This window comes from Piscicoccus intestinalis NBRC 104926 (genome assembly GCF_001515525.1).
Classification (GTDB): domain Bacteria; phylum Actinomycetota; class Actinomycetes; order Actinomycetales; family Dermatophilaceae; genus Kineosphaera; species Kineosphaera intestinalis.
Window position 1 is genome coordinate 1 of sequence record NZ_BCNQ01000006.1, and the last position, 57,671, is coordinate 57,671.

46 protein-coding genes (1 of these 46 running past the window's edge) are annotated in these 57,671 nt (G+C 70.8%); 31 read left to right on the forward strand and 15 right to left on the reverse strand.

What is annotated here, in order from left to right; genetic code table 11:
• The 3 genes from PINTE_RS02285 to PINTE_RS22500 all read right to left on the reverse strand — a co-directional run.
• On the reverse strand, positions 1–796 hold a 796-nt coding region (locus tag PINTE_RS02285), incomplete at its 3' end, for a DNA translocase FtsK 4TM domain-containing protein (protein WP_245642756.1).
• A 289-nt stretch (positions 797–1,085) separates the two neighbouring features.
• Positions 1,086–2,771 carry a ribonuclease J gene (locus tag PINTE_RS02290; protein WP_068425668.1) on the reverse strand — a complete coding sequence of 562 codons (1,686 nt, stop codon included), beginning with the start codon at positions 2,769–2,771 and terminating at the stop codon, positions 1,086–1,088.
• Positions 2,768–2,908, reverse strand: a complete 141-nt coding sequence (locus tag PINTE_RS22500; protein WP_157087036.1) for a hypothetical protein — start codon at positions 2,906–2,908, stop codon at positions 2,768–2,770. The genes PINTE_RS02290 and PINTE_RS22500 overlap by 4 nt, the downstream gene beginning before the upstream one ends.
• Before the next feature lie 632 nt (positions 2,909–3,540).
• Here PINTE_RS22500 and PINTE_RS02295 point away from each other — a divergent pair.
• A complete protein-coding gene (locus tag PINTE_RS02295; RefSeq protein WP_068425671.1) occupies positions 3,541–5,049 on the forward strand; it encodes an HNH endonuclease signature motif containing protein in 1,509 nt (502 codons plus the stop codon).
• 208 nt (positions 5,050–5,257) lie between these two features.
• Here PINTE_RS02295 and PINTE_RS02300 read toward each other — a convergent pair whose 3' ends face one another.
• Entirely contained in the window at positions 5,258–6,811 is a 1,554-nt protein-coding gene (locus PINTE_RS02300) for a phospholipase D family protein (protein WP_068425674.1), read from the reverse strand.
• Between the two features lie 5 nt (positions 6,812–6,816).
• Positions 6,817–7,557: a pyridoxamine 5'-phosphate oxidase family protein gene (locus PINTE_RS02305; RefSeq protein WP_084343127.1), complete on the reverse strand. Its 741-nt coding sequence runs from the start codon at positions 7,555–7,557 to the stop codon at positions 6,817–6,819.
• Between the two features lie 291 nt (positions 7,558–7,848).
• Here PINTE_RS02305 and PINTE_RS02310 point away from each other — a divergent pair, with 291 nt between their 5' ends.
• Positions 7,849–10,338 carry a glycogen/starch/alpha-glucan phosphorylase gene (locus PINTE_RS02310; protein ID WP_373280132.1) on the forward strand — a complete coding sequence of 830 codons (2,490 nt, stop codon included), beginning with the start codon at positions 7,849–7,851 and terminating at the stop codon, positions 10,336–10,338.
• Between the two features lie 85 nt (positions 10,339–10,423).
• Here the strand turns inward: PINTE_RS02310 and PINTE_RS02315 are convergent, their stop codons facing one another.
• Complete coding sequence (locus tag PINTE_RS02315) at positions 10,424–10,786, reverse strand: DUF952 domain-containing protein (RefSeq protein ID WP_068425681.1); 363 nt, start codon at positions 10,784–10,786, stop codon at positions 10,424–10,426.
• A 107-nt stretch (positions 10,787–10,893) separates the two neighbouring features.
• On the opposite strand from PINTE_RS02315, the gene PINTE_RS02320 reads away from it, so the two are divergent.
• From PINTE_RS02320 to PINTE_RS02330, 3 genes are all read left to right on the forward strand, one after another.
• Entirely contained in the window at positions 10,894–11,715 is an 822-nt protein-coding gene (locus PINTE_RS02320; protein WP_068425684.1) for a thymidylate synthase, read from the forward strand.
• Positions 11,712–12,212, forward strand: coding sequence for a dihydrofolate reductase (locus PINTE_RS02325; RefSeq protein ID WP_068425687.1), 501 nt, complete (start codon positions 11,712–11,714; stop codon positions 12,210–12,212). The genes PINTE_RS02320 and PINTE_RS02325 overlap by 4 nt, the downstream gene beginning before the upstream one ends.
• 114 nt (positions 12,213–12,326) lie before the next feature.
• The gene (locus PINTE_RS02330) at positions 12,327–13,751 is read left to right on the forward strand and encodes a sodium:proton antiporter (protein ID WP_068425690.1); all 1,425 of its coding nucleotides are present in this window, start codon (positions 12,327–12,329) and stop codon (positions 13,749–13,751) included.
• 16 nt (positions 13,752–13,767) lie between these two features.
• Here PINTE_RS02330 and PINTE_RS02335 read toward each other — a convergent pair whose 3' ends face one another.
• Together PINTE_RS02335 and PINTE_RS02340 are read right to left on the reverse strand one after the other, a co-directional pair.
• A complete protein-coding gene (locus PINTE_RS02335; protein WP_157087037.1) occupies positions 13,768–14,586 on the reverse strand; it encodes an FAD-binding oxidoreductase in 819 nt (272 codons plus the stop codon).
• A 19-nt stretch (positions 14,587–14,605) separates the two neighbouring features.
• Positions 14,606–15,154, reverse strand: coding sequence for an SRPBCC domain-containing protein (locus PINTE_RS02340; RefSeq protein ID WP_084343130.1), 549 nt, complete (start codon positions 15,152–15,154; stop codon positions 14,606–14,608).
• Positions 15,155–15,326: 172 nt separating this feature from the next.
• On the opposite strand from PINTE_RS02340, the gene PINTE_RS02345 reads away from it, so the two are divergent.
• The 6 genes from PINTE_RS02345 (at position 15,327) to PINTE_RS02370 (ending at position 21,192) form a co-directional block, all read left to right on the forward strand.
• On the forward strand, positions 15,327–16,049 hold the full coding sequence (locus tag PINTE_RS02345; protein ID WP_084343132.1) for a GNAT family N-acetyltransferase: 723 nt from the start codon (positions 15,327–15,329) through the stop codon (positions 16,047–16,049).
• Positions 16,046–16,858: an AzlC family ABC transporter permease gene (locus PINTE_RS02350; protein WP_373280131.1), complete on the forward strand. Its 813-nt coding sequence runs from the start codon at positions 16,046–16,048 to the stop codon at positions 16,856–16,858. Before PINTE_RS02345 ends, PINTE_RS02350 begins: the two co-directional genes overlap by 4 nt.
• Positions 16,855–17,178 carry an AzlD domain-containing protein gene (locus PINTE_RS02355; protein WP_068425696.1) on the forward strand — a complete coding sequence of 108 codons (324 nt, stop codon included), beginning with the start codon at positions 16,855–16,857 and terminating at the stop codon, positions 17,176–17,178. Before PINTE_RS02350 ends, PINTE_RS02355 begins: the two co-directional genes overlap by 4 nt.
• A 153-nt stretch (positions 17,179–17,331) precedes the next feature.
• A complete protein-coding gene (locus tag PINTE_RS02360; protein ID WP_068425699.1) occupies positions 17,332–19,611 on the forward strand; it encodes a carbon starvation CstA family protein in 2,280 nt (759 codons plus the stop codon).
• Between the two features lie 125 nt (positions 19,612–19,736).
• The gene (locus tag PINTE_RS02365) at positions 19,737–19,940 is read left to right on the forward strand and encodes a YbdD/YjiX family protein (RefSeq protein ID WP_068425702.1); all 204 of its coding nucleotides are present in this window, start codon (positions 19,737–19,739) and stop codon (positions 19,938–19,940) included.
• Positions 19,941–20,364: 424 nt separating this feature from the next.
• Positions 20,365–21,192, forward strand: a complete 828-nt coding sequence (locus PINTE_RS02370; protein WP_157087038.1) for a hypothetical protein — start codon at positions 20,365–20,367, stop codon at positions 21,190–21,192.
• Between the two features lie 72 nt (positions 21,193–21,264).
• Here the strand turns inward: PINTE_RS02370 and dapB are convergent, their stop codons facing one another.
• From dapB to PINTE_RS02385, 3 genes are all read right to left on the reverse strand, one after another.
• Positions 21,265–22,011: a 4-hydroxy-tetrahydrodipicolinate reductase gene (dapB, locus tag PINTE_RS02375; RefSeq protein WP_084343133.1), complete on the reverse strand. Its 747-nt coding sequence runs from the start codon at positions 22,009–22,011 to the stop codon at positions 21,265–21,267.
• Positions 22,012–22,077: 66 nt separating this feature from the next.
• The gene (locus tag PINTE_RS02380) at positions 22,078–22,359 is read right to left on the reverse strand and encodes a hypothetical protein (RefSeq protein ID WP_068425707.1); all 282 of its coding nucleotides are present in this window, start codon (positions 22,357–22,359) and stop codon (positions 22,078–22,080) included.
• Positions 22,360–22,372: 13 nt separating this feature from the next.
• Positions 22,373–24,130, reverse strand: a complete 1,758-nt coding sequence (locus PINTE_RS02385; RefSeq protein WP_068425710.1) for a sodium:solute symporter family protein — start codon at positions 24,128–24,130, stop codon at positions 22,373–22,375.
• A 377-nt stretch (positions 24,131–24,507) separates the two neighbouring features.
• On the opposite strand from PINTE_RS02385, the gene PINTE_RS02390 reads away from it, so the two are divergent.
• The 3 genes from PINTE_RS02390 to PINTE_RS02400 are packed head-to-tail and all read left to right on the forward strand — an operon-like array spanning position 24,508 to position 30,891.
• Positions 24,508–26,223 carry an NAD(P)-binding protein gene (locus PINTE_RS02390; protein ID WP_068425717.1) on the forward strand — a complete coding sequence of 572 codons (1,716 nt, stop codon included), beginning with the start codon at positions 24,508–24,510 and terminating at the stop codon, positions 26,221–26,223.
• Between the two features lies 1 nt (position 26,224).
• Complete coding sequence (nifJ, locus tag PINTE_RS02395) at positions 26,225–29,800, forward strand: pyruvate:ferredoxin (flavodoxin) oxidoreductase (RefSeq protein ID WP_068425720.1); 3,576 nt, start codon at positions 26,225–26,227, stop codon at positions 29,798–29,800.
• Positions 29,800–30,891 (forward strand): dihydroorotate dehydrogenase-like protein, encoded by a 1,092-nt coding sequence (locus tag PINTE_RS02400; RefSeq protein ID WP_217996468.1) that lies wholly within the window; start codon positions 29,800–29,802, stop codon positions 30,889–30,891. Before nifJ ends, PINTE_RS02400 begins: the two co-directional genes overlap by 1 nt.
• Before the next feature lie 91 nt (positions 30,892–30,982).
• On the opposite strand, the gene PINTE_RS02405 is transcribed toward PINTE_RS02400, so the two are convergent.
• Entirely contained in the window at positions 30,983–31,975 is a 993-nt protein-coding gene (locus tag PINTE_RS02405) for an FkbM family methyltransferase (protein WP_068425723.1), read from the reverse strand.
• Between the two features lie 373 nt (positions 31,976–32,348).
• On the opposite strand from PINTE_RS02405, the gene PINTE_RS02410 reads away from it, so the two are divergent.
• The gene (locus tag PINTE_RS02410) at positions 32,349–34,574 is read left to right on the forward strand and encodes a discoidin domain-containing protein (protein WP_157087039.1); all 2,226 of its coding nucleotides are present in this window, start codon (positions 32,349–32,351) and stop codon (positions 34,572–34,574) included.
• Between the two features lie 135 nt (positions 34,575–34,709).
• On the opposite strand, the gene PINTE_RS02415 is transcribed toward PINTE_RS02410, so the two are convergent.
• Both PINTE_RS02415 and rpsO read right to left on the reverse strand, forming a co-directional pair.
• Positions 34,710–37,268: a polyribonucleotide nucleotidyltransferase gene (locus tag PINTE_RS02415; protein ID WP_068425729.1), complete on the reverse strand. Its 2,559-nt coding sequence runs from the start codon at positions 37,266–37,268 to the stop codon at positions 34,710–34,712.
• A 185-nt stretch (positions 37,269–37,453) separates the two neighbouring features.
• On the reverse strand, positions 37,454–37,723 hold the full coding sequence (gene rpsO, locus PINTE_RS02420) for a 30S ribosomal protein S15 (RefSeq protein WP_068425731.1): 270 nt from the start codon (positions 37,721–37,723) through the stop codon (positions 37,454–37,456).
• A gap of 402 nt (positions 37,724–38,125) precedes the next feature.
• Here rpsO and PINTE_RS02425 point away from each other — a divergent pair, with 402 nt between their 5' ends.
• Genes PINTE_RS02425 through PINTE_RS02435 form a run of 3 tightly spaced genes read left to right on the forward strand, consistent with a single transcriptional unit; the run spans position 38,126 to position 41,575 of the window.
• The gene (locus PINTE_RS02425; protein ID WP_084343136.1) at positions 38,126–39,502 is read left to right on the forward strand and encodes a quaternary amine ABC transporter ATP-binding protein; all 1,377 of its coding nucleotides are present in this window, start codon (positions 38,126–38,128) and stop codon (positions 39,500–39,502) included.
• Entirely contained in the window at positions 39,499–40,548 is a 1,050-nt protein-coding gene (locus PINTE_RS02430; RefSeq protein ID WP_084343137.1) for an ABC transporter permease, read from the forward strand. The genes PINTE_RS02425 and PINTE_RS02430 overlap by 4 nt, the downstream gene beginning before the upstream one ends.
• Before the next feature lie 55 nt (positions 40,549–40,603).
• A complete protein-coding gene (locus PINTE_RS02435) occupies positions 40,604–41,575 on the forward strand; it encodes a glycine betaine ABC transporter substrate-binding protein (RefSeq protein ID WP_068425734.1) in 972 nt (323 codons plus the stop codon).
• 65 nt (positions 41,576–41,640) lie between these two features.
• On the opposite strand, the gene PINTE_RS02440 is transcribed toward PINTE_RS02435, so the two are convergent.
• Positions 41,641–42,378 carry a FadR/GntR family transcriptional regulator gene (locus PINTE_RS02440; protein ID WP_068425737.1) on the reverse strand — a complete coding sequence of 246 codons (738 nt, stop codon included), beginning with the start codon at positions 42,376–42,378 and terminating at the stop codon, positions 41,641–41,643.
• A gap of 160 nt (positions 42,379–42,538) precedes the next feature.
• On the opposite strand from PINTE_RS02440, the gene PINTE_RS02445 reads away from it, so the two are divergent.
• The 13 genes from PINTE_RS02445 to ccsB form a co-directional block, all read left to right on the forward strand.
• Positions 42,539–44,260, forward strand: a complete 1,722-nt coding sequence (locus PINTE_RS02445) for an L-lactate permease (protein WP_068425797.1) — start codon at positions 42,539–42,541, stop codon at positions 44,258–44,260.
• 67 nt (positions 44,261–44,327) lie between these two features.
• The gene (locus PINTE_RS02450) at positions 44,328–45,149 is read left to right on the forward strand and encodes a (Fe-S)-binding protein (RefSeq protein WP_084343138.1); all 822 of its coding nucleotides are present in this window, start codon (positions 44,328–44,330) and stop codon (positions 45,147–45,149) included.
• The gene (locus PINTE_RS02455) at positions 45,146–46,711 is read left to right on the forward strand and encodes a LutB/LldF family L-lactate oxidation iron-sulfur protein (RefSeq protein WP_084343139.1); all 1,566 of its coding nucleotides are present in this window, start codon (positions 45,146–45,148) and stop codon (positions 46,709–46,711) included. The genes PINTE_RS02450 and PINTE_RS02455 overlap by 4 nt, the downstream gene beginning before the upstream one ends.
• Positions 46,711–47,367: a LutC/YkgG family protein gene (locus PINTE_RS02460; protein ID WP_068425739.1), complete on the forward strand. Its 657-nt coding sequence runs from the start codon at positions 46,711–46,713 to the stop codon at positions 47,365–47,367. The genes PINTE_RS02455 and PINTE_RS02460 overlap by 1 nt, the downstream gene beginning before the upstream one ends.
• 83 nt (positions 47,368–47,450) lie before the next feature.
• Positions 47,451–48,674, forward strand: coding sequence for a PQQ-dependent sugar dehydrogenase (locus tag PINTE_RS02465; RefSeq protein ID WP_068425742.1), 1,224 nt, complete (start codon positions 47,451–47,453; stop codon positions 48,672–48,674).
• 225 nt (positions 48,675–48,899) lie between these two features.
• Entirely contained in the window at positions 48,900–50,243 is a 1,344-nt protein-coding gene (locus PINTE_RS02470; RefSeq protein WP_068425745.1) for a sensor histidine kinase, read from the forward strand.
• 91 nt (positions 50,244–50,334) lie between these two features.
• The gene (locus tag PINTE_RS02475) at positions 50,335–51,033 is read left to right on the forward strand and encodes a response regulator (protein ID WP_068425748.1); all 699 of its coding nucleotides are present in this window, start codon (positions 50,335–50,337) and stop codon (positions 51,031–51,033) included.
• Between the two features lie 232 nt (positions 51,034–51,265).
• Positions 51,266–51,754, forward strand: a complete 489-nt coding sequence (gene nrfH / locus PINTE_RS02480; protein ID WP_068425804.1) for a cytochrome c nitrite reductase small subunit — start codon at positions 51,266–51,268, stop codon at positions 51,752–51,754.
• 13 nt (positions 51,755–51,767) lie between these two features.
• The gene (locus PINTE_RS02485; RefSeq protein WP_157087040.1) at positions 51,768–53,345 is read left to right on the forward strand and encodes an ammonia-forming cytochrome c nitrite reductase subunit c552; all 1,578 of its coding nucleotides are present in this window, start codon (positions 51,768–51,770) and stop codon (positions 53,343–53,345) included.
• A gap of 404 nt (positions 53,346–53,749) precedes the next feature.
• Positions 53,750–54,775, forward strand: coding sequence for a tetratricopeptide repeat protein (locus tag PINTE_RS02490; protein ID WP_068425751.1), 1,026 nt, complete (start codon positions 53,750–53,752; stop codon positions 54,773–54,775).
• A 2-nt stretch (positions 54,776–54,777) separates the two neighbouring features.
• On the forward strand, positions 54,778–55,629 hold the full coding sequence (locus tag PINTE_RS02495) for a cytochrome c biogenesis CcdA family protein (RefSeq protein ID WP_068425755.1): 852 nt from the start codon (positions 54,778–54,780) through the stop codon (positions 55,627–55,629).
• Positions 55,630–55,636: 7 nt separating this feature from the next.
• Positions 55,637–57,304, forward strand: a complete 1,668-nt coding sequence (locus PINTE_RS02500) for a cytochrome c biogenesis ResB family protein (protein WP_068425759.1) — start codon at positions 55,637–55,639, stop codon at positions 57,302–57,304.
• A gap of 31 nt (positions 57,305–57,335) precedes the next feature.
• A protein-coding gene (gene ccsB / locus PINTE_RS02505; protein WP_068425761.1) for a c-type cytochrome biogenesis protein CcsB crosses the window boundary here: on the forward strand, positions 57,336–57,671 show its 5' end (the start). The gene runs 615 nt beyond the window's last position; the window shows 336 of its 951 coding nt (coding positions 1–336); its start codon is at positions 57,336–57,338; its stop codon lies beyond the right edge, outside the window.

Below are 57,671 nucleotides of genomic sequence, written 5' to 3' on the forward strand. Positions count from 1 at the left end.
GGGCTCCGCGAGCCCGGTCCGACGCGGTCGTCTCACCGTCGGGGGTGCCGGAGCCCTCCGGCGCCTCGGGGCCGCGGCGGGCGCCGCGCAAGAGGCGACCGGCCCGGCTCCCCCGGTTGGTCTGGTGCACCTGGGCGGCCTGCTCGAACGGCACGTCGCCGTCGAGCGGTTCGCCGTCGGGGCCGAGTCGCCGGGTGCGCGAACGGCGGGTGTGGGCGCGAGTGGCCGCCTCGCGAGTGCCGTCCTCGTCGCCGCGCTCGGGGCGCGCGAACAGGGTGTCACCCGCCTCCCGGAGCCGCTCGGGGATGCGATGCACGGGGGTGGCGGTCACGACGAGCAGCCCGAAAAAGCCGAGGATGACCAGCAGCGGCACCGCGCCGATCGTGCGCAGGCCCGCGACCAGCGGGGCCGCGGCGAGGTAGCCGATCATGCCGCCGCCGTCCCGGAACGAGGCGAGGCCGTCGGTCATCGTCGGGGTGCCGGCGACGATGTGCAGCAACCCGCACAGACTGATGCCGAGGGCGATCGTGCCGATCATGATGCGGTTGGTGCCCTGGTCGTCGTCGGGGCGGCGCATGAGCCGCACCCCGAACGCGATGAGCACGAGCGGCAGCACGAGGGCCGCGCGCCCGAAGGTGCCGGCGGCGACGGTGTGGATGATCTCGCCGACCTGACCGGACAGACCCCACCACTCGCGCGTCGCGACGACGATCGCCAGCGCGAACAGGAGGAGGCCGAGGCCGTCCCGGCGATGTTCGGGCTCCAGTTGTTCGGCGCTGCGACCGACGCGTCGCACGGCACCACCTGCCACGTTCGCCACCCCCATCCATGTTCCGCGCACGGCCTTCAGCGGCAGCGGGAGCCCGCCGCCCTTGGGTCGAGCCGCACGGCTGCCGCTGCGGGCGCGATTCGACGGGCGACCGCCGCGGGGACGCGAGGAGTTCGCGCCCGTGCGGGCACCCGAGGCGCGCGAGGAGGAGCTACGTGTGGCCACCCTGGCAGGTTAGGCGAGCAGGGTCGTCCGTCCAGGTAGGCGCGCCGCGCACCCCCGCGCCCCGCCCAACCCCCGGCCGACGGGTGGGGCGTCAGGCCTCGATGACGACCGGGATGATCATCGGGCGCCGGCGTAGCTTGCCGCCGACGTAGCTGCCGACGGTGCGGCGCACGATCTGCTGCAGCTGGTAGGAGTCGGTGACACCCTTGGCGGTCGCCTCCTCGATGGCCTCCCGGATGCGCGGCAGCACCGCCTCCGGCAGCGCCTCGTCCTCGGTGAACCCGCGGGTCAACACCTCCGGGCCCGACGCGATCGTGCCGGTCGAGGAGTCGACGACGACGATGACGGTGACGAATCCCTCGTCGCGCAGGATGCGCCGGTCCTTCAGCAGCGCCTCGTCGGTGCCGCCGACCGAGGAGCCGTCGACGTACACGTAGCCGCACTCGACGGCCCCGGCGATGCGCGCGATGCCGTCGACGAGGTCGACGACGACGCCGTCCTCGGCGAGCATGACCCGCTCCTTGGGCACCCCGGTCTGCTCGGCCAGCAGCCCGTTCGCGACGAGGTGGCGCCACTCCCCGTGCACCGGCATGACGTTCGTCGGCCGGACGATGTTGTAGCAGTACAACAGCTCGCCGGCGCTGGCGTGCCCGGACACGTGCACGCGCGCGTTGCCCTTGTGCACGACGTTCGCGCCGAGGCGCATGAGGCCGTTGATGACCCGGTAGACGGCCGACTCGTTACCCGGAATGAGTGAACTGGCCAGCACAACGGTGTCGCCCTCGCCGACCTCGATCTTGTGGTCGCGGTTGGCCATGCGCGACAGCGCCGCCATCGGCTCCCCCTGGGAGCCGGTGCAGATGAGCACCTGCTGGTCCTCGGGGTAGTCGTCGAGCTTCTTGAAGTCGACGACGAGGCCGTCGGGCACGTGCAGGTAGCCGAGCTCCTGCGCGATGCCCATGTTGCGCACCATCGAGCGCCCGACGATCGCGACCTTGCGCCCGTGGGCCTGGGCCGCGTCGAGAACCTGCTGTACGCGGTGTACGTGGCTGGAGAAGCACGCGACGATGATCCGCCGCTGCGCCTTGGCGAACACCCGCTCGATCGCCGGGTAGATGTCCTTCTCCGGCATCGTGAAGCCCGGCACCTCGGCGTTCGTGGAGTCGGTGAGGAACAGGTCGACGCCCTCCTCACCGAGCCGCGCGAACGCCCGCAGGTCGGTGATCCGCTTGTCGAGCGGCAGCTGATCCATCTTGAAGTCGCCGGTGTGCAGCAGCAGCCCGCCCTCGGTGCGCACGGCGACCGCGAGGGCGTCGGGGATCGAGTGGTTGACGGCGACGAACTCGCAGTCGAAGACACCGAGTTGCTCGCGTTGCCCCTCGGCGACCGCGAGCGTGTACGGCTTGATGCGGTGTTCCTTGAGCTTGGCCTCGACGAGCGCCAGGGTCAGCGTCGACCCGATGAGCGGGATGTCGGGCTTGAGCCGCAGCAGGTAGGGCACGGCGCCGATGTGGTCCTCGTGGCCGTGGGTGAGCACGATGGCCTCGACGTCATCGAGCCGGTCCTCGATGTAGCCGAAGTCGGGCAGGATCAGGTCGACGCCCGGGTGGTGCTCCTCGGGAAAGAGCACGCCGCAGTCGATGACGAGCAGCCGGCCGGCGTGCTCGATGACCGTCATGTTGCGGCCCACCTCGCCGAGGCCGCCGAGCGGCACGACGCGGACGGCACCCGGCGCCAGCGGCGGGGGCGTGCTGAGATCGGGGTGCGGGTGGCTCATCGAGCGACCGACCCCCGCGCACCGAGGCCGGCTCCGTCGGTGGCGCGCAGGCCCTCGGAGTCGGGTCGGTCCTGGGAGGTCATCGGCGCGGGCGCCACGAGGCGCGCACCGGATCGGAGCTCAGACGGCACAGACATGGCCTCCACGGTATCCCGTGCGCGGGGTTGGTCCGACCGCCGCCGCGGGTCGGCGCCCGGGCGACGAGCACGACCACACCGCAGACGACCTGGCTGACGGCGAGAACGACCTGCAGCCTCTCCCCCGCCAGGCCGAGTACGACGAGCCCCCGCCCGAGACGAGCAGCCCGGCGCCGGAGAGCAACAACCATCCGCTCCCGGACGCACGCACGACGTGGTCGGTCGTCGGCTCCCCCTTCGGTCAGACTGCCGCGCTGACTGCATTGTGCCTTTCGAATACCACAAATAGCGCGGAATCGTCTCGACAGGTGAGAATATCGGCGCATTTGCAAGGGTTAGCTGAGTTTCTTGAAGGCCAGTCTCATCAACCATGGGAAATACCCCTGATCACTGTCGCTCCAGTTATCCACAGATTTCGCGAGGCTCTCGCTTTTCACTGACCGCCAGCCTAGACTCGAACACACATCGCACATCCTCACCGCCGTAAAGGAGACCGCCATGTCGGTGGAATCACTCCCGAATCCGGGCGACCCGGCGATTCCCGGAACGGTGTCGAACGAACAGAACAAAACCGGCGATCCCGATTGGACGGGTGGGCTCAACTGCGGCAGATCGCCGCTGCGAGTACGGCAATGAATGTCACGGCCGGGCAGGTCATGGCCGACCTGGCGCGAGCGCTGGCGGCACGGGACCTGGCGGCGCAGAACGACCTGATCGAGCGTGGCGAGTTGCCGCCGAAGTACCGCAAGTCGGCGGCGCAGATCCTCGACGAAGCACGAATCTGCGTTCAAGACACGGCGGTCGCGACGCTGGGCGGCCCGCCGGGCGAGTGGGCCGCGCGGATCGCACTCGGCCTGGCGCCGGAGTCGATCGCGGGGCCGGTGCGAGCGGCGGTCTCCTCGCGCGCGATCTCCTTCGCGCAGGCGTGCGCGCTGGTGCAGGACATCGGCGCCCCCGAGGTCGGCCCGGAGGCGGGGCAGCGGGTGTGTGACGCGGTGGTGGAGTACGCGACGGCGAAGGCCGCGGCGACCGGTGCGCCGGTGAGTCAGGGGCACTTCTGCGCCAAGAAGCGTCGCGAGATGGTCAAGTACGTCAGCACCACGCGGCGGCGGACACTGGCCATGAACCATCGTCGCGCGTGGGTCAAGCCGCACGACGACGGCGTCGCCTCGTTCGGGGTGACCGGTGCCGACGCCCGGTGCCTCGGCGCCTATCGGCGGGTCGACGCGATCGCCCGGTCGCGGCGCAGGCAGGGCGACCCGCGCACGCTGGACCAGTTGCGTGCCGACGCGGCGCTCGATCTGCTGCTGTTCGGCCGGATCGAGGCCGACGCGCCGACCAAGGTGGACCATCCCGGCCAGGCCGGGTGGCCGGCCGCCATGGTGTCGGTGGTGGTGTCGGCCGGCTCACTGCTCGGAGTCAACGACGAGCCCGGCACCGTCGAGGGCACCCCGGTCGCGGCGGCGACCGTGCGTGACCTGGCCTATGCGGCGGGCTCGACGTGGCGCCGGCTGGTGGTCGACCCGGTGACCGGCTACGCGATGGCGCAGGTGTCGGACTCCCATACCCCGCCACCCCGCATGGCGCGAGCTGTGCGCGACCGCGACGGCACCTGCCGGGCGCCGGGCTGCAACCGTCCGGCCGAGCACTGCGACCTCGACCACGTGCGGGAGAAACGCGACGGCGGGGTGACCGCCGGCGACGAACTCGCCGACGCCTGCCGACGCGACCACTCGAAGAAGACCCGACGACACTGGCTCGCCCAGATGTCACCCGACGGGGTCATCCGGTGGCGGCTGCCCGACGGGCGCGTCTACCCGACCTACCCGATGGACTACCGCGAGTTCGGCCTCGAGCCCGACGAGCCCCGTGAACCCGAGAAGCCCCGTGAACCCGAGAAGCCCCGTGCGCCCAAGGAGTCGCAGATGCCCGTGAGCGAACCGAACGAACCCGACAATCCGAGCGGCCCGCCCGAGACCGTGTCCATCAACCGCACCGACCTCGAGGCCATCGACCGTGCGGCGATCGAGCACCTGAACGAGGTCCACCGGCTCCGCACGGCCATCGCCGCCGAACGGGCGGCCCACGCCGAGACGCGTGCGCGACTGGAGGCCCTGCGCGCCGAACACCCGCCCTTCTAGGCGAAATCGCGCACCACCGCGCCCGGCTCACGAAGACTCTGAGGGCTGGGGAGGACTGCAGACACAAACGCGGCGCTACTCGCTCGGGGGTTCGAGTAGCGCCGCGTTCGATGGGGTCATCGGCCCACCCGCGCCGGCCGTTACAGCGTTTCGCGGGTTTTCTGCCGTTGTGACGGTCATCACTGTCACGTGCCCGCCTGCGACTGCGTCAGAACCGGCCGAACCACTGCAGCGGCAGGGGTCGCGCGTCCGGGTCTCCCGCGAACCGGGCGACGACGCCGCCGACCAGCTGGTCGACGCCGCTCACCGCCGGCGACGCGTACGGTCGCAGCCGCCCCGGCGGCCGCGGACCGCACCGGCCCCCGTCGTACCAGGCCTGCAGCCGCGCCGCCGACGATCGGAACGCCTCGAACGCCGCGAGCGGGTCGACGAGGTCAGCATCGTCTCCCTCGGCGCGGTCCAGGTGCTCACGCGCCAGCCGCAACCGCAGGTCGCGCGCGAAGGCGCCCGCCGGGTCGTACACCGCGCACGACAGCTCCGAATCGTGGGTCCAGCTGCGGCGATTGACGTTGTCGGAGCCCACGCACGCCCACGTGTCGTCGACGACGCACACCTTCGAGTGCACGTACACCGGGGTGCCCGCCGGGTTCTCCAGCCCGTACACCCCGACCCGTCCGGGGCCCGCCCGCAGCACCTCCTCCAGCGCCTCCGCGCGGGCCGCCTGCGACGCCCGCCCCAGCCACCCGTCCTGGCTCGCGTGATGGGGCAGCACGACGATCAGCCGCAGCCCCGGCTGCGCCGCCAGGGCCCGCGCGAAGCACGACACCACCTCGCCGCCCCAGAAGTACTGGTCCTCGACGTAGATCAGCGACGCCGCCCGACCCACCGCCTTCTCGTAGCCGCGCGCGATCGAGCGCTCCCCCAACGGCGCGAACGGAAACGGCGGCACCTTCGGCGGATACGTCCGCAGCACCTGCACGGAGGCGGTGCCACGCGCCGGCGGGTCCGGCAGCTGAGCCGGCAGCGGGCCGCCCCGCCCGCCCGAACCCAGCGCGAGCCGCCCGAGTTCGATCGGGTCGAGCATCCGCGGCGTCGGATCGTCCCACCGCTCCCGGAAACTCGCCTCGACGTCCCCGACCGCCGGCCCCCACACCTGCACCATGACGTCGTGCCACGGCGGCGTCGACCCCCACACCCGGCCCATCCGCACCGCCTGCGGATCGCCCGCGTGGTCGCTGTCGTCGTTGCGCGTGTGGCACAGGTCGATCCCGCCGACGAACGCCGTGTCCAGCTCCGGTCGCCCCGGGTGCCGCAGCACGACGAACTTCTGGTGATGCGACCCCAGCGGCAGCACCCGCAGGTCGAGCAGCACCTCTCCCCCGGCCCGCTCGATGTCCCGCGCCAACGTGCGGTTCTCCGCCTCGCTGCTGGCCATCCGGTCCCAGCGCGAGTGCCAGAACAGTCCCTTGACGAGCACTCCCCGCGCCGCACACTGCGCGAGCAACTCCCCGACCGGCGGACCGTCCGGCCCGAGCCGCTCGTCGAGGTCGCCGCGCCAGTCGGTGAACAGCACGAGATCACCCGCCCGGGTCAGTTCCAGCGCCTCCCGCAACGCCACGAAGTAGGCGGAGCCGTCGATGAGCGCCCGCACCTCGTTGCCGTCGGTGTATGTCACCTCGGGGTGCCCGGGGTGCCGGCGCGACAAGACCGTCCAGGGGTTGTCGCGCTGCGCCGTCGTGAGAAACCAGTCGAGGATCGCCATGCGTCTCAGTCGCTCGCGGCCCGCTCGCCGCGCGTGCCCTCGACGAGCCGGCGCACCGACTCCGGCACCGGCGTTCCTTCCTGGTCGACCCAGGGGGCCGGCACCGGCTCCCCGTAGCCGCCGGTCACCGGCACGATGCCCGCCCAGCTCGGGTGCTCGACGCTGTCCGATTCGGCGGCGTCGCTCGGCCACCCCGCCCGGGCCTTGTACAGCCAGGAGCCGTCGGCGATGTCGAGCGCGGAGACGAGTGTGGCCGCGAGCTCGCGGCGGTTCATCGCGCGAACCTCGCCGGTGCGCCCCGGAATGAGCGCCTCGGAGAGCCGGTCGAGGGCCTGAGCCTGCTCGTCGCCGCTCAGTCGCCGCAGCACCCCGCGCACGGTCGCCGAGCGGTAGTTCACCGACGACTCGAACGTCGTGTGCCCGACGACCAGCCCCTGCACGGACATCACGGTGAACACCGCGGGGGCGCCGGAAGCGACGGCCCGCAGCGCACCGGCTCCCGTCGAGCCGTGCACGATGAGCCGGTCACCGTCGCGCGCGTGGAGCATCGGCACCGCCCAGGGCCGGCCGTCGCCGGTCACCGTCGACAGCGTGCCGTACCACTGCGAGTCGAGCAGGGCGTCGAGGTCCGCGCGCTGGCTGCTGCCGCGCTCGGGGTGGCGCGTCAACCGCTCGCCGGAACCTGCCGAGCCCGAGCCACCGGAGAAGCGAGACGCGCCGGAAGAGGCCGCCGAAGAGGTCGTCATGGCCGCAGCATGTCAGCGTCCCGAGCCGTGGACACCGCAATTTCGGGAGCCGGTCGTCACCAGACCGGCTCGACCGCCGATGATGTCTGGTGGGGGCCGTCAGCGACGCCCGCCCCGCTCGCGACCTTGTGCCGCGATCAGACGCGTGACAAGTTGTCTCGGCCTCACCCGCTTTCACCACCCATGGGGCCTCCACCATGGAGGCATGTACCCGACTCTGGAAGGCACGGCATGACCCAGCAGCAACACCAGAGCCCGATCCACACGCAGGACGAGACGCCTGAGATGTCGATGCGGTTCAAGGGCCCCGCCCACGAACCGACCCACCCGCTGGCGCTGCGTGCCGCGGTCCCGGCCGAGCGCACCGTCGACGCGTTCGTCGAGGAGTTCCTGGAGAACCTCAACTACGTGCAGGGTGTCGCCCTGCCGCGCTCCACCATCAACGACCAGTACCTCGCGCTCGCCATGACCGTGCGCCGCTACCTCATGACGGACTGGATGAACACCGCCCGTCGCCGCCGGGGGGCGCCGTCGAAGATGGTCGGCTACCTGTCCGCCGAGTACCTGCTCGGCCGCCAGCTCGGCAACTCCCTGCTCGCCGCCGACCTGTACGACATCGCCCGCGAGGCGATGAACCAGTGCGGCATCAGCATCGACGCCCTGCGCGCGCAGGAGGTCGAGCCGGGCCTCGGCAACGGCGGTCTCGGCCGGCTCGCCGCATGCTTCGTCGACTCCCTGGCCACCCTCGACGTGCCGTCCATCGGCTACGGCATCCGCTACGAGTACGGCATGTTCCGCCAGACGTTCGTCGACGGCCGCCAGGTCGAGCGGCCCGACTCCTGGCTGTTCCTCGGCAGCCCGTGGGAGTTCCCGCTGCCGGACCGCGCGGTCGAGATCCACTTCGGCGGCCACACCGAGAGCACGACGCAGGACGGGCAGGAGATCACCCGTTGGCTGCCCGCCTGGAACGTGCAGGCCATCCCGTATCAGCTCATGGTGCCCGGTTACCGCAACGGCGTGGCCAACACGCTGCGGCTGTGGTCGGCGCGCGCCACCCGCGAGTTCGACCTGCACATCTTCAACTCCGGTGACTACGAGGAGGCGGTGCGCGCGCAGACCTTCGCGGAGAACATCACCAAGGTGCTCTACCCGGAGGACTCCACCCCGCAGGGCAAGGAGCTGCGCCTGCAGCAGCAGTACTTCTTCGTCGCCGCGTCGCTGAAGGACTACATCGAGCAGACGCTGCCCGACGACTTCGACCTGCACAACCTGCCCGACCAGATCATCTGGCAGCTCAACGACACCCACCCGGTCATCGCGATCCCCGAGCTCATGCGCCTGCTCGTCGACGAGTACGGCCTGCCCTGGGAGGAGGCGTGGGACATCACGAGCCGCTGCTTCGCGTACACGTGTCACACGCTGCTGCCCGAGGCCCTCGAGGTGTGGTCGGTCGACATCCTCGGCCGGCTGCTGCCGCGCCACCTGGAGATCATCTACCGCATCAACGACGAGTTCCTGGAGTCGGTGCGCGAGCGCTTCCCCGGCGACGAAGACCGGGTGCGACGCATGTCGATCATTCAGGAGAACCCCCGCGCGGTGCGGATGGCGTATCTGGCGACGGTCGTCGGCACGAAGGTCAACGGCGTCGCCGAGCTGCACTCCCAGCTGCTGCGCGACAAGGTGCTGCCGGACTTCAGCGAGATGTGGCCGGAGAAGTTCACCAACGTCACCAACGGCATCACCCCGCGCCGCTTCCTGCGCCTGTCGAACGGGCGCCTGTCCGACCTCATCACCGAGACCATCGGCGAGGGCTGGGAGACCGACCTGGAGCGGCTGCGCGAACTCGAGCCGTACGCCGACGACGCCGCGTTCCGGCAGCGCTTCCGCGACGTCAAGGAGGCGAACAAACACCGCCTGCGCGACCTGCTCATCACGCGTGACAACTTCGCGTTGCCGCAGGGCCAGATGATCGACGTCATGGTCAAGCGCCTGCACGAGTACAAGCGCCAGATGCTCAAGCTGCTGCACATCGTCACGCTGTACGAGGGCCTGAGCACCGGTCGCCTGACCCCCGAGCAGGTGACGCCGCGCACCTTCGTCTTCGGCGCGAAGGCGGCGCCGGGCTACTTCATGGCCAAGGAGATCATCGCCCTCATCAACGCGGTGGGAAAGACGATCAACGCCGACGATCGTTTCAACGAGATCCTCACGGTCGCCTTCCCGGCGAACTACAACGTCACGCTCGCCGAGAAGCTCATCCCGGCCGCCGACCTGTCCGAGCAGATCTCGCTCGCCGGCAAGGAGGCCTCCGGTACCGGCAACATGAAGTTCGCGCTCAACGGCGCCCTGACGATCGGCACCGACGACGGCGCGAACGTCGAGATCCGCCAGCTCGTCGGCGACGACAACTTCTTCCTCTTCGGCATGAGCGAGCCGGAGGTCGCCGCGCTCGGCGAGCAGGGCTACGTGCCGCGCTCGTTCTACGAGGGCAACGACGACCTGCGCCGCGCCATCGACCTCATCGCCAGCGGCGCGTTCACCGACCGCGACGGCTCCAAGGCGTGGACGGTGGTCGGCGACCTGCTGAACAACGACCGGTTCATGGTGCTCGCCGACTACGCGTCGTACATCGAGGCGCAGGGCCGGGTCGACGCCGCGTACGCCGACTACGAGTCGTGGACGCGGTCGGCGATCCTCAACGTCGCCCGCTGCGGCTTCTTCAGCTCCGACCGGTCGATGCACGACTACATGGCCCGCATCTGGGGCATCGGCCAGGGCTGACCTGCGTCGTTACCGTCGCAAGGAGGCCCGGGGGCCCGGGGGCCCGGGGGCCCGGGGAGTCGATGACTCTCCGGGCCTTTCGCCGTTACGTGGGCAGGCCCTCGACGTGCAGTTCGCCGTCTTCGAAGCGGGCCGGGAGCCGGGCCGTGATCGCCTGCCACGGCAGCGGGCCGTAGACGTGCGGGAACAGCTCGTCGGCGTCGGGGGCGGGCTCCCAGCGCACCGGTGCGCCCGCCTGCTCGCAGGTGGCCAGGTCGACGACGAGCACGACGAGAGGGTCGCTGACATCGGCGTAGAAGCGGGTCGCGACCCCGGGCAGCTGGGCGGGGGTGCACAGGTGGATGAACCCGGCGTCCTCCAGGCGCAGGCCGTGGCTGGAGAGCCGGTACTCCCCCGCCGCCTCTTCACGGCGCAACTCGGGTTCGGTCGTCAGGTGCAGCGCGAGCATGCCGGCCAGCCTGACAGGTCGCCGTGCCCGGGGTGGCGCCCGGGATCGGGGCCGCGCCTCGTTAGGCTGATCCTTCGTCCGTCTCCCGATCGAGCAAGAGGGTCGTCATGCAGCAATACCTCGACCTCATGACCCGCATCCTCGACGAGGGGGTGGAGCGCGGCGACCGCACCGGCACCGGCACGCTCTCGGTCTTCGGCCATCAGATGCGCTTCGACCTGCGCGACGGCTTTCCCGCGCTGACGACCAAGAAGCTGCACCTGCGCTCGATCGTCGGCGAGCTCATCTGGTTCCTGCGCGGCGACACCAACGTGGTCTGGCTGCACGAGCACGGCATCACCATCTGGGACGAATGGGCCGATGCCGACGGCGAGCTCGGCCCCGTGTACGGGCATCAGTGGCGCTCGTGGCCCGCACCCGACGGCCGCACCATCGACCAGATCGCCGGCGTCGTCGACTCGATCCGGCGCAACCCGAGTTCGCGACGGCACATCGTCTCCGCGTGGAACGTCGCCGAGGTCGACGACATGGCGCTGCCGCCCTGCCACACGATGTTCCAGTTCTACGTGGCGCCCGACCCGCGCGACCCTGCGGGCGCGCCGGACCGGCTCAGCTGCCAGCTGTACCAGCGCAGCGCCGACGTCTTTCTCGGCGTGCCGTTCAACATCGCCTCGTACGCGCTGCTGACGCACATGGTCGCGCAGGTCACCGGCCTGGGGGTGGGCGACTTCGTGCACACCTTCGGCGACGCGCACCTCTACCTCAACCACCTCGAGCAGGCCCGGCTACAGCTGACCCGCGAGCCGCGGCCGCTGCCGACGCTGCGGCTCAACGCCGACCGGCGCCGGTTGGAGGACTTCGAGATCGACGACGTCGAGGTGCTCGCCTACGACCCGCACCCGGGCATCAAGGCTCCGATCGCGGTATGAGCGCGGCCACCGGCTCCGGCCCGCTGGTCGTGGCGGTCGCCATCGTCTCGGCCGAGGGCGTGCTCGGAGACGGTGCCGACCAGCCCTGGCACCTGCGCGAAGACCAGCGGCGCTTCAAGGAATTGACCCGCGGGCACCCGGTGATCGTGGGCCGTGCGACGTTCGAGACGTTCGGCGGCGTGCTGCCGGGGAGGCCGAACGTCGTCGTCACCCGCGACCGCACCTGGTCGGCGCCGGGCGCGCACGTCGCCCACGACCCGCACGAGGCACTGGCGCTGGCCGCCACCCTGCCGGGCGGCGACGAGCGCATCAGCGTCATCGGCGGCGGCCAGATCTACGCCGCCCTGCTGCCGCAGACCGACGTCGTCGAGCTCACCGAGGTCGACGCCTCGGCCCGTGGCTCGGTCAGCTTTCCCGACCTGCCGGACACCCAGTGGCGCCAGACCCGCCGTGACGACAGGCTCGCCTTCGCCTTCGTCACCTACGAGCGGCGCTGACGCGAACGCTGGGCGACCGGCCCTTGTCGCACGACCGAAATCTGTACGAAACTCCCATGATCGCGGCTGCGGTAAGCTGCCCGACCAGTTGCCAACGACTGTGGGAGATGTGCCGTGCAGGTGCAGTGGTGGGGAATCATCCCGTTCGCCCTCATGCTCGGCTCGATCGCCGTGGCGCCCTTGTTGCCGGCGACGAAACACCGTTGGGAGGACCAGCGGGTGCAGCTCGCGGTGGCCCTCCTGCTCGGGCTGCCGGTGGCGCTGTGGTTTCTCGTCGCCGGCGAGGGCGCGTCGGTCGTGCACGCGCTCGTGGAGTACGGGCAGTTCATCAGCCTGCTGCTCGCGCTGTTCGTCATCTCCGGGGGCATCTTCCTCGCCGGTGACCTCGAGGCGACGCCGAAGGTCAACACGGCCTTCCTCGCCGCGGGTGGCGTGCTGGCCAGCTTCATCGGCACCACCGGCGCCGCGATGCTGCTCATCCGACCGATCCTCAACACGAACTCCGAACGCACGCACCGCGCCCACACGGTGATCTTCACGATCTTCATCGTCGCCAACTGCGGCGGGCTGCTCACGCCCCTCGGCGACCCGCCGCTGTTCCTCGGCATGCTGCGCGGCGTGCCGTTCACGTGGACTTTCGGGCTGGTGGTCGAGTGGGCGTTCGTCAACGCGATGCTGCTCATCGGCTACTACGCCCTCGAACGACGGCTGCACGCGAGTGAGCCGGCGGCGGCCCTCACAGCCGATCACACCGACGTCCAGCCGCTGCGAGTGCGCGGGATCGTCCACTTCGTCTACCTCGCGATCATCGTCGCCGCCGTCGCCTTCGCCCCGTCGGTCGACGTGCACGCCATCGAGGAGGGGCACGCGAGCCTGGCCGCGTGGATCCCCGTGCGCGAGATCATCATGATCGGCACCGCCGCGCTCTCCTTCATCACCGGCCCCCGGCGGGCCCGGTTCGTCGACAACGACTTCCAGTGGGGGCCGATCCTCGAGGTCGCGGCCCTGTTCATCGGGATCTTCCTGACGATGATTCCCGCGCTGCGCTACCTGGGTCAGGTGGCGCCCGAGCTGCCGCTGAACCGGGTGACGTTCTTCGTCTTCACCGGCGGGCTGTCGGCCGTGCTCGACAACGCTCCCACGTACGCGACATTCTTCGAGATGGCCGGCCAACTCGGCGGCGAGCCGGCCGTCGCCGGAGTCTACGAACCGTACCTGGTCTCGATCAGCGTCGGTGCCGTCTTCTGCGGAGCCATCACCTACATCGGCAACGGCCCGAACTTCATGGTCAAGGCCGTCGCCGAGAACCGCGGCGTCGACATGCCCAGCTTCGGCGGCTACGTCGTGCGCGCCTTCCAGCACCTCGTGCCGGTGCTCGCCGCGATGGCCCTGATCTTCCTCACCGGCGTGCTGTGGGCCCAGGCGCTCGGCGTCGCGCTCACCGCCGCGCTCATCGCCGTCGCGGCGGCGCGGGTGCTGGCGGCCCGGCGACTGGAGGCCGCGGCTGCTCCTGGCGAGCAGCGCGCGCCGAGCGCCTAGGAGCGCCTAGGAAGCGCTAGGAGCCGGTCGGGTCGGGAGCCGGCGGCTCGTAGAAGACCTCGTGGTGCACGTGGGCGGGGTCGGCACCCAGTTCGCCGAGCACGTGACGCGCGGCGAGCACGAGGCCGGCCGGGCCGCACAGGTACCACTCGTCGGCCCTGCCCGTCGGCCCCGCGGGCGCGAACTCGGCCAGCACAGCCGCCAGCCGGCGATCGTCGAGGCGCCCGCTGAGCAGGTCCGACTCCCCCGGCTCCCGGGAGTAGGCGTAGCCGACCCGCAGGCGGCCAGGGTGCTCGTGCGCCAGCTGCGCGAGCTCGTCGCGAAACATGACCGACGCGCGGTCGCGGTTGCCGTAGACCAGAGTCACCGTGTCGCCGGGGCGCTCGAGCGCGGCCGTGACGATCGACAGCACCGGCGTGATGCCCGAGCCGGCCGCGATCGCCACGTGGTGCCGCGGGGCGGCCTCGTCCTGGCCGGGCAGCACGAACTCGCCCATCGGCTCGACGACCTCGATCTCGTCGCCGGGCGCGACCCGCTCGCGCAGCCACGTCGACATCAGGCCCCCGTCGACGAGCCCGGAGGCGACGCGCAACTCGCCGCGCTGCGCGGCCTGGCGCGGCGAGAGACAGATCGAGTAGTCGCGGCGCACGTCCTGGTCCCCGATCTGCGCGCGCAGCGTGACGTGCTGCCCGGCCCGGAACACGTACCGCGGCGCGAGTTCCGGCGGCACGCCGAGGGTGAGGGCCACCGATCGCTGCGTGAGCCGGTCCAGCGCGCGCACGACGAGCGGGTGCGCCTGCGGGCGCCGGCGCACCGGCCGGGAGATCAACGCCATCGGCTCCTCCTGATGCTCGCTATTCGTGGCGCGGCCCCGCAGCAGCACCGTTGCGCTCGACGCCGGCCATGTACTGCGGCATGAGCGCCTCGTAGTCGGACCAGGCGACCGCCTCGACCGGTGCGTCCGCGAGCACCGCGGCGAACCGCGCCAGGTAGTACTCCCACCCGGGCCCGACCATATCGACCGGCACATGCGACGTGATCACCTGGGCGAACCGCAGCGTCGTTGTGTCACCGGTCTGCGACAACCGCAGTTCGAGGGTCCAGGCCTGGTCCGGGTCGGGCGGGTCGCTGCGCACCCGGAGCCGGTGCGGCGGGTCGCACGCCTCGATGATGTGTGGCTCGGTTGATACATCGTCGCCCTCGGCGGTCATCCGGAAGCCGACGCGCCCGGTGGCCGGGTCGCCCTCCCACTCGCCGATCCAACGCGCCATGCGCTCCGGTTCGGTGAGCGCCCGCCACACGGTGTCGATGTCGGCGCGGAAGGTGCGGTAGAGCACCAGGTGCTCCTCGCCCGCGTGGTCGGGGTGTGTGTCGGACTCGCGGCGTCCGGTGATCTCGATCATGCGCTGTTCTCCTGGTGGTCGGTCTCCTGGGCCGTGGCGGGCGCAGCCCCGGCCCGCGGGTCATGGGCGCATTGGTAACGCACTGGTCACCGCTCGACAAGCACCGGTCCGCGCAGCGATCGCCGGGCAGGCACCTCGCCGCGCCGATCGATGCCGATGTCACGATGGGCGAATGAGTCCTTCTGAGGAGCACCGGCCCGGCCACGCGGGGTGCAATTGCGACGACTCCGGCTCCGCCGGCAGCACCGGGCACAGCCATGCCGGACCGCTCGCCGACGCCTCGGTGCGGCGGGCGCGACCCACCGATGCCCCGGCCGTCGGGATCGTGCAGCTGCAGGCCATGCGCACCGACTACGCGCCCGTGCTGCCTCCGGCGGCGATGGCCGCGCTCGGCGCACTCGACGAGGCCGACCTCGCTCGCACGTGGCGCGACTCGCTGCAGTCACCCCCGAGCCCGCGGCACCGGCTCCTCGTCGCGTGCGCCGGCGATCAGGTCGTCGGGCTGGCGGCCTTCGGCCCCAGCGACGACCGGGACGCCGACCCCGAGACCGCCGACCTCGAGACGCTCGCCGTGCACCCGCGCGCCCGCGGCCAGGGGCACGGGTCGCGGCTGCTCAACGCCGCCGTCGACGAGGCGCGCGCCGCCGGATTCACCTGGCTCACGACGTGGGTGCCTCTGGACCTGCCGCAGATGCGCGCCTTCGTGCAGGCCGCCGGGTTCGGCCCCGACCGCGCCCGCCGCCAGCGCGCCGTCGACCCCGACGGAGGCACCCTCATGGAGGTGCGGCTCGGCACGTCCCTCGCGGAGCGGCCCGAGAATTCCGAGAGCCCCGAGACCTCCAAGACACCCGAATCTCCCGACACACCCGAGGATCCCGGAGCCGGCTCGAGGTGACACGTTTCTACCGCGGCCGGCATCGACCAGGGGCAGCCCCCGGCTCCGGCGGCTCAAGCGGCGGCCCCGCTCCCGACTCCGGCATCGGCGAGCCGCCCACCGACGGTGACGCGAACGCCACGATCCGCCAGGCCCTTTCGGTCGGCGTGGCGACCGGCGCCTACGGCATCAGCTTCGGCGCCCTGTCCGTCGCGTCCGGGCTCGACGTGTGGCAGACGATCGCGCTGTCGGCGCTGATGTTCACCGGCGGCTCCCAGTTCGCCTTCGTCGGCGTGCTCGGAGCCGGTGGCTCCGGGGCCTCGGCGATCGCCACCGCCTCCCTGCTCGGGGTGCGCAACGGGCTGTACGGCCTGGAGATCGGCCGCATCCTGGGGTTGCGCGGCTGGCGCCGGTTGCTGGGTGCGCACCTGACCATCGACGAGTCGACGGCGGTCTGCGTCGGGCAGCCCGACGCCCGGCGGCGCAGCATCGGGTTCTGGTGGACCGGCTGGTCGGTGTTCGTGCTGTGGAACCTCACGACCGCTGTCGGTGCCCTGCTCGGCGACGCGATGGGCGACCCGCGCACCTACGGTCTGGACGCCGCCGCGGCCGCCGCCTTCTGCGCGCTGCTGTGGCCGCGCCTGCAGAACCGCCTCACCGGCGCCGTCGCCCTCGGAGCGCTCCTCGTCGCCGTCGCCCTGTCGGCCGTGCTGCCCGCCGGCGTGCCCGTACTCGTCGCCGCGCTCGTCGCGCTCGTCGGCCTGCGCGAGCCCGCCGCGCCCGCATCACCCCCCGCAACCACCGCATCCAACGAGGACCCGGTCACATGAGCACCTGGGCCACCGTGCTCGTGGCGTGCGCGCTCGCGTACGGGCTCAAGCTCGCCGGCTACGTCATCCCGCCCCGGCTGCTCGCCGCGCCCCGAGTGCGGCGCGTCACGGCGCTGCTGCCGGTCGCGCTGCTCGCCGCCCTCGTCGGCGTGCAGACGTTCGTGGCGAGCGCCGACCAGGCCGGGCCGCTGGCCCTCGACTCGCGCGCGGCCGCCGTGGTCGTGGCGGTCGCCGCGCTGCTGCTGCGGGCTCCCTTCATCGTCGTCGTGCTCCTCGGCGCGGCCACCGCCGCCGGGCTGCGAGCCCTCGGGCTGGGATGACCGGGAGACGCTCATCACGGTGTCGTGACAATTCCCGACGGCACTGGGGTGCTGCACCCACACTCCGGCCTCCGGGTTTAGTCTCTGGTGGTTGTCATCCCCTGCTCAGGTATGCCGAGTAGGGGCCCCTGACGCGGCCCACAGGAGCGGCACATGACAGTGGACAGCGACGTCCGGAAGATCCGGACCGACCGTGATCGCCCACCGGTCGCCGTCGTGGAGCCGGCGACGATCACGGCCCGCACGAAGATCGTCTTCGTCGTGATCGCGATCCTCGCCGCCGTCGGGTGGACGATGCTCGCCATCGTGCGCGGTGAGCACGTCAGCTCGATGTGGTTCGTGCTCGCCGCCGTCGGCAGCTACCTCATCGCCCTGCGGTTCTACGCGACGTTCATCGAGCGCAAGCTCCTCAAGCCCGACGACACCCGCGCGACCCCCGCGGAGATCCACGACAACGGCAAGGACTTCATGCCCACGGACCGCCGGGTCCTGTTCGGGCACCACTTCGCCGCGATCTCCGGAGCCGGTCCGCTCGTCGGCCCCGTGCTCGCCTCCCAGATGGGCTACCTGCCCGGCACGCTGTGGATCATCTTCGGCGTCATCCTCGCCGGCGCCGTGCAGGACTACATGGTGCTGCACTTCTCGATGCGCCGGAACGGCCGGAGCCTGGGGCAGATGGCCCGCGACGAACTCGGCCCGGTCGGCGGGTGGGCCGCGATCGTCGGCGTGCTGACGATCATGATCATCCTCATCGCGGTGCTCGGCGTCGTCATCATCGGCGCCCTCGCCGAGAGCGCCTGGGCGGTCTTCTCGATCGCGATGACGATCCCGATCGCGCTGTTCATGGGCGTCTACCTGCGCATCCTGCGCCCGGGCAAGGTCAGCGAGGTCTCCACGATCGGCGTCGCGCTGCTGCTGCTGGCGATCATCGGCGGCAAGTGGGTCGCCGACTCGGCCACGCTGGCTCCGATCTTCACGCTCGACAAGCCGACCCTGGCGATCTGCCTGGCGGTCTACGGTTTCGCCGCCTCGGTGCTGCCGGTGTGGCTGCTGCTGGCCCCACGCGACTACCTGTCGACGTTCATGAAGGTCGGCACGATCGCCCTGCTGGCCCTGGCGATCCTGCTGGTCAACCCTGAAATCCAGATGCCGGCCGTCACGCACTTCGCGCTCGACGGCACCGGCCCGGCGTTCGCCGGCCAGCTGTTCCCGTTCCTGTTCATCACGATCGCCTGCGGGTCGATCTCGGGCTTCCACGCGCTGATCTCCTCCGGCACGACGCCCAAGCTGCTGGAGAAGGAGAGCCAGGCCCGGGTCATCGGCTACGGCGGCATGCTCACCGAGAGCTTCGTGGCGATCATGGCGCTGGTCGCGGCCTGCATCCTCGACCAGCACCTGTACTTCGCGATGAACGCGCCCGCGGCGGCCACCGGGATGGGCCAGGCCGTACCGACTCCGGAGACGGCGGCCGCGTACACGAACGGGCTGCACCTGATCAACCAGGCCGGGCAGCGGATCCCCGACGTCGACCCGAGCATGTTCGCGCAGGCGGCCGCCGACATCGAGGAGCACTCGATCATCTCCCGCACCGGCGGCGCGCCGACCCTGGCGATGGGCATGGCCGAGGTGATGAGCCGCATCCCGCTGCTCGGTGACAAGGCCTTCTGGTACCACTTCGCGGTGATGTTCGAGGCGCTGTTCATCCTCACGACCATCGACGCCGGCACCCGAGTGGCTCGGTTCATGTTCTCCGACGCGATCGGCAACATCCCCGGCCTCGGCAAGTTCAAGGACGCCTCCTGGCGCGGCGGCGCCTGGCTGTGCTCGGCGATCGTCGTCGTCGCGTGGGGCTCGATCCTCTACATGGGCGTCACCGACCCGCTGGGGGGCATCAACATGCTGTTCCCGCTGTTCGGCATCGCCAACCAGCTGCTCGCCGGCATCGCGCTGTGCGTCGTGTTCACGATCACGATGAAGAAGGGCCTGTTCAAGTGGGCCTGGGTGCCCGGGCTGCCGCTGTTCTTCGTCATCCTCGTGACGATGACCGCGTCGTTCCAGAAGATCTTCAGCTCCGACCCGAAGATCGGCTACTGGTCGCTGCGCAACGCGGCGATCGCCGCCCGCGACAGCGGCGCGCAGAGCTTCCAGGCGGCCCGCACGCCCGAGCAGATGGATGTCGTCATCCGCAACACGTTCGTGCAGGGCACGCTGTCGATCGTCTACGCGGTGCTCGTGCTCGTCGTGCTGCTCGTGACGCTCTACGTCTCGTTCAAGGCGCTGCGCGCCGGCGGGCTGCCCACCAGCGAGGAGGAGCCGGTGCCCTCGCGGATCTTCGCGCCGCGCAGCTTCGTCGCCACGCCCGCGGAGAAGGAGGTCCTGCAGGAGTGGAAGGACGCCGGGCTCGAACCGACTCCGGTGCGGGCGCACCATTGATGCCGCAGCGATCGAGCGGGGCCGTCGGCGCGGGGCGTCGGCGGCCCCGGCCGTCGGCAGCGCCCCAGCTGTCGGCTGCGGACGCTGCGTCGACGGCGGGCGTGGGTGTGGCGCATGATGTGACCATGTCGCAGCTGCTCGCCTCGGCCCGCCGCACCGCCTCCGTTGTGCGGTGGTACTGGCGCGGCATCACCGGCGCCGACGCCTACGAGCGCTACGTCGACCACCTGCGCCGCACACACCCCGACTCCCCCATCCCCAGCGAGAAGCAGTTCTGGCGCGACAAGTACGCCGAGATGGAGCGCAACCCCACCACCCGCTGCTGCTGACCCGCCCCACTCGGCCGCCCCCCATCTGGCCGAAGGCTGCCCTTTCGGTCGAGGGCTAGGACTTCAGCACGAGCCCTCGACCGAAAGGGCAGCCTTCGGCCCTTCGTGACTGGGCTCTATCCACAGGTCGCCCACCGTCGGGGCGATGATCCACAGGGAGGCCGTGGGGTCGCGCGGGCCGGGTGGTCCGGGGCTCATTCTCGGGTTCATGTCGATCTCTGTTCCCCCGCCTCTGCCCAACGTCATCCTGGCCCGGAATCACCCGGCGGCGCAGATCCGCGCCGAGCTCCGAGCCGGACGGCTGCGACGAATCAGTCGCGGCGCGTATCTCCTGACGTCCGGCCCGGGCGAGCGATGGCAGGCCGATCTCGACACGCACCTCGGTCGATGCCTCGCGCTCACAACTCGGCTGGGCGACGAGGCGGTGCTCACCGACCTCTCCGCCGCGGCCGTGCACGGCCTCTGGGTACCCTCGCTCGCCGGGGCCAAGGTACATGTCGGGCTGACCGCACACGCTCATCAGTCGGCTCGACAGCTCGACCATCAGCGTCACCGCATCCGCATCACCACGGACGACGTCGTCGAGGTGAACGGGCTCCGTGTGACATCCATCCGGCGCACGGTGGTCGACTGCGCCCGCACGCTACCGGCTCCGTGGGCGTTGGCGGTGGCCGATTGCGGCATGCGTCGCCTCATCGAAGCGGACCGCACCCGACCGGAACCAGCGCGTGAGGCGAGCGCCACCCTGCGCTCGGAGTGGATCGCGATGCTGGAAGAGGAATGCTCCCCGCGGGGCCGGGCTCAGGCCCGGGCGATCCTGACGGCGGCCGATCCACTCAGCGAGTCCCCCAACGAATCCCGGGCTCGCTGCCTCACCTTGGGGCGGGGCCTGCCGCAGCCGACGCTGCAGTACCCGGTGCAGACCCACCTCGGCACATTCTTCACCGACCTCGCGTTCAAGTTCCCGACCCGCGAAACGACCTACATCGTGCATCTCGAGGTCGACGGAGTCGGTAAGTACACCTCGGGGACGACGCTGGTTCGTGAGAAGTCGCGGGAAGACGCGATCCGATCGCCCACCAGCGTGGTCGTCCGCGCCGTCAGCGACGACCTCCACCCCAGCGCGGCGACGGCGTTCCTGGACCGCCTCGCCAGCCAGATCCCGGCCTCCCACCGCCGCCACCTGACGCCCAACCCCCTCCTAGCGTCCCCCGTCCTCTGGCCGACGGCTGCCCTTTCGGTCGAAGGCTAGGACTGCAGCACGAGCCCTCGACCGAAAGGGCAGCCTTCGGCCGAGTGGGGGGGCCAGGCTGGGGCGAGGCTCTTACAGGTCCAGGTAGTGCTCCAGGCCGACCGTCAGGCCGGGGTGGCTGGTGACGCCGCGGACGCCTTCGAGCACACCGGGCATGAAGCTGACGCGGTCGAAGGAGTCGTGCCGGATCGTCAGGGCCTCGCCCTCGGCGCCGAACAGCACCTCCTGGTGCGCGACGAGGCCCCGCTGACGCACCGCGTGCACGCGGATGCCGTCGACGTCCGCACCCCGCGCGCCGCCCGGGTCGTGGGCCGTCGCGTCGGGCACCGCCCCTAGACCAGCCTCCCGGCGGGCCTCGGCGATGAGGCGGGCCGTGCGCGCCGCCGTGCCCGACGGCGCGTCGACCTTGGCCGGGTGGTGCAGCTCGATGACCTCGACCGACTCGTAGAACCGGGCGGCCTGGCGGGCGAAGCTCATCATGAGAATCGCGCCGATCGCGAAGTTCGGGGCGATGAGCACCCCGACTCCGGGCTGCTCGTGCAGCGCCTGCCGCACGGTCGAGAGCCGCTCGTCGTCCCAGCCCGTGGTGCCGACGACGACGTTGACGCCGCGGGCCACGCAGTGCAGCACGTTGCCGGGCGAGGCGTCGGGCACGCTGAACTCGACGACCACCTGCGCGCCGCTCAGGTCACCGAGGTCGTCGCCGGCGTCGAACCGGCCCACGAGCTCCATGTCGTCGGCGCCCTCGACGGCCTGGCATACCGTCGAGCCCATCCGCCCGGCCGCCCCGATCACTGCTACCCGAATGCGTTCGCTCACGGCGGCCAGCCTAGACGCTGCCGCGCCCGGACACCGGAGTCGGTGCCCGGGCGCAGCAGGTGAACCTCAGTGCCCCGCGGGCCGGTCCGAGTCGTGCTCGACGTGCTCGGGCACGATGACGGGCCGCAGCCGCGCCCACAGCATGAATGCGCCGCCGACGACGAGCAGCAGCACGCCGATGAGCAGGTTCGCGTTGATGTCGCCGGTCTTCTCCGGAGCCTGACCGCCGGGCATAAAGCTGTAGACGGTCAGGATCGCGCCGTAGATCGCGAGCAGCAGCCCGATGAAGTTGCGGATGTCGAAGGCGCCGGCCGTGTGCCGGCCCTGCTTGCCGGGTGAGGTGCTCATGGTGGGCCTCCGATCAGAAGAGCGCGTTGAGGATGACGACCATCACCAGGGCGATGATGGCCAAGGGCACGGTGCGTTGGAAGACGGGCAAGGTCGCCTCGTGCGGGTCGACGAGCGATTCCTTCGGTGTCTCCGAGTACACCAGGCCCACCAGCTGGGAGGCGGGTTTGGGCTTGGTCACCATCGTCACCGCCACGCTGACGACGATGTCGACGACGAACGCGGTCGACGCCGCGACGAACGCCAGGCCCTGGCCGGGCAGGGTGAACAGCCCGCCGAAGGTCGAGGCGCTCCACAGCGCGATCGCCGACAGCGTGCCCGCGACCAGGCCGGTCCAGCCGGCGGTCGGGGTCATCCGCCGCCAGAACATACCGAGGATGAACGTCGCGAACAGCGGCGCGTTGAAGAAGCCGAACAGCGTCTGCAGGTAGTCCATGACGTTGCCGAAATTGCCGGCGATGAGCGCGGTGAAGATCGCGATGACGGTCGCGGCGATCGTCGCCAACCGCCCGATGCCCAGGTAGTAGCCGTCCTCGCGGTCCTTGACGACGTACGCCTGCCACAGGTCGTAACTGAACACCGTGTTGAACGCCGAGATGTTCGCCGCCATACCGGCCATGAACGCGGCGAGAAGCCCCGCGATCGCCAGGCCGAGCAGGCCGTTGGGCAGCACGTCACGCATGAGGTAGAGCAACGCGTCGTTGTAGGCCACGCCGCCGCCCGAAGCACCGCCGGCCACTGTTTCACCGGCCTTGACCTGCATGATCTCGCTGACGAGCACCGCGGCGACCATACCGGGCACGATCGTGATGAACGGCACGAACATCTTCGGGAAGGCGCCGATGATCGGCGTCTTGCGGGCCGCGGAGATCGACTCGCTGGCCATCGCGCGCTGCACCTCGACGAAGTTCGTCGTCCAGTACCCAAACGAGAGCACGAAGCCGAGACCGAAGACGATGCCGAAGATCGACCAGAACGGGCTGTCGAAGCCCGACAACGCCTGCCCGGGCCAGGAGTTCAGCTGCAGGTCGGCGGCCGGCACGTCGGGGTGGGCGGCGGCGAACTGGGTGATCCTCTCCTCCATGCCCGACCAGCCGCCGACACGGTGCAGACCGATGATCGTCAGCGGAGCCAGCGCGGCGACGATGACGAAGAACTGCAGCACCTCGTTGTAGATCGCCGCCGACAGGCCGCCGAGGGTGATGTAGGAGAGCACGACGGCGGCCGCGACGATGAGCGCCACCCACTGCGGCCAGCCGAGCAGCGCATGCACGATCGAGGCGAGCAGGAAGAGGTTGACGCCGGCGATGAGCAGCTGCGCGACCGCGAACGACAGGGCGTTGACCAGGTGGGCCCCCGGGCCGAACCGGCGCAGCATGAACTCGGGCACCGAGCGCACCTTCGAGCCGTAGTAGAACGGCATCATCACGACGCCGAGGAACAGCATCGCGGGGATCGCGCCGACCCAGAAGTAGTGCACGGTCGGGATGCCGAGCTCGGCACCGGTCGCCGACATACCCATGATCTCGACGGCACCGAGGTTGGCCGACACGAACGCCAGACCCGTCACCCAGGCCGGCAACGAGCGGCCCGAGAGGAAGAAGTCGATGGAGTCCGAGACCTGGCGGCGGGCCATGAAGCCGATGCCGAGCACGAAGACGAAGTAGATGGCGACGAGGAGATAGTCGATCGCGTTCGCTTGGATGATCGTGTCCTGCGCCGCCACCACGGCCGGCAGGGCCGGAACCGCGGTCGCTGACGAGAGGGTCATGTTCTCTCCGAATCTGTGAGACGGGCGACGGTGCACCGTGGTGACGCGCACGCGCGGCAGCGCACACGCTACGCCGCGGTCCGCCTCCCCGCGGCCACCGACGGCCCAGGTAACCAGTCCGTGTCCGAACAGTTACCAGCAGGTTCACCGTCGACCACGGCTTCTGTGCGATCCCGCGGCCGCGCCGTAACACCCACCCGAAACCGCGTCGCGCAGTACTGTGACGGCGGGCCCTTCCCGCGACGGAGCGCAATTAACACGAGCGGTCCCGTGTCGAGGCCATTAGTCCCTGCCGGAGGCTCGGCGCCCCGGCTTACCGTTCGGGCACGCAGCATCTGCCCCTTTTCTTCGACAACGACGACGGATTAAGGACGACGATGGTCGATCAGAGCGACCCCCGGGTCTCCCCCAACCGAGACATCACCCGCCTCCCCGACCTGGCCGCCTCCGCCGGGCGAGTCGCCCCGGTACGCAACCGCATGCCGGTGTACGTCGACCTGCTGCCCCCGTGCAACGCGGGCTGTCCGGCCGGCGAGAACATCCAGGAATGGCTGCGGCTCATCAAGGCCGGTGAGGCGGAGGCCGCGTGGCGGCAGCTGACCGCCGACAACCCGTTCCCGGCCATCCACGGCCGCGTCTGCTACCACCCGTGCGAGACGGCCTGCAACCGGGCGGCCCTCGACTCCGCGATCTCCATCCACGCGGTGGAGCGCTACCTCGGCGACCTGGCCATCGAGAAGGGCTGGCGCTTCCAGGCGCCGGCGCGCGAGTCCGGGCACCGGGTGCTCGTCGTCGGCGGCGGTCCGTCGGGTCTGTCCGCCGCCTACCACCTGCGCCGCGCCGGCCACGAGGTCGAGATCCGCGACTCGGCGCCCGCCCCCGGCGGCATGATGCGCTACGGCATCCCCGAGTACCGGCTCCCCCGCGACGTGCTCGACAACGAGATCGCCCGGCTCGTGCACCTCGGGGTGCGCATCGTCACCGACCACACGGTCACCGACCTGCTCGCCGAGCAGCTCGAGGGCGGGTTCGACGCGGCGTTCGTCGCGGTCGGGGCCCACCTGAGCAAGCGCGTCGACATCCCGGCCCGCGACGCCGGCAAGGTCGTCGACGCCGTCGACTTCCTGCGCGACGTCGCCTCCGGTGAGCGCCCGGTGCTCGGCCGCCGCGTCGCGGTCTACGGCGGCGGCAACACCGCGATGGACGCCGCCCGCGTCGCCCGGCGCCTGGGCGCCGAGGAGAGCATGGTCGTCTACCGGCGCACCCGTGAGCAGATGCCGGCGCACGCCGCCGAGGCCGACGAGGCCGAGGCCGAGGGCATCACGATGAACTGGCTGCGCACGATCACCGAGGTCGACGACGACCTGACGGTCGAGATCATGGAGCTCGACGAGAACGGCAAACCGCGCCCCACCGGCCGCTTCGAGAAGCTCGAGGCCGACACCGTCATCCTCGCCCTCGGCCAGGAGGCCGACACGAAGTTCATGCACCAGATCCCCGGGCTGCGCTTCGACCAGGACGTCGTGCAGGTCGATCCGCGCACGCTGATGACCGACGTCCCCGGCATCTTCGCCGGCGGCGACGCGGTGCCCAGCGAGCGCACGGTGACCGTCGGGGTCGGGCACGGCAAGAAGGCCGCCCGCAGCATCGACGCCTACCTCAACTCCGCGCCGCTGCCCGAGAAGAACAAGCACCCGATCGTCGAGCTCGACGACCTGCACCTGTGGTATTTCGGCGACCACAAGCAGGGCGCCCAGCCCGAGCTCGACCCGAGCGCCCGCGTCAGCGACTTCGAGGAGGTCGTCGGCGGCTTCGACGCCGACGAGGCGACCACCGAGGCGTGGCGCTGCCTGAGCTGCGGCAACTGCATCGAGTGCGACGGCTGCCTGGGCGCCTGCCCGGAAGACGCGGTCATCAAGCTCGGCAAGGGCTTCCGCTACCGCTACGACTACGCCAAGTGCACCGGCTGCGGCACGTGCTACGAGCAGTGCCCCGTGCACGCGATCGACATGGTCGTGGAGGGCCGTCCCGACCTCCCGCTCACCGGACCCGGCGCGCGCCGCGACGCGGCCCCGACGCAGACAGGCAACTGACATGACCCAGGCGATCATGGACGGAAACGGCGCCGCCGCTTCCGTCGCGTACCGGCTCAACGAGCTGTGCAGCATCTACCCGATCACCCCGAGTTCGACGATGGCCGAACTCGCCGACGAGTGGTCGGCGCTGAAGCTGAAGAACGTGTGGGGCACCATCCCCAGCGTCATGGAGATGCAGTCGGAGGCGGGCGCCGCGGGCGCGATGCACGGCGCGCTGCAAGGCGGGGCGCTGAGCACGACGTTCACGGCCAGCCAGGGCCTGCTGCTGATGATCCCGAACATGTACAAGATCGCGGGCGAGCTGACGAGCACGGTCTTTCATGTGGCCGCGCGCTCGCTGGCGACCCAGGGTCTGTCGATCTTCGGTGACCACCAGGACGTCATGGCCGTGCGCCAGACCGGTTTCGCGCTGCTGGCCAGCGCGTCGGTGCAGGAGGCGCACGACCTCGCGGCCGTCGCGCAGCTGGCGACCCTGCGGTCGCGGGTGCCGTTCCTGCACTTCTTCGACGGGTTCCGCACGAGCCACGAGCTGAACACGCTCGAGATGCTCTCCGACGACGACCTGCGCGCCTACGTGCCGAAGGAGCTGCTGCGCGAGCACCGGGCGCGCGCGCTGTCTCCGGAGAACCCGTTCATCCGCGGCACCGCGCAGAACCCCGACGTGCACTTCCAGGCGCGCGAGACCGCGAACCGCTTCTACGAGGCGGTGCCGGGCATCGTCACCGAGTGCATGCAGGAGCTCGAGGCGATCTGCGGCCGTCACTACGAGATCGTCTCCTACACCGGGGCGCCCGACGCCGAGCGCGTCGTCGTCGTCATGGGTTCGGGCGCCGAGGTCGTCGAGGAGACGTGCCGGCACCTGCAGGAGAACGGCGAAAAGGTCGGGGTCGTCCGGCTGCGGCTGTACCGCCCGTTCCCCACCGAGGCGTTCCTCGCCGCCCTCCCGGAGACGGTGCGCAAGATCGCCGTGCTCGACCGCACCAAGGAGCCGGGGGCTGGCGGCGAGCCGCTGTTCCTCGACGTCTCCTCCGCGCTCGGTGAGGCCTACTCCCGCGGTCGGCGCAGCAGCGCCCCGCTCGTCATCGGCGGCCGCTACGGCATCTCCAGCAAGGACTTCACGCCCGCGCAGGCCGCGGCCGTGTACGCCGAGCTGGCGCTCGACGCGCCGCGCCCGCGGTTCACGGTCGGCATCGTCGACGACGTCACCGGGCTCTCCCTCGACGTCGGCGACGACCTGCACGTGCTGCCCGAGGGCACGGTCGGAGCGGTCTTCTACGGGCTGGGCTCGGACGGCACGGTCGGCGCGAACAAGAACACGATCAAGATCCTCGGCTCGCGCCCGGAGGCCTACGCGCAGGGCTACTTCGTCTACGACTCCAAGAAGTCGGGCTCGCGCACGGTCTCCCACCTGCGGTTCGGCCCGAGCCCGATCCACGCGCCGTACCTGATCGGGCGGGCCGACTTCATCGGCTGCCACCACATGTCGATCCTCGAGCGCGTCGACATCCTCGAGTTCGCCAAGCCGGGCACGACGCTGCTCGTCAACTGCCCGCTGCCGCAGGAGCAGGTCTGGGACGCGCTGCCCAAGAGCCTGCAGGAGGGCATCATCCGGCTCGGCATCAACCTGTACGCGATCAACGCTACGGCGGTGGCGCGCTCGTGCGGCCTCGGCAACCGCACGAACACGGTGCTGCAGACGTGCTTCTTCGCGATCTCGGGGGTCATGCCGCGCGACGCCGCGATCCAGGCCGTCAAAGACGCGATCACCAAGACGTACATGCGCAAGAGCGCCGAGATCGTCGAGAAGAACCACAAGGCGGTCGACCACTCGATCGAGCACCTGCACCGCATCGAGGTGCCGGAGTCGGTCACGTCGCAGTCCGACCTCATCCCGCCGGTCCCGGCGGATGCCCCGGAGTTCGTGCGCTCGGTGACGGCCGAGATGCTCGCCGGCCGCGGCGACTTCCTGCCCGTGAGCGCGCTGCCGGTCGACGGCACGTACCCCAGCGGCACGACCGCCTACGAGAAGCGCAACATCTCCGAGATCGTCGCGGTCTGGGATAAGGACGCGTGCATCCAGTGCGGCAACTGCGCGATGGTCTGCCCGCACGGCGTGATCCGCAGCAAGCGCTACCGCGGCAAGCACCTCGACGGCGCCCCCGAGTCGTTCGACGTGGCGCCGCTGAACGCCGCGGGCATCCCCAACGAGCACTTCACGCTGCAGGTGTACGCCGAGGACTGCACCGGGTGCGGGCTGTGCGTCGAAGCCTGCCCGGTCAAGCCGCTCGGGCAGCCGAACCGGCGCGCGATCAACCTGGAGACGGTGCCCGAGCGCGAGCGCGGTCCGGTGCGCACGAACGTCGCGTTCTTCGAGACGATCCCGGTGAACACCCGGGCGAAGGTCGACTTCGGCACGGTGCGCGGCATCCAGTACCTCGAGCCGCTGTTCGAGTTCTCCGGCGCCTGCTCCGGCTGCGGCGAGACGCCGTACGTCAAGCTGCTCACCCAGCTGTTCGGTGACCGGGCGATGGTCGCCAACGCCACCGGCTGCAGTTCGATCTACGGTGGCAACCTGCCGACGACGCCGTGGACGACGAACGCCCAGGGGCGCGGGCCGGCGTGGAGCAACAGCCTCTTCGAGGACAACGCGGAGTTCGGGCTCGGCATGCGCCTGGCCGCTGACCTGCAGGCCGACCTGGCCCGCACCCGGCTGCTCGACCTGCGCGCCGAACTCGGCGAGGAGCTCGTCGACGCGATCGTCGACGCGCCGCAGTCGCGGGAGTCGGAGGTGCACGCCCAGCAGTCCCGGGTGGCCGAGCTCAAGGAGCGGCTCGCGGGCCGCGAGGGCCCGCAGTACGAAGACCTGCGCAGCGTCGTCGACCACCTCGTGCGCCGCAGTGTGTGGATCGTCGGCGGCGACGGCTGGGCCTACGACATCGGCTCCGGCGGCCTCGACCACGTGCTGGCCACCGGACGCGACGTCAACGTGCTCGTCATGGACACCGAGGTGTACTCCAACACCGGCGGGCAGTCGAGCAAGTCGACGCCGTTGGGCGCCGTCGCCAAGTTCGCCGCCGCGGGCAAGACGACCAACAAGAAGGACCTCGCGCTGCAGGCCACCGCGTACGGCCACGTGTACGTCGCGCGGGTCGCGATGGGCGCCGACCCGCAGCAGACGCTGACGGCGTTCCGGGAGGCGGAGGCCTACGACGGCCCGAGCCTGATCATCGCCTACAGCCACTGCATCGCCCACGGCATCGACATGCGCAAGGGCCTGGACCAGCAGTACAAGGCCGTCAACAGCGGGCACTGGCCGCTCATGCGGTACAACCCGGTGATCCGCCACGACGGCGGCAACCCGTTCCTGCTCGACAGCCCCCGGCCGCGGTTCACGCTGCGTGACTACCACGCGGGCGAGTTGCGCTTCCGCATGCTCGCTCAGGCCGACCCCGCCGAGGCCGAGCGGCTGCTCCAGCTGGCGCAGGGCCAGGTCGAGCGGCGCTGGGCCGAGTACGAGAAGCTCGCCGCGCAAGGGGCCGGGGAGTTCGCCGCCGACGCTCGAAGGGATAGTTGATGGATCTGACCACCCGGTATCTCGGGCTCCAGCTGCGCAACCCGGTCGTCGCCTCGGCCGGCCCGCTGCAGCAGAACGTCGACGGGGTGCGTGCGCTGGCCGACTCCGGTGTCGGGGCGGTCGTCATGTACTCGCTGTTCGAGGAGCAGTTGCGCCATGAGGCGGCCCGCGACCTCATGCTCGAGGAGCTGCACGCCGAGTCGTTCGCGGAGTCGCTGTCGTACTTCCCCACGCCGCCCTCCGGCGACTCGGGAATCAGCGCACGCTACCTCGACCTGCTCGAACGGGCGGTGGCGGCGGTCGACGTGCCGGTCATCGCGAGCCTCAACGGCTCGTCGGTGGGCTCGTGGGTGGAGTTCGCGCGGCAGATGCAGGAGGCTGGTGCGGCCGGCATCGAGTTGAACATCTACCTCGTGCCCGGTGACGTGACGACCGACGGCCGCGAGGTCGAGGAGCGGCACGTGGAGATCCTGCAGAAGGTCAAGGCGGCCACGTCGATCCCCGTCGCGGTCAAGCTGTCGCCGTACCTGTCCTCGATCGGGCAGCTCGCGCTGCGCCTCGACGAGGCGGGAGCCGACGGGCTCGTGCTGTTCAACCGGTTCCTGCAGCCGGAGGTCGACGTCGAGAACGTCACGACGGTCTCCGGGGTGTACCTCTCGCACCGCGAGGAGGGGCGGCTGCCGCGCACGTGGATCGCCGCGCTGCGCGGCCGCGTGAGCGCCAGCCTCGCGGGCACCTCCGGTGTGGAGTCGTGGGAGGACGTGGCGCGTTACCTGCTGGCGGGTGCGGACGTGGCGATGACGACCTCGGCGCTGCTGCGGCACGGCCCGGCGCATGCCGCAACGCTCATCGACGGGGTGCAGGAGTGGCTGGGCCGCAAGGGCTTCGACAGCCTCGACGCCGCGCGCGGCATGCTCGCGGTGCCGGCCGACGCCGACGCCACCGCCTACGAGCGGGCCGGGTACGTCTCCGCCCTGGAGAAGGCGAAGAACGTCTACGGCAACCTCGTCGGGCCGCCCGGCGCCTCGTCGTTCCCGGTCGCCTCCGGCGCCCCGGTCACCGTGCCGGAGCCGGCCGACCGCGTCAGCTGAGCCGAGCGGCCGGCTGGGTCCGCTCAGTCGGCCGCAGTCGGCCGCAGTCGGCCGCAGCCGCCTCAGGCGCCGGCAGCTGTCGGCGGGTGCCTCAGCTGCCGGCGGGCGCGGGGGCTGAGCGGGGTGACGTCTGCGCGGGCACGGGCAGCAGGGCGTCGTCGAGGAGGCGCCCCGGCACCCGAACCTGGCGATGCTCGATGGCAATGCCGTCGAGCACGCCGCGCCACGCGGCGACGACCTGCCAGTCCTCGTCGGTCATCGGGCGGGGCGCGAGCAGGTACATGTCGGCGCCGCCGCGGCGCCCGACCACGTGCGCAGACTCCTCGATGGGCCCGGGGCCGGTCAGGTGGTAGTAGACGTAGCCGAGCCCGTTCATCGCCGCGTCGATCTCGCCCTCACTGCGCCCGGGCAGCACCTCGGCCATGATCCACGGCCGATCCCGCGCGATCGTGGCGCGGGCCCCGCGCAGCACCGCCGGCTCCGTCGACTCGGTGTCGATCTTGATGACGGCTGGCCGGCGGCCCCTGCGGGCGCAGAACGCGTCGACCGTGGTGCCGGGCACGACGACCTTGTCGACCGCGTGGCGAAACGTCGGGTTCAGTGAGTTCGAGGCATCGGAGGTGTCGGAGAGATAGAGGGTGACGGGGCCGACGCTCTCCCCCACCCCCGCCTCCTCGACGCGCAGCGGTAGGCCGCTGACCGCAGCCGACCGCCGGGCCGCGGCCGCGACCCGGGGCGTGGGTTCGAAGGAGTACACGGTGCGGCCCTTGCTACTGCCCCGGCCGCCGGCGCCGCGGCGGATCCGGTCGAGCAGACCACCGGCTCCGGGCTCGTCGGGCGGCTCGTGGGCGCAGGCGAGCAGGCCGTACAGACCGACGTTGGCGCCGATGTCGAGCACCACGCCGGGCCCGGCGATGTCGAGCAGCGCGAGGTACGTCTCGAGCGCGAACGGCTCGTAGCCGGCGAGGCCGCGCTTGACGAGGGCCTTGGGAATGTACAGATCGTCGGGCGCCTCGATGACCACCGGACGCAGCGCCGGGCGCAGCCCGGGCGGCGCGCTCTGCACGATCCCCAGCCGCCGCATCGGCACCTTCGGGCCCAGCTGCCGGTTGACGACCGGCCGGAGACGATCTCGCCCACCCTCCGGGAGCGAGCGGTAGGCAGCGCGGGCCCCGTCGCGAACTGCCTTGCGTATGTTAGCCATTCCCATGTCGGCTCACAGTAGTGACCGGCCCTGGCGCCCGTCCCGGCGGCACGCCGACGGTGTCGGACATGCGTCATGAACACCCGCCCTCGACCCGCACCCCGTCGGGTCGAACCCAACCTCGGCCCGGGAGTCGGCAGGCGCCCAGTGACCCTCGACTGTGTCCCAGGTCACCCACAAAGCACCGCGTGTCGCGCGAGTTCGCTAGCGTGTCGCGCGTCGGGGCCAGGGGGAACCGGCCGATGGGGGAATCATGAGCGAGAAGTCGCCGCGGCGTCGGGGCCGCTGGATCCGTTGGGTGGCGCTCGCGCTGGGGGTGCTGCTCGTCGCGGCCGTCGGCGTGATCGCCGTGCGGCACCTGCGCGCGCAGAACGCGCCGTTGCCGCGGCAACAGGCCGACGCGACCGTCACCGTGCAGCCGGGCACGACGCTCAACACGTTCCCGGGCACCGCGGCCCTCGGAGCCGGGATCGACGGCCTGGAGAAGGGCGAGATCGACCGGGTCTGGACCCGGCCCAACCTCGACCTCATGAAGTCGGCCGGCTTCGGGCCGCTGAGCTTCCGGCTCCGCACCGAGCTCGGCATCAAGGCCTGGCACTGGAGCCCCGAGGGCACGTGGAGCGATGCGGCCCACCAGCAGGGCTACTGGGTGAGCAAGCCGCCGTCCGCCGACGCGGGCGTCAGCTACGGCTACAGCCTGCCGCGGCGCGGCAACACGATCGACCAGGCCGCCAACGACGGCTACTCGCGCCTGACCGACGGCGACGCCACGAGCTACTGGAAGTCCAACCCCTACCTCGACCCGCACTTCACGAAGGGCAACGACAGCGACGACCCGCAGTGGGTCGTCGTCTACCTCGGGCAGCGCCGCAGCGTCGACGAACTGCGGATCTCCTGGGGCACGCCGTACGCGAAGAACATTCGCGTGCAGTACTGGGAGGGCGACGACGGGGCGGTCTTCCCGATCAACCCCGACTCCGGCTGGCGCGACTTCCAGACCGCGACGTTCACCGGCTCCGGAGGTGAGCAGACCGCGCGGCTGGGGCGGGCGGTCAGCACCGACTACGTGCGGGTGCTGCTGACGAACGGTTCGGGCACGCCGGTGCCGGGGTCGACCGGCGACGTGCGGGACCGGCTCGGGTTCGCGATCCGCGAGCTGCGGCTGGGCCGCGGCGGCGGGGGCGGCTTCACCGACCTGCTGACGCACCGGCCCGACAAGCAGCAGTCGGTGACGTACACCTCCTCGACCGACCCCTGGCACCGGGCCTCCGACCTCGACGGGCGGCAGGAGCACGCGAGCTTCGAGCGGGTCTTCGCCAGCGGCCTGACCAAGGGCAAGCCGCTCATGGTGCCGGTGCCGGTGCTGTACGGCGTGCCCGAGGACGCGGGCGCGCTGCTGAGTTACCTGCGCGCCAAGGGCTGGCCGGTGCAGCAGGTCGAGATGGGTGAGGAGCCCGACGGGCAGCTGGCCCAGCCCGAGCATTACGCCGCGCTGTACACCCAGGTGGCCGACCGGCTCCGCGCGGTCGACCCGCAGGTCCAGCTGGGCGGACCCGGCTATCAGACGGTGATCCCCGACTGGGTGCACTGGCCCGACGAGCACGGCAACCGCTCGTGGACGGGCCGTTTCGTCGCCGCGCTGCGGGCCGTCAACCGCCTCGACGACTTCGACTTCTTCTCGTTCGAGTGGTACCCGTTCGACGACGTGTGCGCCGACCCGGCGACGCCGATCAAGGACAACCCCACGCTGCTCGCCGACATCCTCGCGCGCCAGGAGAAGCAGGGTCTGCCGAAGGACATCCCCAAGGTCATCACCGAGCTGGGGTATTCGGCGTTCGCGGGGCAGGCGGAGGTCGAGCTGCCCGGGGCGATCCTCAACGCGGAGTCGAGCGCAAAATTCCTCGCGCTCGGCGGTCAGTCGGTGTACTTCTACGGGCTCGAACCCAACTGGGTCTTCCAGGAGGACGAGGGCAAGGCGTGCAACACGTGGGGCAACCTCATGCTGTTCCAGTTCTTCGACGAATGGCGCACCCGGCCGGTCGCCGCGTACTACGGCGCGCGGCTGCTGACGAACAGCTGGGTCTCCGGCGAGGGTGAGCACCGGCTCATCGCGTCGGCGACCACCCCGGCCGCAACGGCTCCGACGGTCACCTCCTACGCCCTCGAGCGCCCCGACGGACGGCTGGCGGTGATGCTGTTCAACAAGGACCCGAAGCGCTCCGTCACCGTGCGCCTGGAGTCCGATCCCGGGGGCGGGCCGCACGTCTTGAACGGCGACCTGCAACTCGAGCAGTATTCGGGCCAGCAGTATGCCTGGGACCCGACTCCCGGCGAGGACAGCCACGGCCGCCCGAGCAAGAACGAGCCGCCCGCCGTCTCCACGCTCACCGAGGCACAGGGCGCGGTCGTCACCCTCCCGCCGTACTCGATCAGCGTGGTGACGGCCGCCGACGAGGCCTCCCACACCGACTCCGGCTGACCCAACATCGGCCGAAGGCTGCCCTTTCGGTCGAGGGCTCGTACTTCAGTCCTAGCCGTCGACTGAAAGGGCAGCCTTCGGCCGGGCGTGCGAGAGGGCCCGCCCCGGGTGGGGCGGGCCCTCTCGTCAGGTCGCTCAGGCGTCCTCGGAGTTGGCCGAGGCGAGCTGCTGATCACCCTGGGCGTCGACGAGCACGTCGGACTCCGGGGTGTCGGTGCCGGCGGCCTTGTCGCCGTCGCCGTTGTCACCGTGGTCGCCGTCGCCGCGGCGCGAGCGGCGGCGGTTACGGCCGCGGGACCGGCTCCGGTCACCGCGCTCACCCCGCTCGCCACGCTCACCGCGGTCGCTACGGTCCGAGCGGTCGGAACGCTCCGGACGGTCCTCGTCGTCGTGCTCCTCGCCCGCCGGCTCCGAAGCAGCCGACCCAGCAGACCCAGCCGCCTCCGACTCGCCGGAGCCGGTCTCGCCCTCGGGCAGCACGGCGGCCAGGCTCAGCTTGCCGCGCGGGTCGATCTCCTTGAGCTCGACCTGCACCTTCTGGCCGACCTTGACGACGTCGTCGACGGAGTCGATCCGCTTGCCGCCGACGAGCTTGCGCACCTCGGAGATGTGCAGCAGGCCGTCCTTGCCGGGCAGCAGCGAGACGAACGTGCCGAACGTCGTCGTCTTGACGACCGTGCCGAGGAAGCGCTCCCCGACCTCGGGCATCGTCGGGTTCGCGATCGCGTTGATCGCGGCCCGGGCAGCCTCGGCCGACGGGCCGTCGGTGGCGCCGATGTAGACCGTGCCGTCGTCCTCGATGGAGATGTCGGCGCCGGTGTCCTCCTGGATCTGGTTGATCATCTTGCCCTTCGGGCCGATGACCTCACCGATCTTGTCGACGGGCACCTGCACGCTGATGACGCGCGGGGCGTAGGCCGACATCTCGTCGGGGGCGTCGATCGCCTCGTTCATGACGTCGAGGATGTGCAGGCGCGCGTCGCGGGCCTGCGTCAGCGCCCCGGCCAGCACGCTCGCGGGAATGCCGTCGAGCTTGGTGTCGAGCTGGATCGCCGTGACGAACTCCTTGGTGCCGGCGACCTTGAAGTCCATGTCGCCGAAGGCGTCCTCGGCGCCGAGGATGTCGGTCAGCGCCGCGTACTGGGTCTGCCCGTCGAGCTCGGCGGAGACCAGGCCCATCGCGATGCCCGCGACCGGGGCACGCAGCGGCACACCGGCGTTGAGCAGCGACAGCGTGCTCGCGCACACCGAGCCCATCGACGTCGAGCCGTTCGAGCCCAGCGCCTCGGAGACCTGCCGGATCGCGTACGGGAACTCCTCGCGCGTCGGCAGCACCGGCACCAGGGCCCGCTCGGCCAGCGCGCCGTGACCGATCTCGCGGCGCTTCGGGCTCCCGACGCGGCCGGTCTCACCGGTGGAGTACGGCGGGAAGTTGTAGTTGTGCATGTACCGCTTGCGGGTCACCGGAGACAGCGTGTCGAGCTGCTGCTCCATGCGCAGCATGTTCAGCGTGGTGACACCCATGATCTGGGTCTCGCCGCGCTCGAAGATCGCCGAGCCGTGCACCCGCGGGAGCACCTCGACCTCGGCGCCCAGGGCCCGGATGTCGGCCAGGCCGCGGCCGTCGATGCGCACCTTGTCGCGCAGGATCCGCTCGCGCACGAGCTTCTTCTGCAGCGCGCGGAACGCCGAGGAGACCTCGGCCTGGCGACCCTCGAACGGGCCGGACTGGCCACCCTCCTCGTTGACGTTGCCGACGAGCTTGAGGTGCACGGCCGACTTGATCTCGTCGAGGCGGCCCTCGCGCTCCTGCTTACCGGCGATCTTCAGCGCGGAGGCGGTGTCGTCGGTCGCGAGGTCGGCGACGGCCGCGTAGATGTCGTCGGTGTAGTCGAGGAACAGCGGGAAGTCCTGCACCGGCTTGGCGGCCTGGTCGGCCAGCTCCAGCTGCGCCTTGCACAGCGCGGCGATGAACTTCTTCGACGCCTCCAGGCCCTCGGCGACGACCTCCTCGGTCGGCGCTCCGGTGCCCTGGTTCTTGACCAGGTCCCAGGTGGACTCGGTGGACTCGGCCTCGACCATCATGATCGCGACATCCTGGCTGCCGTCGGCCGCCGTGACGATGCGGCCCGCGACGACCATGTCGAAGACCGAGCGCTCGATGTCGGAGAAGTTCGGGAACGCGACCCACTGGCCGTCGATGAGGCTGACGCGCACGCCGCCCACGGGGCCGGAGAACGGCAGGCCGGAGATCTGGGTCGAGGCGCTCGCGGCGTTGATCGCGAGCACGTCGTACTGGTGGTCGGGGTTGAGCGAGAGCACCGTGATGACGACCTGCACCTCGTTGCGCAGGCCCTTGGTGAACGTCGGGCGCAGCGGCCGGTCGATGAGCCGGCAGGTGAGGATGGCGTCGGTGCTCGGGCGGCCCTCGCGCCGGAAGAAGCTGCCGGGGATCTTGCCCGCGGCGTACATCCGCTCCTCGACGTCGACGGTCAGCGGGAAGAAGTCGAAGCCCTCCCGCGGGGACTTGCCCGCGGCAGTCGTCGACAGCAGGCACGTGTCGTCGTCGAGGTAGGCGACGACCGCTCCCGCGGCCTGCTTGGCCAGGCGCCCGGTCTCGAAGCGGACCGTGCGGGTGCCGAACCGGCCGTTGTCGATGACGGCCTCGGCGTGGGTGATGTCTGGACCCTCCATGGGTCCTCCTTTTCTCTTTCACCAAGCTGCACGCATCGTCGTTGTGCGCGAGCTTTCCTTCTGCGTGCCGCGCGGCCGCGCCGCGTCGGCAACCCGCCCCTACCGGTGGCGGGAAACTTCGGTGCGCGGGCACGCACAAAGGGCGGTTCCCCCACGGGAACCGCCCTCGCGTGCGGTGTCGCGCGTCAGCGGCGCAGCCCCAACCGCTTGATGAGCGAGCGGTAGCGCTCGATGTCGGTCTCCTCCAGGTAGCGCAGCATGCGCTTGCGGCGACCGACGAGCAGCAGCAGGCCGCGCCGGCTGTGGTGGTCGTGCTTGTGCGACCGAGAGTGCTCGGTGAGGTCCTTGATGCGCTGGCTCAGCAGCGCGATCTGCACCTCCGGGGAGCCGGTGTCGCCCTCGGCGGTGGCGTACTCGGACATGATCTTCTGCTTCGTCTGGGCGTCCAGAGGCACGGGCAGACACTCCTTACTCGGGGTTTTGGTTGCGCGGCGCTCCGGAGGCTGATCCCCCGGGCTCTCTCGAATCCGCGGCCGATCGACGGCAATAGGCCACCTTACCAGCGGCATTGACACGTCCCTAATCGGCGCGCTCCGGCGCCAGGCCGGGGCCCGCGCAGCGCGCTCACCTGGGCACACGAGGGACCGTCTCACGTTGCGATCGTGTTACGTCTCACCCCTCTGGACCACTTCGCGTGGCACGCTGTCGTGGCGACCGCGACATCTGTGACGCACGTCGCACATCACAGCACGGGGGCGAGGAGCACATATGGCCGACGAGACCGACCATTCGAGCAGGATCGGAGCCGGCACGAAGGGCGCGGCGGGCACGGCGGGCACGGCGGAAGGCATCGCCTGATGCCGGCCATCGAGGCCCGCTCGACGTACAAGATCTTCGGGCGGCACGCCGAGCGCGGCGTGCAGCGGCTGCGCGCCGGCGCCTCCCGCGACGACCTGCGCGCCGACGGGCTCACCGCCGCGGTCATCGACGCGTCGTTCGACGTCGAGCCCGGCGAGATCTTCGTCGTCATGGGCCTGTCCGGCTCAGGCAAGTCCACGCTCATCCGCATGGTCAACGGCCTGTGGGAGCCGACCGCCGGCGAGTTGCTCATCGACGGCCGCGACATCGTCTCGCTGTCGGCCAAGGCCCTGCGCCAGGTGCGCCGCGAGAAGGTCAGCATGGTTTTCCAACACTTCGCGTTGTTCCCGCACCGCACGGTCGGACAGAACGCGGCGTACGGCCTGCAGGTGCAGGGCGTCAACCGCGCCGACCGCGAGCGGCGCGCCGAGGAAGCCCTCGCGCTCGTCGGCCTCACGGGCTGGGGCGGCTCGCTGCCGGGCCAGCTCTCCGGCGGCATGCGCCAGCGCGTCGGCCTGGCCCGGGCCCTGGCCGCCGGCACCGACATCCTGCTCATGGACGAGGCGTTCAGCGCCCTCGACCCCCTCATCCGCCGCGAGATGCAGGACCAGCTCGTCGAGCTGCAGCAGCGTCTGGGCAAGACCATCCTGTTCATCACCCACGACCTCAACGAGGCGATGCGCCTCGGCGACCGGATCGCGATGATGCGCGACGGGCGGATCGTGCAGATCGGCAGCGCCGAGCAGATCCTCAACGAGCCGGCCAACGACTACGTCGCCCAGTTCGTCCAGGACGTCGACCGCACCCGCGTGCTCACCGCGGAGTCGATCATGGAGCCGCCCGCCGCGGTCATCGGCTCCGAGCTCGGGCCGCGGGTCGCGCACCGGCTCATGCGCGAGCACCAGGCCGGACGACTGTTCGTCGTGCGCCGCGACCGCACGCTCGCCGGTGCCGTCGACGAGCAGCGCGTCGCGCAGGCCGTGCGCGAGGGCGGCGACACCCTCGACGGGGTCGTCGACGCCGACTGCGTGCGCGTGCCGACCACCACCCCCGTCGCCGACCTCTTCGAGCACGTCGCCGACACCGACGCGGCCATCGCCGTCGTCGACGACGACCAGCGCCTCGTCGGTGTCATCGCCCGCGTCACGCTGCTCACCGCCATGGGTCGGCTGTCACGGACGGGCGCCACCGGCGCCCTGCCGGTGCTGCCGGAGCGCTCCCCCGACGGCCCCGACGGCCCCGACGGCCCTGACGGTCCCGACGGCCCGCCGCCCGGCTCGGCACAGCACACGGACACCGCGCCGCGGACGGGCGCCACGACGATCGAGGCCGACCGGGACCAGGCCCGGGACGACAGTCAGGGGGCCGTCTCATGACGCTGTTGCACGCGCTCACCACGACCGTCACCACCGCCGCCGAACCCGGTCCGCAGGTGCCCAGGATCCCCGTCGGGCAGGTGCTCGCCGACGGCTTCGACTGGATCAACACCAACCTCGAGGGCTTCTTCGACGTCATCAAGGCCATCGTCGACGTGGCGGTGACCGGGCTGACCGACCTGCTGCTCGCGCCCTGGCCGGTGGTGACAATCGTCCTGCTCGCCGCGCTCGCGCTCGTGACGGCAGGCTGGCGGGTCGGCGTCGTGGCGCTCATCGGGCTCCTGCTCATCGACGGCATGGAGCAGTGGGACTTCGCGATGGAGACCCTCGCGCTCGTCCTCGTCGCCAGCCTCGTCGCAGTGCTGCTCGCCGTGCCCATCGGCGTGCTCGCCGCCCGCAGCTCGACGGTCAGCGCGATCGTGCGGCCCGTGCTCGACCTCATGCAGACGATGCCGGCCTTCGTGTGGCTCGTGCCGGTCGTCACGCTGTTCAGCATCGGCCCCGTGCCCGGTGTCGTCGCGACGATCATCTTCGCCCTGCCGCCCGGGGTGCGCCTCACCGAGCTCGGCATCCGCCAGGTCGATCACGAGCTCGTCGAGGCGGGCCAGGCCTTCGGCAGCACACCGAGCCAGATCCTGCGGGGCATCCAGCTGCCGCTGGCGATGCCGACGATCATGGCGGGCATCAACCAGGTCATCATGCTCGCGCTGTCGATGGCCGTCATCGCCGGCCTCGTCGGAGCCGGTGGCCTCGGTGGCCAGGTGACCTCCGCCATCGCGACGCTCAACCTCGCGCTCGGCTTCGAGGCCGGCTTGTCGGTCGTCATCCTCGCCGTCTACCTCGACCGGATCACCTCCGCCCTCGGGCGCCGCGATCCCGGCCGCCCGGGGCGGTCGTGGCGACGGCGCTCCCGGCGGTCCGGCGACCCCGCCGACGGCACCGGCAGCACCGGCAGCACCGGCAGCGCTGACGCCGGCCAGGGCTCCGGAGAGGGCACCCCAGATGTCGTCGACCCCGTCGACGCTCGCGCCGGGATGACAACGTGACGGCGCGTCCGACCGGCTCCGCGCGGACCCGGTCTGTTCGAGGAAAGGACACAGGATGAGTCACCGAACACGACGGCAGGCGCTGGGCATGGGTGCCGCGCTCCTGGCGCTCAGCCTCACCGCGGCCTGCGGTGGCGGCGACGGTGGGTCGGGCACGGACGCCGCAGCCACCGGCGGGTCCGGCGCCGCCGGGGGCGACCGGGAGATCACGATGGGGATCATCCCGAGCTGGACGGACGGCCTGAGCACGGCGTACCTGCTGAAGAACGTGCTCGAGAGCGAGGGCTACACGGTGAAGATCACCGAGTTGTCCGAGGCCGCCCCCTTGTACGCCGGTCTGGCCAACGGCGACATCGACATCTACCCCTCGGCGTGGCCGGAGGTCACCCACAAGGCGTACATGGACCAGTACGGCAAGGACCTCGAGGACCTCGACACGTACTACACGAACGCCAAGCTGACGATGGCGGTGCCGGACTACGTCAACATCCAGTCCATCGACGAGCTGCCCGCGCACGCCAGCGAACTCGGCGGCAAGGTCGTCGGCATCGAACCGGGCGCCGGCCTGACGAAGATCACCAAGGAGAAGGTCTTCCCGGCCTACAACCTCGGTAGCTCGTTCCAGCTCGTCGAGTCGTCGACGACCGCGATGCTCGCCGAGCTGAAATCGGCCATCGACAAGAAGCAGCCGATCGTCGTCACGCTGTGGCGTCCGTATTGGGCGAACAACAGCTTCCCGGTGCGCGACCTGAAAGACCCCAAGGGCGCGCTCGGCTCCGCCGAAGGCCTGCATGTGCTCGCGCACAAGGGCTTCAGCCAAGAGTTCCCGCAGGTCGCCTCGATGCTCGCCAAGTTCAAGCTCGACGACAAGCAGTACGGCACGCTCGAAGACACCGTGGTCAACACGTTCGGCAAGGGCAAGGAGGCCGAGGCCGTGCAGGATTGGCTGGCCAAGAACCCGGACTACGTCAACACGCTCAAGGGCGGCGCGACCAACTCCTCGCCCAGCTCCTCACCCAGCTCCTGACCCAGTTTCTGAGGCGGTAGCGCAGCGGCCGGCCCGGGGAATCGGGAACACTCCCCCGGGCCGGCTCACGCGCCCCAACTGAGCACGGAGAACGCGTACCGGATGTGCTCCTCGACCTCATCGGCGGCGCGTGAGCCCTCGCCTGAGTCGATCGCCGCGAGCACCCGCCGGTGCCCGTCGCGCAGGCGGGACTGCACGCTCTCCCAGTCGGGGTGGGCGTAGAACGAGTCGAGGATCGCCCGGCGCATCGAGCCGCGGATGGCCGAGGTCATGTCCGCGACGAGGCGGTTGCGGCCCGCCTCCGCGATCGCGACGTGAAAAGCGGTGTCGAGTTCGTTGAAGTCGTCCCGGGCGATGTCCGGCGCCTCCATCCGCTCGACGAGATCGAGGAGCCGGGCCCGGTCGTCGTCGCTCGCGTGCCGGGCGGCCAGGCCCGCGCTCCAGCGCTCGAGCATGACGCGCGCTTCGATGACGTCGTCGGCCGGAAAGTTCGCGAGCGCGATGTGCAACCGCAGCATCTGGGTGAGCGCCTCGCTCGGCATCGAGGACAGCACGGTGCCGCTGTCGCGCCCCACCCCGACGCCGGCCCGCACCACACCGAGCGCCTCCAGCGCCCGCATCGCCTCGCGGACCGCCGCGCGGCTCACCCCGAGACGAGCGGCGAGGTCGCGTTCGGGCGGGAGCCGGTCTCCCACCGACAGCGTGCCGTCGGTGATCTGCTCCTCGACCCGATGGATCACCATCTCGTGGGCGCGCGACCGCCCCGCAGGGCGCCCCTGCGGCTGGGACGAGGATGTCGGCATCGAGCCATCATCGCACCGGGTCCGATATGTGGCCTACCGGTTGCGGCCCGAACCGGACCGGCGAACCTCTTGACAGCCATCCGACGGCGCCACTACCGTCATTCGGGTAATGGTCTGACCAATGGGGTGTCAGTCCGAATCGTCGCCCGGAGCTGTGCTGATGATCGCCGCGTATCAACCCGACCTGGCCCCGTTGGGCTCGTTGACCCTCTCGGCCCTCGTGGCCTGCCTGCCGCTGGTGACGATTTTCGTCACGCTCGGCGCCCTGAAGTGGAAGGCGCACTACGCGGGCCTGACGGCCCTGGGTGTGGCGCTGCTCATCGCGATCCTGGCGTACCGGATGCCGGTGGGCTACGCCCTGAACTCCGCCGTGCTCGGTGGCGTGTTCGGTCTGTTCCCGATCATGTGGATCGTCTTCAACGCCATCGTGCTCTACGAGGTCACGGTCGCGAGCGGGCGCTTCGAAGACCTGCGCAAGGTCTTCGACCTCATCTCCGACGACCCCCGGGTGCAGGCCATCGTCATCGCCTTCTGCTTCGGCGGCCTCATGGAGGCCCTCGCCGGCTTCGGCGCGCCGGTCGCCATCACCGGCGTCATGCTCATGGCCGTCGGCTTCTCCGCCCTGCGCGCGGCCACCGTCGTGCTGCTGGCCAACACCGCCCCGGTCGCCTTCGGCGCCATCGGCACCCCGATCCTCACGGCCGGCCGGCTGACCCACATCGACCCCCAGACGATCGGCGCCTACGTCGGCCACCAGACCCCGATCATCGCCTTCTTCGTGCCCCTGTTCATCTGCTTCCTCACCGACGGCAAGCGCGGCGTGCGCCAGGTCTTCCCCGTCGCGGTCGTCACCGGAGCCGTCTTCGGCATCACGCAGTGGATCAGCGCGACGTACATCTCGATGGAGCTGACCGACATCATCTCCTCGCTGTGCGGGCTCGCCGCGATCGTCATCATGCTGCGCTTCTGGCGGCCGCAGGGCCGCGACGAGGCCCGCGCCTCGCTGCAGGAGGCGCACGAGCGCGAGATGCGTGAGCTCGGCGCCACGGACCCCAACGAGGCGGCCGGCACGCACTCGGGTGGCGGCGGCACCGCGACCGCCACGAAGGCCCGTCAGGACACCTCGCCGCTGACCGGCGGCCGGATCTTCATGGCCCTGTTCCCCTACCTGCTCGTCATCGCGGTGTTCTCGATCGCCAAGCTCGTGCCCGCGATCAACGCCGCACTCACCGGCACCGACATCAAGATCCCCTGGCCGGGCTTGAACGGACAGGTCCTCACCGCCGCCGGCACCCCGAACAGCTCGACGGTCTACACGTTCACCTGGCTGTCCAGCCCCGGCACGATCCTGCTCATCTGCGGGCTCATCGTGGCCCTGGCCTACAAGGTCAGCCTCGGCGACTGGTTCAAGGTCTTCACGTTCAACGCTCACAAGATGCGCTTCGCGATCCTCACCGTCGCGACGGTGCTGTCGCTGGCCTACGTCATGAACCTCTCGGGCCAGACGATCACCATCGGCTACTGGATCGCCGGCACCGGCGCCGCGTTCGCCTTCCTCTCCCCCGTGCTCGGGTGGCTGGGCACCGCGGTCACCGGCTCCGACACCTCTGCCAACGCCCTGTTCTCCACGCTGCAGCAGACCGCCGCCCAGCAGATCGGCATCGACGAGACCCTGCTCGTCGCCGCGAACACCTCCGGCGGCGTCGTCGGCAAGATGATCTCCCCGCAGAACCTCACGATCGCCGCCACGGCCGTGGGCCTCCTCGGCTGCGAGTCCGACATCTTCCGCAAGGTCATCTGGTGGAGCCTCGGCCTGCTGGTCGTCATGTGCCTCCTGGTCGGCCTGCAGTCGACCCCGGTGCTGTCCTGGATGCTGCCGTGACGGCCGGACGGGCGACCCCCAACTGCACTAGCGTCGTGCTCGACCCTTGGAACTACGGAGGCAGGCGATGACCACCCGACCCGGCGAGGGCAAGACCGTGGCGTTGTTCGCGACGTGCGCCAGCGACGTGATGTTTCCCGACACCCCCAAGGCCGTGCTGACGCTGCTCGAGCGGCTCGGGTGCACGGTCGTGTTCCCGGAGCGCCAGACCTGCTGCGGCCAGCCGTTCACGAACACCGGCTACTTCGACGAGACCGTGCCGGTCGTGCGCAACTTCGTCGAGACCTTCGGGGAGTACGACTACGTCGTCGGCCCGTCGGGCTCGTGCATCGGTGCCGTGCGCGAGCAGCACGAAATGCTCGCCGAGCACGCCGGCGACGCCGGCCTGGCCCGCGCGGTGTCCCAGGTTGTGCCACACGTCTACGACATCAGCGAGTTCCTCGTCGACGTGCTCGGCGTCACCGACGTCGGGGCGTACTTTCCGCACAAGGTCACCTACCACCCGACCTGTCACTCGCTGCGGGTCGCCCGCGTCGGTGACAAACCGATGCGGCTGCTGGAGGCGGTGCGCGGCATCACCGTGCTGCCGCTGGAGGACGCCGACCGGTGCTGCGGGTTCGGCGGCACGTTCTCGCTGAAGAACCCGGACGTGTCGGTGGCGATGGCCACCGACAAGGCCCGGCACGTGGCCGACACCGGCGCCGAATACCTCGTGACCGGCGACAACCTGTGCCTGCTGAACATCTCCGGTGTGCTGAACCGCGGCCAATCGGGCATCAAGCCGATCCACCTGGCCGAGATCCTGGCCCACACCGAGGGCACGACCTCGGTGGCCACCGGAGCCCAAGGAGCCCAAGCAACCCGAGGAGCCGAAGGAGCGCTGGCATGACCGCCCCGACCCGCCCGGCCGGCAGCCCCGGCCCCGTCCCGCTGCCGACCCCGCGCCGGCTCACCCCCGCGCCGCCGTCCGGCGACCTCATCGACTCCCCGAAGTTCCCGGTCGCGGCCCGCGCCGAGTTGTCGAACCCGGTGCAGCGCGGCAACCTGCACCACGCGATGACGACGATCCGCACCAAGCGGGCGCGGGTCGTCTCCGAGCTCGACAACTGGGAGGAGCTGCGGCTGGCCGGCGAGGCCATCAAGAACCGCACGCTGCGCCACCTCGACAGCTACCTCGAGCAGCTGGAGGAGTCGCTGACCAGGGCGGGCACCATCGTGCACTGGGCGCGCGACGCCGCCGAGGCCAACGAGATCATCGTCGGCCTCGTCACGCAGGCCCTCGGCGACGACTACCGCACCGACGCCAGCGAGGTCGTCAAGGTCAAGTCGATGGCCACGCAGGAGATCGACATGAACGAGGCGCTCGAGGAGGCGGGCGTCGCGGCCTGGGAGACCGACCTCGCCGAGCTCATCGTGCAGCTCGGTCACGACCGGCCCAGCCACATCCTCGTGCCGGCGATCCACCGCAACCGGGCCGAGGTGCGGGAGATCTTCCTGCGCGAGATGGGCCAGTACGGCAAGGCCGCCCCGGCCGACGTCGACGCCGAGCCGAAGAACCTCGCGGCGGCCGCGCGGCTGCATCTGCGCGAGAAGTTCCTGCGCGCCAAGGTCGCCATCAGCGGGGCCAACTTCGCCGTCGCGGAGACGGGCACGCTCGTCGTCGTCGAGTCCGAGGGCAACGGCCGGATGTGCCTGACGCTGCCCGAGACGCTCATCTCCGTGGTCGGCATCGAGAAGGTGCTGCCGACCTTCGACGACCTCGAGGTCTTCCTGCAGCTGCTGCCGCGCTCGAGCACCGCCGAGCGGATGAACCCGTACACCTCGTTGTGGACCGGCCCCCGCGCGGGCGACGGCCCGCAGAACATGCACGTCGTGCTCATCGACAACGGCCGCACCAAGGTGCTGGCCGACGTCAAGGGCCGCGACGCGCTGCGCTGCATCCGCTGCTCGGCGTGTATCAACGTGTGCCCGGTCTACGAGAAGGTCGGTGGCCACGCGTACGGCTCGGTCTATCCCGGGCCGATCGGTTCGATCCTCACCCCGCAGCTGCGCGGCACGACCGAGGGCATGTCGAAGGTCGACCAGAGCCTGCCGTTCGCCTCGAGCCTGTGCGGCGCGTGTTTCGACGTGTGCCCGGTGCGCATCCCCATCCCCGACCTGCTCGTCCACATGCGCAACAAGGTCGTGGAGAGCAAGAAGGCCAACACCAAGCACCCGTCGCTGCACACCGAGCCGGCGATGATGAAGTCGGCCGCCTGGATGATGTCCGACGGTCGGCGCTGGGCCGCGGCCACGAAGGCCGCCGGGATCGGCGGCAAGGTCCTCGGCCGGGCCGACCACATCGGCCCGATGCCCTACCCGCTGAGCAAGTGGACGAACAGCCGGGACGTGCCGGTGCCGCCGAAGGAGTCGTTCCGGTCCTGGTACAAGCGCGAGCGCGGAGGCAAGTGATGAGCGCCAAGCAGGAGATCCTGGAGCGCATCCGCTCCGCCACCGGCGACGTCGACCGCACCGTCGCGGCGTCCGAGGACACCCCGGTCGCGTGGGAGTACCACCGGCCCACGGTCTCCGGCGACGTGCTCGACCTGTTCGTCGAGCGCGTCGTCGACTACAAGGCGACGGTCGTGCGGTGCCCGGCGGGCGAGGTCGGCGAGCGGATCGTCGACGCCCTACGCCAGACCGGAGCCCGCTCGGTCGTGCTCCCGGCCGAGCTCGACGCCGGATGGCGGGCGGCGATCGAAGGCACCGACGTGACGATCCGCTCCGACGAACCGCCGCTGACGCAGGTCGAGCTCGACGGCACCGACGCGGTCGTCACGGCCGCCGCGGTCGGGGCCGCCGTCTCCGGCACGATCATGCTCGACCACGCGGGCGATCAGGGCCGGCGTGCCCTGTCGCTGGTGCCCGACGTGCACGTCTGCGTCGTGCGGGCCGATCAGGTCGTCTCCGACGTGCCGGAGGCGGTCGGCCGGCTGCGCGGCGCGGTGCAGGACCGCCGTCCGATCACCTGGATCAGCGGGCCGAGCGCCACGAGCGACATCGAACTCTCCCGCGTCGAGGGCGTGCACGGGCCGCGGACGCTGTGGGTGATCCTCGCGACCGACTGACGGCCTCGCCGCCTCTGGGCGTCTCTGAGGTCTCTGAGTGAATTCTCAGGCACGGCTCGGGGCGGGCGCCTAGGGTCGCGGCCATGCGCGCCTTCCCCGCTTCCGCCCGGCTCCCCCGAATCCTGCTGTGCGCCCTGGCGGCCGGAGCCGTCGCCGGGTGTTCCGGCGCCGGCGCCCCCGAGGGCGGCGGGCAGGCGCAGGCGGGCGGGTCGAATGGCACGGGCGGCACGGGCGCCGCGGCCGCGACCCCGGCGCAGTCGCTGGACCCCGCTGACCCCTTCACGATCGAGCAGGTCGCGCAGTTCGACGAGCCGTGGGCGATGGCGTTCCTGCCCGACGGGAAGGCTCTGGTGACCCAGCGCGGCGGCGACCTCATGCTCGCCGACCCCAGCGGGGGCGCCGACGCCGTGCGCGTCGAGGGCACCACGCAGGTCGCGCACGCCGGGCAGGGCGGCCTCGGCGACGTCGTGCTCGGGCCGAACTTCGCACAGGACAACCAGGTGTACCTCAGCTGGGCCGAGACCGGCTCCGGCGGGTCGGGCGCCGCGGTCGGCCGCGCCACCCTGCACACCGACGGCACGCCCCGGCTCGAGGGCCTGCAGGTCATCTGGCGCCAGGAGCCGAAGGTCGACGGCACCGGCCACTTCTCGCACCGGATGGCATTCAGCCCCGACGGCCGCTACCTGTTCGTCTCCTCCGGCGACCGGCAGAAGATGCAGCCCGCCCAGGACCTGTCGAACACCCTCGGCACGATCGTGCGGCTGAACCCGGACGGCACGCCCGCGCAGGGCAACCCGTTCGCCGACCGCGGCGGGGTGGCCGCGCAGATCTGGTCGTACGGGCACCGCAACCCACTGGGGTTGGCCTTCGACGCGGCGGGCAACCTGTGGTCTTCGGAGATGGGGCCGCAGGGCGGCGACGAGGTGAACCTCATCGTCGAGGGCGCGAACTACGGCTGGCCCAACGCCTCGAACGGCTCGCACTACGGCGGCGCCGACATTCCCGACCACACCGCCTCAGACGGGTACGAGGCGCCGAAGGTCTCGTGGAACCCCTCGGTCTCCCCCGGCAGCCTGATGATCTACAGCGGCGACCTGTTCGCCCCGTGGCAGGGCGACGCGTTCATCGGGGCCCTCTCCGGCGAGGCACTGCTGCGCGTCGACCTCGACGGAACGAACGCGACCGAGGCGAACCGCTGGGATCTGGGCAGCCGCATCCGCGACGTGGTCCAGGGGCCGGACGGGGCGCTGTGGCTCCTCACCGACGGCACTGACGGCGAGCTGTGGCGGCTGACTCCGAAGGGCTGATCATCGCCGAAACCCCATTCCGGTTCGATAGTCGAATTGTCGACACGACATGCTCAATTGCACAGACTCCTAGATCAATCGGTCTGTGACGAACGCTCCAGAACGGGCACATTCTGTGGGTAGCCTGTGCCTCCGGATAGGTATTCTGACGGAGCCGATCTTCTTTTTTGATGGCAGTTCGTCGGCGTTGTCAGGCGTTGTAAGCAGTAGGCGACGGAGCGTGCGGTGACGCTGATCGAGGCAGACGGCGACGGGGCCGCGCGGCAGGGCGATCCAGGCCGCCGCGATCCCCGCTGGTGGGGTGCCGACACCTTCACCACGGAGGAGTCCCGGCTGCGCCGGTTGCAGTTCGCCGGGTTGGCCCTGCCCGTGCTGTTCGTCGTGCTGCTGCAGGTGATGCGGCCGGTGCTCGTCCAGGACGTCTGGCCCCAGCACGGCCGGCTCGCCGTCAGCCTGCTCACCCACGCCGGGGTGCTGGCCTTCGGGCTGGGCATGTACCTCTTGGTCAGCCGGGGCTATCGATTGGCACTGCGTCGCAATCGCGAATTGTCGGCGATCAGCGATGTGCTGCTGGCGATCTCGCGCGACGACGACCGGTCCGCCACCTCCGCGCGCATCCTCGCGCACACCCGGCACCTGCTCGCAGCCGAGGAGGCCGGCGACGGCCCGGTACCGCCCGCACGCGGTGGGCGACACCGGCTCCTCCTCTCGACCGTCACCGGAGCCGACGCCCCGCTGCCGCGCCTGTGGGCGACCCGCCGGGGCCGCGCGTTCGAGGAGGCCGACCAGCGCACGATCGACACCCTCGCCCAATTGGGCCGGTTGGCCCAGGACCACGCCCGGATGGCCGCCTCCCAGCGGGAGGCCGCGGTGCTCACCGAGCGGGTGCGCATCGCCCGCGAGATGCACGACAGCCTCGCCCAGGTGCTCTCGGTCACCCACATGCGGCTGTGGGCCCTGAGTTCGCGCCCCGAGGTGTCGGCAGGCACCCAGCACGAGCTGCGCGAACTCGCGGGGATCTGCCACGAGGCCCACACCGACGTGCGCGAATCGATCTTCGGCCTGCGGGAGACGGCCCGCACCGACCGCTCGCTCCTCGAGGGCCTGGACCGGTGCGTCGAGGCCTTCGAGCGCCAGGCCCGGATCGAAGCCCGGCTCGTCGTCGAGGACGGCGCCCGCCTCGAGCTGCCCGGCACGAGCCGAGCCCACGTGCTGCGGCTCGTGCAGGAGGCGCTGACCAACGTGCGCAAGCACGCCGGGGCCGAGACCGCGACCGTGCGGGTCGCCCGGGACGGCGACGCCACCGTGCTCACGGTCGAGGACGACGGCTGCGGCTTCGACCCCCGCGCCACGGCGGACGCCGGGCGCTTCGGGCTGCACACGATGCGCGAACGGGCCGAGGCGGCCGCCGGGCATCTCACCGTCGATTCCCGACCCGGCCGGGGCACCCGGATCGTCGTACGCCTGCCCGCCCCGCGCCCCACCGCGGCCCCGATGCGCACCGCCACCCGAGGCCCCTCCCCGACACCGTCCCTGGCCCAACGCGCCGGCGAGGGCCTGACCGCGTGAGGACACCTCGGATGCCACCCGAATTGACTCGGTATCGTCAGTTCCAATTGCGGCAGTCACCCCCGGCCGCCTCCACGGAAGGATCCCCTCGATGAGCGAGCAGGCCACGCTGACCGCCGCCCCGATCCGCGTGCTGGTCGTCGACGACCAGCCCCTGTTCCGGATGGCGATCTCCTCGCTCATCAACGACGAGCCGGACCTCGAGGTCGTCGCGCAGGCCGAGAACGGTCTCCTGGCGGTCGAGCGGGCCCGCGAGGCCGAGCCCGATGTCGTGCTCATGGACGTCGAGATGCCGGTCATGGACGGCATCGAGGCCGCCGGGCTCATGCAGGAGCACGTGCCGTGCGCCAAGGTGCTCATGCTCAGTGTCGTCGAGGACGACGAGCGCCTCGTCGAGGCGGTGCGCCGCGGCGTGCACGGGTACCTGCTCAAAGACCTGCGCCCCGACCAGCTCTTCGAGATGATCCGGGCCGCGATGCGCGACGAGAGCCCGGTCTCCCCCGCCCTCGTCGGGAGGCTGTTCGCCCAGTTGCGCGGCGGCACCCGCTCCCCCGCACCGGCTCCCGTCATCGAGCCGCGGGCCGCGCTCAGCGAACGGGAGCTGGAGATCCTGCGCCTCGTCGCCGACGGCCTGACCAACCGGCAGATCGGCCGGCAGCTGCACATCACCGAAGGCACCGTGAAGAACCACGTGCACAACGCGCTGCACAAGCTGCACATGGAGAATCGCATCCAGGCCGCCGCGTACGTCGTGCGGCACGGCCTGGGCCTGCCTCCGCAGTTCGACTGACCGCCGCGGGGCTCCTGCCCGGCTCGTTCGTCTCCCGTCACCGCCTGCCGCCGAGCAGCCAGGGCTCTCGTGAGAAGCGCTGGTCAGAGCCGTTGCCCTATGCCGGGACCCACGGCAGATGTACCCGGTCTCTACCCCCCGGCGGATAGTGCGCGGACCCCATTCGCAGGATGCTGACCATCGTCGGGTGCACTCGTGCCCGGCGTCAGGTCGAAGCAAAGGTCGGATGGTGATGAACAGAGCACGCATAGCCTCCGCCTTCAAGGGGCTGTTGACCCCCAAGAATGCGTTCTACGCGCTGGCCATCTTCGTGTTCGGCTCGCTCCTGGGTGTCGGGCTCTTCACCTTCGGTTACGCCCGAGGGGCGTCCTATCTGACGGGCGATCCCGCGGCGTGCGTCAACTGTCACGTGATGCGCGATCAGTGGAACGGGTGGCTCGCCTCGAGCCACGGCAAGGTCGCCACGTGCAGTGACTGTCACTCACCGCACAACTTCGTCGGAAAGTACGCCAACAAGGCCACCAACGGCTTCTTCCACGGTCTGGCCATGACGACCGGCAACCACCCGGACAACATCCGGATCAAGCCGTACAACCTGCGGGTCACGGAGCAGGCCTGCTTGTACTGCCACGCGGACATCACGCAGTCCGTGCGCTCCAGCCGGGCGCACGCGAACACCCAGTCGTGCGTGTCCTGTCACCGAGACGTCGGGCATCTGTAGGTGAGTGAGGATCATGAACGCAACGAATACCGAGTCCTCGCAGTCTTCGGACTCACCCCGTAAAGGCCGGCCGAAAGCGGCGCGCCGGCGGCTGTTCCTGCTCGGTGCCGTCGTCGTGGTCGCGCTGATCACGATGGGCATGACGGCGCTGCTCGTCAACATCCTCGAGCGGCAGCAGGAGGCCCGCGACGTCGCCTTCCAGTCCACGCCGCTCGACGAGAACAGCTACGACCCGGCGGTCTGGGGCCAGAACTACCCCGAGCACTACGCGATGTGGCAGGCCACCACCGAGATGGTGCCCACCGAGCACGGCGGTTCTCGCCCGGTGCAGGTGACGATGGCCAACGGTCAGACCCGCACCGCCACCGAGAGCCGCATCGAGAAGGACCCGCGGCTGGTGACGATGTGGATCGGGTACCCGTTCTCGGTCGACTACCGCGAGGCCCGCGGCCACGCCTACATGCTCGAGGACCAGCGGCTGACCCGCCGCGTCACCGAGTTCAAGCAGCCCGGTACGTGCCTGAACTGCCACGCATCGACCGTGAAGATCATGCGAGAGCTCGGCAACGGCGACATGAACGCTGGCTTCGCGGCCATGAACAAGATGCCGTACGACGAGGCCACCAAGCTCGCCGAGCACCCCGTGGCCTGCATCGACTGCCACGATCCGAAGACCAACCAGCTGCGCGTCACGCGGCCGGCCTTCCAGAACGGCATGCAGCGGCTCAAGCAGCACGAGGGCGTCAGCAACTACGACGTCAACAAGGACGCGAGCCCGCAGGAGATGCGTACCTTCGTCTGCGCCCAGTGCCACGTGGAGTACTACTTCAAGGGCGACACCAAGGAACTGACGTTCCCGTGGGGCCAGGGCCTGAAGGTCGAGAACATCATGGCCGACTCCACCGACCACGTCGACTGGGTCTACCCGACCACCGGCACCAAGATGCTCAAGGCCCAGCACCCGGAGTTCGACCTGAGCCAGCAGGGTGTGCACGCGAGCGCCGGCGTCAGCTGCGCCGACTGCCACATGCCGTACAAGCGTGAGGGCGCCGTCAAGCTCACCGACCACCACATCCGCAGCCCGCTGCTCATGGTCAACAACTCCTGCCAGACGTGCCACAGCGCGTCCGAGGAGGAGATGAAGGGCCGGGTCAAGACGATCCAGGACCGCTTCATCCACACCCGCGACGTGTCGATGGACTCGCTCATGGACCTCATCGCCGACCTCGAGGCCGCGCAGACCAACGGCACGCCGCCCGAGCGGATCGCCATCGCCCGCAGCTACCACCGCAAGGCGAGCTTCCTCAACGACTACCTCTACTCGGAGAACAGCTACGGCTTCCACGCCCCCGGCGAGAGCAACCGCATCTTCGCGGACGCGATCGACGCCGCGCGCAAGGGCCAGATGGCCCTGCAGGGCAAGGTCACCGAGCCCGCCGAGCAGAACGGTCCGGACCAGAGCGGTGCCGCCCCGAGCCCCAAGGCCAACGCCCCGGGCGCGACGCAGCAGCCGACTCAGCCGGCGACCCAGTCGCCCAACACGTCGGCCACGACGGCTTCGGCCCCGCCGAGCCCGGCGGCCACGCCGTGACCGAGTCGACGAGCTGATCGGTAGCTCGCACGACAGATAGCCCGCACGACACGGTGCCGGGGGTGGGGATCCCGCCCCCGGCACCGTCGTGTCTGGGCGCACCGGCAGCGGATGGGGGCACAGTCGGCGGCTATACCCGGCCTATACCCATCCGGTGCGAATGGCCTGGTCGCCATGACCACGGCCGATCCCGGATCTATCCCGGACGTGCCTGACGACAGATGGTCGCGGCGCCGCCGCGGAGAGAGTGTGGAGGCCGATTCCTGCAGCGGTCACAGGGCCGAGCACGAACGCACGACCAGAGCACTCGAACGACGGCTCGACCGACAAGACACCGACGACATACGAAACGCACGACTTCGGCGCATACCAATCCCCCGACACCGAACGGCAGGACGAAACCAATGGCGCAGCGGACCCCAGCGGCGGACGGAGCCCCCGACCCGGCGGACGGCCCCTCGGCGCGCCCGCCCGCGGACCTCGATGAGCGGCTGCGCACCTGGATGGGCGTCGACGAGACGGTCGGCGCGGCCGACCTCGACCGGCTCCACCGCGAACTGAACCGCTACCTCGACCAGGCCCCCTCCCCCCTGCACGAGTGGGCCCGCCGGCAGTCGCGCACCGCCGACGCCGCCCACGCCGTGCTCACCGGGCAGGCCGCGGGCGACCAGGCCGACGGCCTGCGTGACCTCGCCGATCTCGACGAGGACGTCGAGGCCAGGCCCACGGTCTACGGGCGCACCGCGCAGCGCAACGCCGCCAAGGAGAAGGGGCGCACGCCGATCACCGCGCTGGCCCTCGTCGTCATCGTGCTCGGGGTGATCTTCGGGGTGTACCAGCTCGGAGACCGTTCCGGCGCCGAGCAGCCGGCGCAGGAGACGAGCCTGGCCAATGCCGCCAGCGGCATGCCGGAGGGCATGGGCATGGGCCCGACGCCGGTGCCCGTCGACCCGGCCAAGGTCGACACCCTCTCCCAGCGGGTGCAGGCCAACCCGAAGGACGTCGACGCGATGCGGGACCTGTCGAACATGTACGTGCAGGCCGCCGACTACGCCAACGCCGCCACCTGGCAGGCCCGCGTGCTCGAGGTCACCCCGAAGGACACCGACGCCCGGCTCGCGCTCGGCGCGTCGAAGTTCAACCAGGGCGACACCGCCTCCGCCGAGAAGGAGTGGCGCGAGGTGCTGCGCATCGACCCGAAGTCGGCCGAGGCGCACTACGACCTGGGCTTCCTCTACCTCAGCAAGAACCCGCCGGACGCCAAGAGCGCCGCGGCCGAGTGGACCAAGGTCAGTGAGCTGGCTCCGGACTCGCAGATCGCGAAGACCGCCCAGGCGCACCTCGCGCGGATCCAGCAGATGAGCACGGCATCACCCTCGGCACCCGCCGCACCGGCTCCGAGTTCCGGCTCCACGGGGGCGGCGGAGTAGCCATGGCCGACTCGACGTTGCTCGCGCTGCCGCTGGTGGTGCTCGCCGGGGTGATCTCGTTCGCCTCGCCGTGCTTCCTGCCGGTGGTGCCGGTCTTCGTCAGTTACCTGCTCGGCGGCCGCGCCCAGGCCGACGTCGACGGCGGGCTCGATGCGGCGAGCCGGCGGGCCCTGCGCCGCGCGGCCGCCACCCAGGCCGTCGTGTTCGTGCTCGGGTTCACCGCCGTCTTCGTCGCGGTGTGGGCCTCGGTCGGGGTGCTCGGCCACGTGCTCAGCCCGTACCGCTCCGCTCTGCGCATCGTCGGCGGCGCGATCATCATCGTGCTCGGCCTGCACGTCGCCGGTCTCATCGAGCTGCCGTTCCTGCGCCGCCAGGTGCGGGTGCCGATGCAGACGGTGCTCGTCGCCAGCGGTGATCTGCAAGGGTCCGCCTCCGGCCCGCACGCGCCGGCCGGAGGCGGGCTGGCCACCGCCGCGCGCCCGCGGCCGGCCGTCGTCGACCCGGGGTCGCTGCGCCCGAGCTATCGGCGCTCGGCTCTCATGGGCCTGGCGTTCGGGGCGGGCTGGACACCGTGCATCGGCCCGACGCTGGGCGCCGTCATCGGGTTGGCCTCCAGCGGCGAGAGCGTCGCCCCGGGCATCGTTCTGCTGCTGGCCTACTGCCTCGGGCTGGGCATCCCGTTCGTGCTCGTCGCGCTCGGTGTCGACGCCGTGCAGCAGCGGATGCGCGCCCTGGCCCGCCACGAGGCCACGATCTCGCTCGTCAGCGGCGCGCTCATGGTGCTGCTGGGGTTCGCGATCGTCACCGACCTGTTCGGCCGGTTCACCGGCCTCCTGCCCGCGTACGGACTGTGAGGACATCATGACCAGATCTGTCGACATCGTCCGGCCGGTGCAGGGCCCGCAGGTCTACCTCCGCCAGGGCGAGGAGCCCCGGCAGGACGGCGGCTCCGGCGGCTCAGGCGGCGATCGCACCGGGTTCGGCGGCGGAGGCGGCGGTAACCACGGGCGCGGTCGCGGCGGACGTGGCGGACGCAGCGGACGCAGCGGGGCCCGGCGCGCGTTCGCCCCGAAGAACCTGTCCCGCCGGATCTACGCGTTCTTCTACAGCAAGCACGTGGCGATCATCCTCATCCTGTTCATGGCGTTCCTGACGCTCATGGGCACGCTGCTCGAGCAGTCTCCGGACGGGGTGCGCGGCGACTCCGACGCCTACCGCTCGTGGCTCGACACGGTGCGGCCGCGCTACGGCGGCTGGACCGACATCCTCTACACGATCGGCTTCTTCCACATCTTCGCGTCGCCGGCGTTCAAGGTCACGACGATCATGCTGACGCTGAGCATCATCGCGTGCACGACGCACCGCACGCCGTCGCTGTGGCAGCGGTCCAAGCGCCCGCACGTGCACCCCAGCGACGCGTTCTTCGCTCGCGCCGGCCTGCGCGCCGAGATCGTCATGCCGGGCACCCCCGACCAGGCGCTGCAGCGCGTGCAGGGCATGCTGAGCTCCCACCGGTACCGGGTGGTCGACGACCCGAAAGACCCGAACGGCTCGTGCTACGCCGACCGCTTCCACCTGGCCCCGTTCGCCACCCTCATCGCCCACACGGCCTTCGTCATCATCCTCGTCGGCGTGCTCGTGACCTCGACGTTCGGCTTCCGCCTCAACGAGTTTCCGGTGACCGTGGGCAGCACCGCCGACGTCGGGCAGGGCACCGACCTGGCGATCGAGGTGCACGGGTTCAGCGACTCGTACCACCCGAACGGCCAGCCGATGGACTTCGTCTCCGACCTCGTGCTGTACGACAACGGCCAGCAGGTGGCGCGCCAGGACGTGCGGGTCAACCAGCCGATGCGCTACGACGGCGTCGTCATCTACCAGTCGTACTTCGGCATCGCCGCGATGCTGCGGATCACCGACCCCGCCTCCGGTCAGGTGCTCTTCGACGGTGGCGTGCCGCTGCAGTACCAGACCGACGACGAGAAGCACGTGTTCGGCTCGGTCACCCTGCCGAAGTACGGGCTGAAGTACTGGGTCATCAGCGGGGCCTCCGGGCGCACCGACGCGCTCGTCGCGCCCGGCCAGGCGCAGGTCGACGCGGTGCGCATCGGACAGACCGAGCGCACCGACTCCGGGGTGCTCGACCAGGGCGCCTCCGGCCAGATCGCCGGGCTCAACGTCACCTTCGAGCGCGAGCGCCAGTTCACCGGCCTGTCGGTGGCCCGCGACCACGGCGCGCTCATCGTGTGGATCGGCTCGGGCCTGATGATGCTCGGCTTCATGCTGACGTTCCTCATCCGGCAGCGGCGGCTGTGGGTGCGGGTGCGCCCCGTCGAGGGCACCGACGCCCACGGACGCGTGCGTTCCCGCGTCGTCATCGCGTCCACCGACCGCACCGACCTCGGCTACGAGCACCGGTTCCGGCGCATGATCGGCGACTTCGTGCGCCGAGCCGTCAAGGCCGACCGGTCCGGCACGGCAGCCGGCACCTCCACCGTCCCGGCCGCGACCGGCTCCCGGCACACCTGAGCAGTAGGCAGCACCAGAAAGAAGGTCAGCGATGTTCGATATCTCGCAGTACGCGCTGCTGGCGAGCACGGCGCTCGTCGTCCTCGCGCTGTTCGCGCACATCGCGGTCGCCGTCAAGCACCGGCGGGACGCCCACGACGAGTCGCCCGAGCGAGCCCCCGCGATGGTCGGCGCCGCGAGCAGCGAGGCCGGCGCCTGGGAGGACGCCGGCTACTCCATCGACGGCATCGTCGTGCGCGACCTCAACCACGGCGCGGGGTCGTCCGAGCACGCCCGCGGACTGGTCTGGTACGCCGACAACGTCACCCGGCTGGCCGCGTTCTTCCTCGCCGTCAACCTCGTGAGCCGCGCGATCACCACCGGGCAC

Bases quoted from the DNA above. Each gene is read 5' to 3' on its own strand.
- PINTE_RS02340 (WP_084343130.1), bottom strand. From the start codon at position 15,154: ATGATCGAGATCACCGGACGCCGCGAGTCCGACACACACCCCGACCAC.
- PINTE_RS02455 (WP_084343139.1), top strand. From the start codon at position 45,146: ATGACCGCCCCGACCCGCCCGGCCGGCAGCCCCGGCCCCGTCCCGCTG.
- PINTE_RS02465 (WP_068425742.1), top strand. From the start codon at position 47,451: ATGCGCGCCTTCCCCGCTTCCGCCCGGCTCCCCCGAATCCTGCTGTGC.
- PINTE_RS02320 (WP_068425684.1), top strand. From the start codon at position 10,894: ATGCAGCAATACCTCGACCTCATGACCCGCATCCTCGACGAGGGGGTG.
- PINTE_RS02300 (WP_068425674.1), bottom strand. From the start codon at position 6,811: ATGGCGATCCTCGACTGGTTTCTCACGACGGCGCAGCGCGACAACCCC.
- PINTE_RS22500 (WP_157087036.1), bottom strand. From the start codon at position 2,908: ATGTCTGTGCCGTCTGAGCTCCGATCCGGTGCGCGCCTCGTGGCGCCC.
- PINTE_RS02435 (WP_068425734.1), top strand. From the start codon at position 40,604: ATGAGTCACCGAACACGACGGCAGGCGCTGGGCATGGGTGCCGCGCTC.
- PINTE_RS02430 (WP_084343137.1), top strand. From the start codon at position 39,499: ATGACGCTGTTGCACGCGCTCACCACGACCGTCACCACCGCCGCCGAA.
- PINTE_RS02355 (WP_068425696.1), top strand. From the start codon at position 16,855: ATGAGCACCTGGGCCACCGTGCTCGTGGCGTGCGCGCTCGCGTACGGG.
- nifJ (WP_068425720.1), top strand. From the start codon at position 26,225: ATGACCCAGGCGATCATGGACGGAAACGGCGCCGCCGCTTCCGTCGCG.
- PINTE_RS02440 (WP_068425737.1), bottom strand. From the start codon at position 42,378: ATGCCGACATCCTCGTCCCAGCCGCAGGGGCGCCCTGCGGGGCGGTCG.
- PINTE_RS02410 (WP_157087039.1), top strand. From the start codon at position 32,349: ATGAGCGAGAAGTCGCCGCGGCGTCGGGGCCGCTGGATCCGTTGGGTG.
- PINTE_RS02380 (WP_068425707.1), bottom strand. From the start codon at position 22,359: ATGAGCACCTCACCCGGCAAGCAGGGCCGGCACACGGCCGGCGCCTTC.
- PINTE_RS02305 (WP_084343127.1), bottom strand. From the start codon at position 7,557: ATGACGACCTCTTCGGCGGCCTCTTCCGGCGCGTCTCGCTTCTCCGGT.
- PINTE_RS02325 (WP_068425687.1), top strand. From the start codon at position 11,712: ATGAGCGCGGCCACCGGCTCCGGCCCGCTGGTCGTGGCGGTCGCCATC.
- PINTE_RS02445 (WP_068425797.1), top strand. From the start codon at position 42,539: ATGATCGCCGCGTATCAACCCGACCTGGCCCCGTTGGGCTCGTTGACC.
- PINTE_RS02335 (WP_157087037.1), bottom strand. From the start codon at position 14,586: ATGGCGTTGATCTCCCGGCCGGTGCGCCGGCGCCCGCAGGCGCACCCG.
- PINTE_RS02500 (WP_068425759.1), top strand. From the start codon at position 55,637: ATGACCAGATCTGTCGACATCGTCCGGCCGGTGCAGGGCCCGCAGGTC.
- PINTE_RS02290 (WP_068425668.1), bottom strand. From the start codon at position 2,771: ATGAGCCACCCGCACCCCGATCTCAGCACGCCCCCGCCGCTGGCGCCG.
- nrfH (WP_068425804.1), top strand. From the start codon at position 51,266: ATGAACAGAGCACGCATAGCCTCCGCCTTCAAGGGGCTGTTGACCCCC.
- PINTE_RS02360 (WP_068425699.1), top strand. From the start codon at position 17,332: ATGACAGTGGACAGCGACGTCCGGAAGATCCGGACCGACCGTGATCGC.
- PINTE_RS02400 (WP_217996468.1), top strand. From the start codon at position 29,800: ATGGATCTGACCACCCGGTATCTCGGGCTCCAGCTGCGCAACCCGGTC.
- PINTE_RS02425 (WP_084343136.1), top strand. From the start codon at position 38,126: ATGCCGGCCATCGAGGCCCGCTCGACGTACAAGATCTTCGGGCGGCAC.
- PINTE_RS02315 (WP_068425681.1), bottom strand. From the start codon at position 10,786: ATGCTCGCGCTGCACCTGACGACCGAACCCGAGTTGCGCCGTGAAGAG.
- PINTE_RS02450 (WP_084343138.1), top strand. From the start codon at position 44,328: ATGACCACCCGACCCGGCGAGGGCAAGACCGTGGCGTTGTTCGCGACG.
- PINTE_RS02365 (WP_068425702.1), top strand. From the start codon at position 19,737: ATGTCGCAGCTGCTCGCCTCGGCCCGCCGCACCGCCTCCGTTGTGCGG.
- PINTE_RS02405 (WP_068425723.1), bottom strand. From the start codon at position 31,975: ATGCGGCGGCTGGGGATCGTGCAGAGCGCGCCGCCCGGGCTGCGCCCG.
- PINTE_RS02485 (WP_157087040.1), top strand. From the start codon at position 51,768: ATGAACGCAACGAATACCGAGTCCTCGCAGTCTTCGGACTCACCCCGT.
- PINTE_RS02415 (WP_068425729.1), bottom strand. From the start codon at position 37,268: ATGGAGGGTCCAGACATCACCCACGCCGAGGCCGTCATCGACAACGGC.
- PINTE_RS02475 (WP_068425748.1), top strand. From the start codon at position 50,335: ATGAGCGAGCAGGCCACGCTGACCGCCGCCCCGATCCGCGTGCTGGTC.
- PINTE_RS02345 (WP_084343132.1), top strand. From the start codon at position 15,327: ATGAGTCCTTCTGAGGAGCACCGGCCCGGCCACGCGGGGTGCAATTGC.
- PINTE_RS02310 (WP_373280132.1), top strand. From the start codon at position 7,849: ATGCGGTTCAAGGGCCCCGCCCACGAACCGACCCACCCGCTGGCGCTG.
- PINTE_RS02390 (WP_068425717.1), top strand. From the start codon at position 24,508: ATGGTCGATCAGAGCGACCCCCGGGTCTCCCCCAACCGAGACATCACC.
- PINTE_RS02295 (WP_068425671.1), top strand. From the start codon at position 3,541: ATGAATGTCACGGCCGGGCAGGTCATGGCCGACCTGGCGCGAGCGCTG.
- PINTE_RS02495 (WP_068425755.1), top strand. From the start codon at position 54,778: ATGGCCGACTCGACGTTGCTCGCGCTGCCGCTGGTGGTGCTCGCCGGG.
- PINTE_RS02385 (WP_068425710.1), bottom strand. From the start codon at position 24,130: ATGACCCTCTCGTCAGCGACCGCGGTTCCGGCCCTGCCGGCCGTGGTG.
- PINTE_RS02490 (WP_068425751.1), top strand. From the start codon at position 53,750: ATGGCGCAGCGGACCCCAGCGGCGGACGGAGCCCCCGACCCGGCGGAC.
- PINTE_RS02460 (WP_068425739.1), top strand. From the start codon at position 46,711: ATGAGCGCCAAGCAGGAGATCCTGGAGCGCATCCGCTCCGCCACCGGC.